This is a genomic window from Vibrio sp. 14N.309.X.WAT.E.F5, from assembly GCF_030397615.1.
Lineage (GTDB): Bacteria > Pseudomonadota > Gammaproteobacteria > Enterobacterales > Vibrionaceae > Vibrio > Vibrio lentus.
The window spans coordinates 1-57,671 of the sequence record NZ_JAPNXR010000017.1; the positions used below are offsets into that span (position 1 = coordinate 1).

The window sequence follows — 57,671 nt, forward strand, 5'->3', positions numbered from 1 at the left end:
GTATCTCGTATCTCGTATCTCGTATCTCGTATCTCGTATCTCGTATCTCGTATCTTGGAATAGCAGATACAAAAAAGCCCCGCAATCGCGAGGCTTTGAAAATCTTTTTGCTCTTAACCAAAGAGCATTAACGCAAGGTCTGAATTACTTCAGCATACCTTCGTTAGAGTTCTCACGAACGTGCTTAAGAATAGACTTAACACCACGTGCGCTTGAAGCAACAACATTACCAGAAGTCATGTAATCAGTACCGCCAGCAAAGTCAGTCATGATAGCACCAGCTTCACGAGCGATTAGATCGCCAGCTGCTAGATCCCATGGCTTAAGGCCTAGTTCTAGGTAACCGTCAACACGGCCAGCCGCTAGGTAACATAGGTCAAGAGCTGGAGAGCCAGTACGACGGAAGTCAGCACAGTCAACGAATAGACCAGTGATGATTTTCATGAAAGATTCAGAGTGTTGTTTTTGCTTGAACGGAAAACCAGTAGCAAGAACAGTACCTTGAAGGTCTTTAAGTTGAGTAACACGCATACGAGCGTTGTTAAGTTGTGCGCCAGCGCCACGTTGAGCTGTGAATAGCTCGTTTAGCATTGGATCATAAACACAAGCAACTTCTGTACGACCGTTCATGCGAACAGCGATAGATACTGAGAAGTGAGGGAAACCTTTTACAAAGTTGTTGGTGCCATCTAGTGGGTCAACGATCCATTGTACGTCAGAGTCTTTACCTTCAGTTAGGCCTGACTCTTCAGAAATAATGCTGTGCTCTGGGTAAGATGATTTGATTGTCTCAATAATCATGTACTCAGCTTCTTGAGCAATGTTAGTAACGTAATCGTTGTTACCTTTTAGAGACGTTTCGATCTTATCAGTTGTTTCTAGAGATTTAGCAATATGGTTGCCAGCTTTACGCGCAGCGCGTATCGCAATGTTTAGCATTGGATGCATAGGTTTTTCCCACAAGATGTTAAAGAACAGTTTAAAGCGGCGGCGAGTATACCAAATTTTTTGCAAAAGGGAAGTGGTTGTTTTTTGAACTCTTGAATTCACATTACGAGAAGGGTCTGACCATTTTACTTAGCTATGTGTTAATATCTCGCGATTATTTTTAAAGTGGTGTCATATAGCATGTTAGACAATGTAAAAGTCGTTCTGGTTGGTACGTCTCATTCGGGAAATATCGGATCAGCAGCTCGCGCAATGAAAGTGATGGGTTTGAGTCAATTGGTTCTTGTCGACCCTCAATGTGAAGTTGACGAGCAGACCTTAGCACTGGCAGCGGGTGCAGGTGACATCGCAGAAAATGCGACGATTGTTTCTACACTGGATGAAGCAGTAAAAGACTGTGGTTTGGTGGTAGGTTCGAGTGCGCGTTCACGTACGCTTGAATGGCCAATGCTTGAGCCGCGTGAATGTGGTGAAAAGTTTGCAGTTGAAGGTCAAAAACACCCTGTAGCATTAGTCTTCGGCCGTGAACGTACTGGTCTAACAAATGATGAACTGCAAAAGTGTCATTACCATGTGTGTATCCCTGCGAACCCTGAATACAGTTCACTGAACCTAGCAATGGCGGTACAAACGCTAAGCTATGAAGTTCGTGTGGCGCACCTTGATATGGTTGCTAGCCAATATCAGCCGCAGCAACAAGATGACTATCCTCGTCACGAAGAACTAGAAATGTTCTACGAACACCTTGAAAAAGTGATCATCGATACCCAATTTATCTCTAAGGACAAGCCAGGTCAGGTGATGAACAAGCTACGTCGCCTATTCAGCCGAGCTCGTCCAGAACTGCAAGAGATCAATACTCTACGCGGTATTTTGACCTCTATTGAGAAGAGTAATAAAGACAAATAAAGCCCATGCAATAGGTAGGGGTGAATACCTGACTAAAATAGTCAACTAAATACTTGACCAATTTAGTCGGGTATGGGAAAATTCCAACCACATAAACAATGTGGATACGGTGTGATATGAAACTTACATCTAAAGGAAGATATGCGGTAACAGCTATGCTAGATGTAGCACTGCATTCGCAAAAAAGCCCAGTTCCTCTGGCTGACATTTCAGAGCGACAGGGTATTTCGTTATCTTACTTAGAACAGCTATTTTCTAAGTTACGTAAAGCTGGCTTGGTTGCTAGTGTTCGTGGTCCTGGTGGTGGTTACCGCCTAGGTGCTGAAGCGGGCGACATCGCTGTCGGAACTGTGATTGCTGCAGTTGACGAATCAGTCGATGCAACTAAGTGTCACGGTAGAGCAGACTGCCAAGGTGGTAGTCGTTGTTTAACTCACACTTTATGGCGTGATTTAAGCTCCCGTATTAGCAGCTTCTTAAATGACATTACGCTCGGTGAGCTAATGAAAGATAACGAAGTTTTACAGATTTCTGATCGTCAAGATATTGATCTTGCGGTTAATAATGGTTTTGCACAAAAAAATACGAGCACTACAACGATTAGTGCAGCACCTCACGGTGTTAATGCCCGCTCTTAGCGGTCAGTTTTTACATTGGAGTAGAAAATGAAACTGCCTATTTACTTTGACTATTCAGCTACATGCCCAGTCGATCCACGTGTTGCTGAAAAGATGGTTCAGTGTATGACGATGGATGGTAACTTCGGTAACCCTGCGTCTCGTTCACACCGTTATGGCTGGCAGGCAGAAGAATCAGTAGATAATGCTCGTGAGCAAATTGCCGATCTACTAAATGCAGACCCACGTGAGATTGTTTTCACGTCAGGAGCTACAGAGTCAGATAACCTTGCTATCAAAGGTGCAGCGCACTTTTACGAGAAGAAAGGTAAGCACGTAATCACGTGCAAAACAGAACACAAAGCGGTTCTTGATCCATGTCGCCAACTAGAGCGCGAAGGTTTTGAGGTTACATACCTTGAGCCAGAAGCAAACGGCATCATTGATCTAGACAAGCTACAAGCTGCAATGCGTGAAGATACTGTTCTAGTTTCTATCATGCACGTAAACAACGAGATTGGTGTAATCCAAGATATCGGTGCAATCGGCGAATTATGTCGTGCACGCAAGATCATCTTCCACGTTGATGCGGCGCAGTCTGCGGGTAAAATCCCACTAGACGTAAAAGAGATGAAAGTTGATCTTATCTCTATGTCTGCACACAAAGCATACGGCCCTAAAGGCATCGGTGCTTTGTACGTTCGTCGTAAGCCACGTATTCGCCTTGAAGCGCAAATGCACGGTGGCGGTCATGAACGTGGTTTCCGTTCTGGTACTCTTGCTACTCACCAAATCGTGGGTATGGGCGAAGCGTTTGCTATCGCTAAGCAAGACATGCAGAAAGATTACGATCACGCACTAGCACTTCGTGAGCGCCTATTGAAAGGTGTTCAAGATCTAGAAGCAGTAACCGTAAACGGCGACTTAGACCAACGTGTACCACACAACCTAAACGTGAGTTTCGCTTTCGTTGAAGGTGAGTCTCTGCTTATGTCTCTAAAAGACCTAGCAGTATCATCGGGTTCTGCATGTACATCAGCAAGCCTAGAGCCTTCATACGTTCTACGTGCTCTTGGTCTAAACGATGAACTGGCACACAGCTCAGTACGTTTCTCATTCGGCCGTTTCACAACGGAAGAAGAAATCGACTACGCGATTGCACAAATCCGTGTAGCGGTAAACAAATTACGCGACATGTCTCCTCTATGGGATATGTATAAAGAAGGGATTGATTTGAACACTGTTGAGTGGGCTCATCACTAATCTCACGGAAATAGAGGACTCGAGGTAACTATCATGGCATATAGCGAAAAAGTAATTGATCACTACGAAAACCCACGTAACGTAGGTTCGTTTGATAAAGAAGACCCAAGTGTAGGTAGCGGCATGGTTGGCGCACCGGCTTGTGGTGACGTAATGAAACTGCAAATCAAAGTATCTGCAGAAGGTATTATTGAAGACGCAAAATTCAAGACTTACGGTTGCGGCAGCGCAATCGCTTCTAGCTCACTGGTTACAGAGTGGGTTAAAGGTAAAAGTATTGATGAAGCTGCTGCTATTAAAAACTCTGAAATCGCAGAAGAGCTTGAGTTGCCACCAGTGAAAGTTCACTGTTCAATTCTTGCTGAAGATGCAATCAAAGCAGCTGTTGCGGATTACAAAAAGAAGCACTAATCGCTTCAATACCGTAATTACGTCGACAAAATAAGTAATATTTGGGAGCACCCTTTGTGCTCCCACCTGAGTTCTCAATTTATATAAAACACAAGGTTGTAGTATGGCCATCACCATGACAGATACGGCAGCAAGCCGAGTTCAAGCTTTCCTAGATAACCGTGGTAAAGGTCTCGGGTTACGCTTAGCAGTAAAAACTACTGGCTGTTCGGGTATGGCGTATGTACTGGAATTCGTTGACGAGCTTAACGAAGAAGACGAAGTGTTTGAGCACTCAGGTGTTAAGGTCATCATTGATCCAAAGAGCCTAGTATACCTAGACGGTACTGAGCTTGATTATGTAAAAGAAGGCCTAAACGAAGGTTTTGAATTCAACAACCCGAACGCGAAAGGCGAATGTGGTTGTGGTGAGAGCTTCAATGTTTAAACGCTTGAATCGTTAAGCGTTGTAAGCGAAGAATAAAATTAGGCTCTGAACAAAGAGCCTAAACTTAGGACCACCTTTACATGAATCATTTCGAATTATTTGGGCTACCACTTCAGTTTCAACTGGATGGTAGCCTTCTTTCTTCTCAGTTTAGAGATCTGCAACGCCAATTCCATCCTGATAAATTTGCGATAGCTTCTGAGCGTGACCGCTTATTAGCCGTGCAAAAAGCGGCACAAATCAACGATGCGTACCAGGTATTGAAGAATCCAATCAGCCGAGCGGAATACCTGTTGGTTCAACACGGAGAAGACATTCGTGGCGAACAACAAACCATGCAAGATCCTATGTTCCTGATGGAGCAAATGGAACTGCGTGAAGAGCTGGAAGATATCGCAGACAGTTCTGATCCTGAAGATGCGCTATTTGCATTTGAAGGCAAGGTTAGCAAAATGTATAAACAACAATTAAGTGCTATCCAACAAGAACTCGAAAGCGAAGCTTGGCTAGAAGCTGCAGATCGAGTAAGAAAGCTTAAGTTTATTGCAAAATTAAAGAATGAAATCGAATTAGTTGAAGATCGTTTGATCGGCTAGTTTGTATAACAAGGACACATCCATGGCACTACTTCAGATTGCAGAACCAGGGCAAAGCGCCGCTCCTCACCAGCACAAGCTTGCTGTGGGTATTGATTTAGGTACAACAAACTCGTTGGTTGCTGCAGTACGCAGTGGCGAGGCGAGCACACTCGTTGATCAACAAGGTCGAAGCATTTTACCTTCCGTTGTTCACTACCAGTCGGAATCTTATACGACTGGCGATGAAGCTCGTGCTAATGCGCAGACTGACCCTAAAAATACCATTATCTCAGTTAAGCGATTAATCGGTCGCTCACTGTCGGATATTCAACAGCGATACCCGTCTCTGCCATATCAGTTTGAAGAAAGTGATAATGGTCTACCTGTGATCCGTACAGAACAAGGCAACAAGAACCCAATTCAGGTTTCTGCTGATATTCTACGAGCGCTTGGCCAACGCGCTGAGTCTACGCTAGGCGGTGAACTATCTGGCGCCGTGATTACGGTTCCTGCGTATTTTGATGATGCACAGCGTGCTGGTACAAAAGACGCGGCTCAACTTGCTGGTCTTCACGTGTTACGTCTTCTTAATGAACCTACTGCGGCAGCGATTGCTTACGGTTTGGATTCAGGTAAAGAAGGGGTGATTGCAGTTTATGACCTTGGCGGTGGCACTTTTGATATCTCTATCTTACGCCTGTCTAAAGGTGTCTTTGAAGTATTAGCAACTGGTGGCGACTCTGCATTAGGCGGAGACGACTTTGACCACTTGATCGCAGAACATTTCCAAGAGCAAATGGGCTTATCAGAGCTCACCGCAGAACAGAATCGTATTCTTCTAGATGCAGCAACAGAAGCGAAGATTGGCTTGTCTGAAGCTGAAAGCGTTAATGTTGAAGTGTTGGGGTGGGCTGGTTCATTAACTCGTGAAGAGTTTGAAGAGATCATCAAGCCGCTTGTGAAGAAAACATTGCTCTCATGCCGTCGTGCATTGAAAGATGCTGAAGTTGACGCGGATGATGTTCTAGAAGTTGTGATGGTCGGCGGTTCAACTCGTACATTGCTTGTACGCGAAATGGTAGGTGACTTTTTTGGTCGTACGCCATTAACCAGCATTAACCCCGATGAAGTGGTTGCGATTGGCGCTTCTATACAAGCGGATATTTTAGTCGGTAACAAGCCTGACTCTGAAATGCTGCTGCTTGATGTCATTCCTCTTTCCCTAGGTATCGAAACGATGGGTGGCTTGGTCGAAAAGATCATTCCACGCAATACGACGATCCCTGTTGCTCGCGCACAAGAATTTACCACGTTCAAAGACGGTCAAACTGCAATGACAGTACACACCGTGCAAGGTGAACGTGAGATGGTTGATGATTGTCGTTCATTGGCTCGTTTTGCCCTAAAAGGCATTCCACCAATGGCAGCTGGCGCAGCGCATATTCGTGTGACTTACCAAGTAGACGCGGATGGCCTGCTATCGGTGACTGCTATGGAGAAGAGCACAGGTATTCAAGCTGAAATTCAGGTTAAACCGTCTTACGGCTTAAGCGATAATGAAGTGGCGAATATGCTGAAAGATTCGATGACGTTTGCTAAAGAAGACATGCAAGCGCGTGCTCTAGCTGAGCAACGTGTAGAAGCAGATCGTGTTATCGAAGGTCTTATTGCAGCAATGCAAGCTGATGGCGATGAGCTGCTTGATGAGCAAGAAAAACAGCACCTTCTGCAAGCTATTGAAGCACTGATTGAAGTGCGTAATGGCGAAAGTGCTGATGCCATCGAACTAGAAATTAAGAATACCGACAAAGCGAGCCAAGACTTTGCTTCTCGTCGTATGGATAAATCAATTCGAGCTGCACTGTCAGGTCAGTCAGTCGATAATATTTAATAGTTAGAGAATAGATAAACATGCCAAAGATTATTGTTTTACCTCACGAAGATCTATGTCCAGAAGGCGCTGTTTTAGAAGCAAAAACTGGTGAGACGGTTCTTGATGTTGCATTGAAGGCCGGTATTGGTATTGAACACGCATGTGAGAAATCGTGTGCATGTACTACATGTCACGTCGTGATTCGTGAAGGTTTCGATTCATTAGAAGAAAGTGATGACCTAGAAGACGATATGCTTGATAAAGCATGGGGTCTGGAAATGGAATCTCGTCTTGGTTGCCAAGCTAAAGTAGCTGATACTGACCTTGTAGTTGAAATTCCAAAGTACACACTGAACTTAGCTTCTGAAGAGCACTAAGAACTCAGCTCGACTAAACGTGTTAGTAAAACTGGCATAAAATATAAATCATTAAGATGACAAATCGTCGCTGATAAAGATAAGGAAGTGTTATGAGCTTGAAATGGATTGATTCGCGAGATATTGCGATTGAGCTATGTGATTTATACCCTGAGACTGATCCTAAAACCGTACGTTTTACGGACTTACATCAATGGGTGTTAGATCTTGAAGATTTTGATGATGAGCCGAATCACTCGAATGAGAAAATTCTAGAGGCCATTATTTTATGCTGGATGGATGAGATGGACTAACCCTCTTGTTCTATAATTTGGTCGTTGGTTGGAATTTATCCAATATAAACACAGCCAAGTTAACAATTCTTACTAAAAAAAGCGGACCTTATGGTCCGTTTTTTTATCAAAATGACATTTTACTTCTACATAATGCTAACATCAGAGCGCTAATAAAAAATAATCAGAATCACTCACTCAACGTGGTTCAAAGACAAGGAGAAATCATGTCTACACAGATGTCAGTATTTTTAAGTCAAGAAGCTGCCCAGCCTCAGTGGGGAGCAAGAGCTATCTTATCGTTTTCGGAAGCGGGAGCGACTATTCACATTGGTGAAGGCCACGATTTAGGTGCGGTTCAACGTGCTGGTCGTACGCTTGACGGACAAGGTATCGCATTGGTTGCACTTAGCGGTGAAGGTTGGGATCTAGAAAGTGTTTGGGCTTTTTACCAAGGCTACCGTGGACCAAAGAAAAAGAATGCATTGGAGTGGGATGCTCTAGCTGAAGCAGATCAAGTTGAATTAGAAGCACGTATCCGCGCGACAGATTGGACGCGTGACATCATCAACAAAACGGCTGAAGAAGTTGCCCCTCGTCAATTAGCGACAATGGCAGCTGAATACATCAAGTCAGTGGCACCAGCAGGCACTGTTAAAGCAAAAATCGTTAAAGACAAAGACCTCCTAACTGAAGGTTGGGAAGGCATCTACGCGGTAGGTCGCGGCTCTGAACGTACTTCAGCAATGCTTCAACTGGACTTCAACCCAACTGGCGATGAAAACGCACCCGTGTTTGCTTGTCTTGTGGGTAAAGGTATCACTTTCGACTCCGGCGGTTACAGCATCAAGCCAGGTCAATTCATGACAGCAATGAAAGCTGACATGGGTGGCGCAGCGACTATTACCGGTGGTTTAGGTCTAGCGATTGAACGCGGCCTGAACAAGCGTATCAAGCTTATCCTATGTTGTGCAGAGAACATGATCTCTGGTCGTGCATTGAAGCTTGGTGACATCATTACTTACAAAAATGGTAAGACTGTCGAGATCATGAATACCGATGCGGAAGGTCGTTTAGTTTTAGCTGATGGCCTGATGTTCGCAAGCGCTCAGAACCCAGAGCTGATCATCGACTGTGCAACGCTAACAGGAGCGGCTAAAAATGCATTAGGTAACGACTATCACGCATTATTGAGCTTTGATGATGAGTTGTCTCATCAAGCACTAACGGCTGCGAACCAAGAGAAAGAAGGTCTATGGCCATTGCCTCTTGCTGATTTCCACCGTGGTATGTTGCCTTCAAACTTTGCTGATCTTTCAAACATCAGCTCTGGTGATTACACACCGGGTGCAAGTACCGCTGCTGCGTTCCTGTCTTACTTTGTAGATGACTACAAAAAAGGATGGATTCACATGGATTGCGCGGGTACTTACCGCAAGTCATCAAGTGATAAGTGGGCTGCAGGCGCGACTGGTATGGGTGTTCGTACACTGGCTCGTCTTCTTATCGACCAAGCAAAATAATAATAAGAGTGAGCGGTATTTCGATACCGCTTATTCATAAACTCAGATCGAATGATCTTAGTAATTTCAGTATTTAATAACAAAAAAATGAAGTGAAGGAATCCCTATGGCTCTAGAAAGAACGTTCTCAATTGTTAAGCCGGATGCAGTTAAGCGTAACCTTGTCGGTGAAATCTACCACCGCATTGAAAAAGCTGGCCTACAGATTATTGCCGCTAAAATGGTTTCTCTTACAGAAGCGCAAGCAAGTGGCTTCTATGCAGAACATGAAGGTAAAGAGTTCTTTGGACCACTAAAAGAGTTCATGACTTCTGGTCCTATCATGGTTCAAGTACTTGAAGGCGAAAATGCGATCGCTCGTTACCGTGAACTAATGGGTAAAACTAATCCAGAAGAAGCGGCATGCGGCACTATCCGTGCTGATTACGCAATCAGCATGCGTTACAACTCAGTACACGGCAGCGATAGCCCTGAGTCTGCGGCTCGCGAAATCGAATTCTTCTTCCCAGAATCTGAAATTTGCCCGCGTCCAGCTGAATAAGCAGACAACAGCAAGTCTCAATAAAGGCTTCACTTCGGTGAAGCCTTTTTTATTTCTGATGGATTCAAGCGTCATTTCGGTAGTGACGAGGAAAGTGGTGGGAGTCTCAGTGTGCTGTCGGAGATTCCAGATACCTCGTTCCTCGGTTCTGGAATGACGGGGAACTTTGGAGCCACAATCTCGTGGTAAATATTGGCGAGCTGTTGGGGATTGTTTACGTCATTCCCGAAAGCGACGGAGGAGTGTAATCGGGAATTTCGCTTTGAATTGGCCAAACTTAAGCAGGTAAGTTTGATTGTGTAAACTTTAATCACTTAAGTTTGAATGTCTTAGTAAACACAAGGTTTTACAGTGCTTGTTGAAGTTGCGTAAAGGCTGTACAATTCGCGCCCTTAATTATTGTTCCGTCATTGAGAGGCATCATGACCACAGCTAAAGTCAATCTACTCGATTTTGATCGTAAAGGTCTTCGTAAATTTTTCACAGAAGAACTGAATGAGAAAGCGTTTCGAGCAGAGCAAGTGATGAAGTGGATTTATCACTTCGGTGTCGATGACTTCGAACAAATGAACAACATCAACAAAAAATTACGCGAGAAACTGCTGCATCGCTGTGAGATTGTTGCACCTATCGTTTCTGAAGCTCAACACTCTGCGGATGGCACCATTAAATGGGCGATGAGCGTTGGTGACCAAGACGTTGAAACGGTATACATCCCAGATGGTGACCGTGCGACGCTATGTGTATCTTCGCAAGTCGGCTGTGCGCTTGAATGTAAATTCTGCTCTACGGCTCAACAAGGCTTCAACCGTAACCTGAAAGTTTCAGAGATTGTTGGTCAAATCTGGCGTGCCGCACGTGAAATCGGTTTAGAGAAAGAAACGGGTCGTCGTCCAATTACTAACGTCGTAATGATGGGTATGGGTGAGCCTCTATTGAACATGAAGAACCTAATTCCATCATTAGAGCTGATGCTTGATGATCTGGGTTTCTCTCTGTCTAAGCGTCGTGTGACAGTATCAACATCTGGTGTTGTTTCTGGTCTTGATCAGATGACAGACAACATCGATGTAGCTCTGGCGATTTCTCTACACGCACCAAACGATGCACTACGTAGTCAAATCATGCCAATCAACGACCGTTGGGATATCCAAGATTTCCTAGCATCGGTTCGTCGCTACATTGCTTCTTCAAATGCTAACCGCGGTAAAGTAACGGTTGAGTACGTTCTATTGGATCATGTGAATGACGATATGGACCACGCTCGTGAACTTGCTGAGCTAATGAAAGATACGCCTTGTAAGATCAACTTGATTCCATTCAACCCTTATCCGGGTTCGCCTTACAAGAAGCCAAGCAACTCTCGTATTGATCGCTTCCAAAAAACGCTGATGGAATACAACTACACAGTAACGGTTCGTAAAACACGTGGTGATGATATTGATGCCGCATGTGGTCAGCTGGTTGGTGATGTTATTGATAGAACCAAGCGTACTAAAATGCTGAAAGCCGCCTCTGAAGCTAACTTAATCGCAGGTGATGTGATTCAAGTAAAAGCGGTTTAAATACCATTTAGAACGAAACAAGCCAGAAGGATTCCTTCTGGCTTGTTGCTTTTCTGGGTGGTGAATTTCCAAGAATTGGATTTTTTCCCCACGCTTTCTTACATTTTTCGTTAAATTTTGGACAAAACCATGAGCTGACGGTAAATTTTGTCGAAAGTGTTTTTGCCTTGTAATGGCATTAGCTTATGATTAAATAATCTTAAATTAATTTAAGTGCTCGCTTGTTACCCGATAATCGTCAATGTGTCTATTTAGGTTGGCTACTTGATAAACTAGCTTCCTGAGAAAATCGCTCACCAACAGCGTGTGGTTTTCTACTTTAAGGGTTGATGAACTGGGTTGCAGGAAAAATTCCACATAGTAGGTTGTAAGATTGAGCTTAAACGAAAATAAAAAATGCTCTCATCAACCTGCGATAATACTTTAGAAGTTCACTCTCTATGAACACAGAACACGAAACACAAACACAAACGAATAAAACCGTCGCTCCAGCAATTGAGGCGGGAACGCTGCTTAAAAATAAACGAGAATCTCTGGGTTTAACACAAAAGCAGATCTCTGATCGCCTGAAGTTGCGCGTTACGCTTATTCAGCAAATTGAAGAAAACCAGTTTGAATCAGATCAAGTGGCTACGTTTATGCGTGGCTACATTCGCTCATACGCGAAATACGTCAATCTTGACGAAAAGGTCGTATTGAGTGCGCTTCATCATGCCGGTGATGCTCAACATCAAGAACAAGAAATGCTGAGCTTTTCTCGTAAGACAAAAACCGAGAAGCACAACAGCCGTATTATGATCCTTACTTGGAGCATTTTTGCGGTAATTGCGGGTATCTCATCACTTTGGTGGTGGCAGAACCAACAACAAGACACCCTATCTCAATCTCTAGTGAATACTGAAAGCTCGGAAGAGCTAGTGATAGAAGAGTCGCTAGATCCTGAGTTGACTTCGTTAGAAGTGATTGAAGCTGAGCAAAACACAGAGACATCTCCTGTTACTGAAAATTCTGATGACCTTCTTACTGTAGTGAGTGCTGCTGAAGCCTCAGAGAATGTCGAGCAAGTAGAAGAGACAAAAGACGTTGCAGAGGTTACCCCTGTAGCGGCTGGATCAGAGACAGTGACGCCTGAACCTGTAGCCAACGAACTAGTGATGCAGTTTTCTGCAGACTGTTGGATCCAAGTTAAAGATGCGGCAGGCAAGACTTTGTCTACTGGTATCAAAAAAGCAGGTCAGACACTCAATCTTTCAGGAACTGCGCCATACAAAGTGATTCTAGGTGCGCCAGAGGGCGTATCAATGACATTTGCAAGTGAACCCGTTGACCTTTCTGGGTATACTTCAGGCAAAGTAGCTAGAATAACCTTACCTTAGAGTTTATATGCAACACGAATCTCCTATTATTCGTCGCAAATCAACCCGTATTTATGTGGGTGATGTGCCGATCGGTGATGGTGCACCAATTGCTGTGCAATCCATGACCAACACAAGAACAACTGATGTAGCTGCGACCGTTGCTCAAATTAGAGCTTTGGAAAAAGTTGGCGCTGATATCGTTCGCGTATCTGTACCGACTATGGATGCCGCTGAAGCATTTAAGCTAATCAAGCAGCAGGTTTCTGTTCCTTTGGTGGCTGACATTCACTTCGACTACCGTATTGCCCTTAAAGTGGCAGAGTACGGTGTTGACTGTCTGCGAATCAACCCAGGTAACATCGGTAACGAAAGCCGCATTCGCTCTGTTGTGGATTGTGCTCGTGATATGAATATCCCGATTCGTATTGGTGTTAACGGCGGTTCTCTTGAAAAAGAGATCCAAGAGAAATATACAGAGCCTACAGCAGAAGCGCTTGTTGAATCGGCAATGCGTCACGTTGATATCCTAGACCGCCTGAACTTTGATCAATTCAAAGTCAGCGTTAAGGCTTCTGATGTATTCCTTGCAGTCGGCTCATACCGTTTGCTTGCTAAGCAGATTGATCAACCTTTGCACCTTGGTATTACCGAAGCGGGTGGTGCGCGTGCGGGTTCTGTGAAATCAGCTGTCGGTTTGGGTATGCTTCTTTCTGAAGGTATCGGCGATACTTTGCGTATTTCGCTCGCGGCTGATCCTGTTGAAGAGATCAAAGTCGGCTTTGATATTCTTAAATCTTTGCGCATTCGCTCGCGTGGCATCAACTTCATTGCGTGCCCGAGCTGTTCTCGTCAAGAGTTCGATGTTATTAACACCGTTAATGCTCTTGAAGAGCGCTTAGAAGACGTTATTACTCCAATGGATGTATCAATCATCGGTTGTGTGGTTAACGGCCCTGGTGAAGCTGAAGTGTCTCACTTAGGTTTAGCCGGTAGTGCACGTAAGAGTGCCTTCTACGAAGACGGTAAGCGTCAGAAAGAGCGCTTCGACAATGATGATCTTGTCGACAAACTTGAAGCTAAGATTCGTGCAAAAGCGTCAGTGCTTGATAAAGCAAATCGCATTGATGTAGAAAACTTAGAAGATTAATACAACGCGATGGGGTGTGACTGTCTATTCGCACTAACACCTGGTCGTGAGAAATTACGGAATAAATACTGTGGCTAAAAATATCCAAGCAATTCGAGGCATGAACGACTGCCTTCCAACTCAATCACCACTGTGGCAGAAAGTAGAAAGCGCAGTTAAAAACGTGGTGAGTGCATACGGTTACAACGAAGTACGTATGCCAATCGTTGAAGAAACGAACCTATTTAGCCGTGCCGTTGGCGAAGAAACTGACGTTGTTTCTAAAGAGATGTACACCTTTGATGACCGCAATGGCGATAGCCTAACGCTGCGTCCAGAAGGCACAGCAGGTTGTGTACGTTCATGTATTCAAAATAGCCTTATCAACCGTGATGAACAGCGCCTATGGTACATGGGTCCAATGTTCCGTCACGAGCGTCCTCAAAAAGGTCGTTACCGTCAATTCCACCAATGTGGTGTGGAAGTGTTTGGCCTAGACGGTCCAGACGTAGACGCTGAACTGATTATGATGACTGCACGTCTATGGCGTGAGCTAGGCATCGACAAACACGTTCGCCTAGAGCTGAACTCAATCGGTTCTCAAGAAGATCGCGTAAGCTACCGTACTGCGTTAGTGGCTTTCCTTGAGCAACACATCGATGTACTGGATGAAGATTGTAAACGTCGCATGCACACTAACCCTTTACGTGTGCTTGATACTAAGAACCCAGACGTTCAAGCTATCTTAGGTGACGCACCTCGACTATCTGAATATCTAGGTGAAGAGTCAAAGCAACATTTTGCTGGTTTGTGTGAACTTCTTGACGCTGTTGGTATCGAATACCAAGTTAACGAGCGTCTAGTACGTGGCCTAGATTACTACAACCGCACAGTATTTGAGTGGATCACTGACAGCCTAGGCGCGCAAGGTACAGTATGTGGCGGCGGCCGTTACGATGGCCTTGTTGAGCAACTAGGCGGCAAAGCAACTAATGCGGTTGGTTTTGCCATGGGTCTAGAGCGTCTGGTTCTAATGATGGAAACGCTAGAACTTACAGAAGTTCGTCGTAGCGTTGACGTATATATGGTTGCTGCTGGCGAAGGTACTATGATCGCGGGCATGCAGTTAGCGAATCAATTGCGCGACACCGTTAAAGGCGTACGCGTGATGAACCACTTCGGTGGTGGTAGCTTCAAGAAGCAATTTAAACGTGCTGACAAAGTAGGTGCAGTTGTAGCACTTGTACTTGGTGAGAACGAAGTTGCTGACAATACAGTTGTGCTAAAAGATTTGGTTGGCGGTGTGCAAGAAACCGTGTCTCAAACGGAAGTTGCAGAGAAAGTTGCTGCGCTAATCTAGTTAGCCATTGAGCAAACGCTCATCATGAATATTAACGTCAGCACTATGCTGGCGTTTAAAGAATTAAAGAGGACAGGAAGTGGAACTTTACGATAGCGAAGAGCAACAAGTTGAAGCCATTAAAGATTGGTGGAAAGAGAACGGTAAAGCCGTAATCTTTGGTGCGGTTATTGGTTTAGGTGGTCTATTCGGTTGGCGCTATTACCAAGACTCAGTCGTTGAAGCGCGTGAAGCAGCTTCAGAAAGCTACACCTCTGCAATCTCAGCTCTTGATACTAAGGGCGTTGATGCTCAATCTGATATTCAAGCTTTCATCGACGCAAACAAAGACGCTGAATACTCTGTTCTTGCTGCTATGCAATTAGCTAAAGCGCAAGTTCAAGCGGGTGACCTTGGAGCAGCACTTGAACAGCTTGAGTGGGCAAAATCGGCAACTAAGGACGCGGCATTAGCACCACTACTTACTTACCGTGTTGCTCGTATCAAAGCTGAGCAAGGTGAATTTGACGCAGCATTGACTGATCTTGAAGCGATGACTGACGAATCTTGGAAAGGCCGTGTTGCTGAGCTACGTGGTGATATTTCACTTCGTAAAGGCGACACAGATGCGGCTTACAGTGCTTACTCTGAAGCACAACAAGCTGCTGATGCGAGCCAAACGCTTCAAATCAAACTTGACGACCTAGCTAAATAAGGCGCTTTGAATGAAGAAGATGTTTCCAAAAGCGGCGTTGTGTGCGATTGCTCTTGGCCTGTTAGCGGGTTGTGCGGGTGAAGAAGACACCGTCATCATGGCTCCAGTACCAACAGTAAACAGCGAGTTCACTCCTAAGCAGGAATGGTCTACGTCGGTTGGTGATGGTGTTGGTCATTACTTTTCAAAATTAACGCCAGAGCTTGCTTACGACAAAGTGTTTGTTGCAAGTCGCGAAGGTATTGTTAAAGCGCTTGATCCTGAAACGGGTAAAAAGTTGTGGGAAACCGATCTTGAAAAAGATGTGCTCGCACGCTTATCAGGTGGTCTAACAGCGGCTTACGGCAAAGTGTTCTTAGGCTCTGAAAATGGCGAAGTGATCGCGTTAGACGAATCTACCGGTGAAGAACTGTGGCGCGTACCAGTGAACGGTGAGGTGCTTGCATCTCCTGCGACTGAAAGCAACATGGTATTGGTTCATACGAGCCGTGGCATGATGATCGCTTTAGATCAAGAAAGCGGCGAACAGAAGTGGACGATTAGCACTGAAGTTCCAAGTTTAACACTGCGCGGCGATAGCTCTCCTGTTGCTGTTTCTGGTGGTGTTTTCTGGGGAACGGCAAATGGACGTTTGGCTGCTGCTATCGTTGACCGTGGTCAGCTTATTTGGCAACAACCGGTCGGCACGCCAAAAGGCGCAACGGAAATTGACCGCTTGGTTGATGTTGATGCGTCTCCGATTGTTCTTGGCGGCACCTTGTATACCGTTGGTATCAATGGTCAGTTAATTGCTATCGATCTTCGTTCTGGTAAGCCAGTTTGGAAGCGTAACTACTCGTCAGCGATTGATTTAGCAAGCGATGGTAGTCGTTTGTTCGTTGTTACCGACAAAGACCATGTGGTTGCGGTAGATGCGCGTAGCGGTACTGAGCTATGGAGCACGCCATTGCTAGAAAACCGCTTACTGACAGCACCTGCTATTATTAACGGTTATGTAGTCGTGGGTGATACAGAAGGTTATCTACACTGGTTAGATCGTTCATCGGGTGAGTTCGTTGCCCAACAGTTAGTTGATGATAGCGGCTTTGCGGTTGCGCCAATTGAGCTACCTGAAGGCTACTTAGTGACGACTCGCAATGGCGATGTAAAGAAACTAACGATTAGCCAATAAAAGCGTGATACAATTCACAGTCGGCTCCTGGTTGGTAACAGCTAGGAGCCGTTTTGTTGTTATAAATTAATAAACCATGTGGTTATAGGTAAGAGTTTAAACTTGCGAACAAGTGCTTACCTATAACTACATTTAGAGAAGAAATTGTAGAGGTTGTTATGGTACCTGTTGTTGCTCTAGTAGGGCGTCCGAACGTAGGTAAATCTACGTTATTTAACCGATTGACTCGAACTCGTGATGCATTGGTTGCGGATTTCCCTGGCTTAACGCGTGACCGTAAATACGGCCATGCTCATTTTAGTGAGCATGACTTTATTGTTATCGACACTGGTGGTATCGACGGTACCGAAGAAGGTGTTGAAACTAAAATGGCTGAACAGTCGCTAGCGGCGATTGATGAAGCTGATGTCGTTCTGTTTATGGTAGATGGCCGTGCTGGTCTAACACCTTCAGACGTGGCTATTGCTAAGCACCTTCGCCAACTAGAAAAGCCTTCAATGCTCGTAGTAAACAAGGTTGATGGTATCGACCCTGATGCTGCAAGTGCTGACTTCTGGCAGCTAGGCGTTGAAGATATGTATCAAATCGCAGCGGCACACGGTCGTGGTGTAACCGCACTGATTGATCTTGCACTTAACCCATTCGCTGAAGCTTTAAAAGCTGAGAATGGTGAAGTAAGCGATTTGACTGAGTTTGAAGACGAAGAAGAAGAGCAAGTTGATTTCACTGAAGAAGAAGCGGAAGAAGAATTCCAGCGTCTTCAAGATCAACCAATCAAGCTAGCGATCATTGGTCGTCCGAACGTAGGTAAATCAACACTAACTAACCGTATTCTTGGTGAAGAACGTGTTGTTGTTTACGATATGCCAGGTACGACTCGTGACTCTATCTACATTCCAATGCAGCGTGATGAGCGTGAATACGTTCTGATTGATACTGCGGGTGTTCGTCGTCGTAAGAACATCAATGAAACGGTAGAGAAGTTCTCTGTAGTTAAAACACTGAAAGCGATTGAAGACGCTAACGTTGTGTTATTGCTGATTGATGCTCGCGAGAATATCTCGGATCAAGATTTAAGCTTGTTAGGCTTTGCGTTGAATGCTGGTCGTTCAATCGTGATTGCAGTAAACAAGTGGGATGGTCTAGACAGCGATGTAAAAGAACACGTTAAGAAAGAACTAGACCGCCGTTTAGGTTTCGTTGATTTCGCACGTATTCACTTTATTTCTGCACTTCATGGCACAGGTGTTGGTCACTTGTTTGAATCTGTTCAAGAAGCTTACAAGTCAGCGACAACACGTGTTGGTACTTCTGTTCTGACTCGTATCATGAAAATGGCAACGGATGATCACCAACCGCCTATGGTTCGTGGCCGTCGTGTGAAACTTAAATACGCGCACGCTGGTGGCTATAACCCACCTATTATCGTTATCCACGGTAACCAAGTTCGTAACTTGCCAGATTCGTACAAACGATTCCTAATGAACTACTACCGTCGTTCACTAGAGATTATGGGTACACCGATTCGTATTCAATTCCAGAACAGCGAAAACCCGTTTGAAGCGAAAACAAACAAGCTAACGATTTCTCAGGAACGCAAACGTAAGCGTATGATGAGCATGATGAAAGGCCGTAAATAACCCTTTCTAATCGATTTGATACCCGAGCCTGTCTCGGGTATTTTTTTAAGCAAAATTTACGTTAAGCCATAGCCTCACATTCTCACATCATTATGGGTTAGCGAATTAGACTCGATTTCAAAAGAAGAACAATATGAGCACTAGCGATTTGATTACATCTGCACAAGCAATCACACCAACCATCACTCAATTCTGTCATCAGGCTTGGCAGCTCAATGCCAAAGCGTTATATGTCGAAAGCGATAACAGTAAAACCTACTTGATCACCGATGTGACGCCTTTTCACCCTGTTAGTCATATTTGGCCTGATCACCCTGCAGACCAAGGCTTTGTGAATGTTGGTGACGTGCAATATCCCGTTGAAGACTGTCTTGTTGGTGCAATAGAACAATCTACTGGCAAGCTTCATATCGCAGCAGATATCCCTGTTAAGCGTGATACGGAAGGGTGGACGTTTGTGGTTGTTCACCAACTACCGGCATCAGCTTCTATGATTCATATTGGCGATGAAGTTGAGTTGTCGGTTGATAAAGAATACCAAGCAAGCTTGAGCCGTGGGCACAGTGCTGGTCATATCGCTTTCTTAGCGTTGAATAAAGTACTGGCTGAGAGTTACTGGCGTAAAGATGCGGACAGAAAAGATCCGCTTGGCAGTTACGACTTCAATAGCTACGCGCAAGTTACCAGCTTTGTGACCCCAGAGCTGTGTACCGACAAGTATCGTTTGGGCAAAACCTTGAAGAAACGCGGCTTGAACGTCGCAGACATGCTAGCAAACCTTGATGGTATTGAAGCCGACATCAATCAAATGATTGCAGGCTGGCTAGCAGAGTCTACTTCAGTATCAATGAGACTGGAAGGCGAGGCATTAACAGACTCTCGTTACTGGGAATGGCAGCTCAATGCAGACACTCTCGTGTCTATTCCGTGTGGTGGTACTCACATTGAGAATACGTCAGAGCTTAAAGCATTATCGGTTAAGTTAACCCAGTTAGATGACCAGAATATTGAAATGCTGACGCATGTAATTCGATGATTTAGACTACAGATCGAAATGGCTTATGCTGTTTATTTTGTTTTTGTATGTCACTTTTAATATAAATGACTATTTAAAATTGAAATGCAGCACATGTAACTTATGCTTTCGGTGTGTGGTGATATAAATATTCTTTTTGGGGTAGATCGCTGATCAAAATAGATAAAGCGAAAGATCAACCTATGATCTTCGATTGTGTGTTGTGGTTATTTAGTGTGTTATTATTAACCAATAGCAAGCTTGCATAAGAACAAGCCGTACCTAATTACACAATTGAAAGCTTTAGTGAATGGAACCAAAATTTTTATTAGAAGGCCACCGAGCAGTCAACAGTTTGCTTCGGAAGCTTGCTCTAGGGATGGATCGTAAAGATTTAAATCATAAGATCATTCAGCTTACCGAGCAGCTTTTCGGGCAGCGTATGGCTTCAATTTTACTGCTCAACTCAGAGTCAAAGACTTTGCACCTTGAATATGCTCCGAACCTACCTGATTTTTATAATCAGCAAATAGAAGGGGTGGGGATTGGTGTGGGAATTGGTTCTTGTGGAGAGGCGGCGGCACTCAAGAAAGCCGTTATGGTTTCAGACATCAATAGACACCCCAATTGGGTTCCTTTCCTGCCTCTGACCAATCAAGCTAATCTTCATGCGTGTTGGTCAGTACCAATCATCTCCTCACATGGACATGTGCTAGGTACCTTCGCGATTTACAGCCAGTACATCTCTGAACCCCATGAATTCGAACTCGAAATCCTAGAGTTATTGGCTTCACTGTATTCGGTCGCATTGGAGAAATATGAGTTAGAGAATCAACTTAACTTTTTTGCTCATCATGATTCCCTTACTCATTGTTTGAATCGCCGCGCACTGTTGAGTGAAGCTGAAAACGTACTGGCAAAGCGATGTTTTGGTGACAAGGTTATGGCGTGTCTGTTTGTCGATGTCGATAAATTCAAATCAATTAATGACACCTATGGTCACAGCTTTGGTGATGGCGTATTACTCGCTGTTGCAAAGGTTTTAGATGAAGCCACCTCGACATGTGCCAAAATTGGTCGCTATGGCGGTGATGAATTTGTGGTGTTCTCTTGTTTTGACTCTGAAGAAAGCGTTGTTAGCTTTTATCACAGCTTAGAAAGAACCTTGGAACAAGCGCTCTATATCAACGATATTCAGTTCGCAGTCAGTGTTGGGCTCTCTTATGAGAAAGATCCTGAGTCATTAGAAACCTTGATCGTACAAGCTGATAAGAACATGTACCAAATCAAGCAAGCGAAGTCTCAGGGGTAGTAGATTGTAAAAATAGTAGTGAATTAGGAAATACTAATGAGTGACAATATCTGCCCTAAGTGCCAGTCTGAGCTAGCTTGGGATGGCAAGTATCACTGTGAAAGTTGTCAGGCTCACTTTACTAAAGTTGGATTTTGCCCTGAGTGCAGCAGCCAACTTGAGAAGCTTCAAGCCTGTGGTGCGGCGAGCTATTTTTGTAATGGCGATTGCAACGAGTTGAAGTCTAAGTCGAGAGTGAAATTCGAATTCCAACCAGCTGAATAGCTTTAATCTATTTGGTTTGAACGACAATCGGTGATGTTATACCAGAGACTCAATACTAAAGTGTTGGGTCTTTTTTGTATCTGAAGAAACTAAAGCTCGCTCTTCGCGACTCTTGTTGTCACTTGCGATTCAATTACACCATCTTCAACTTGGGTGGTAATCACTTCGCCCACCTCAACGTCGTTGATTGATGACACAGTCTTGCTCGATGCTGAATGGGTAATGCTGTAACCACGCTTTAGCGTTGCCAGCGGGCTCACTGTTTCTAACTTCTCGGCAGCCATAGCTAGCTGGTGGCGAGTGGTTAGTAATGTCTTATCCATTGCATCGAGTAGCTTTTGCTCTGAACGTTGTAGATGCAGTTTTTGTTCACCAAGGCGTTTTACTGGTGAGTTCAACTGAAGCTGGTGCTGCTTACGCTCAACACGCTGTGCATGCTGCTTTAAGTATTGAGTCATACCACGACGCAAACGCATGTCTAAGTCATCAAGCTGCTGACTCTGCTTTTGCAGTTGGTAGCTCGGGTGTTGTTTCTCTAAGCGGTATTTCAACGTTTGAGTTGATTGCGCTTGTTTGATTAACACATGACGAATCGCACTCACTAAACGGGCACGTTTAGAGGCATAAGCTTGCTCTTTATGACTGTTGTCACGGCTAACCAATTCAGCGGCTGCTGATGGCGTTGGAGCACGCATGTCTGCGACGAAATCGGCGATAGTGACATCAACTTCGTGGCCAACGGCGCTGATAATCGGGATCTGACTTGCTGCAATTGTGCGAGCAACGATTTCGTTATTGAAACACCATAAGTCTTCTAATGAACCGCCGCCACGACCCACGATCAATACATCACATTCGTTGCGCTCATTGGCACGTCCAATCGCTTGAGCGATCTGAATCGAAGCTCCTTCACCTTGTACCATGGTCGGATACACGATGACTGGCAATGACGGGTCGCGCCTTTTCAATACGTCTAGAATATCAAACAACGCAGCGCCGGTTTTCGAGGTGATGACACCAACGCACTTAGGATGTTCTGGCAGAATTTGTTTACTGGACTGAGCAAATAAGCCTTCCGCCGCCAAGTTCATCTTAAGCTTTTCAAACTCTTGCTGAAGCTTACCGTCACCTTCTGGCTGCATGCTTTCGATGATCAGTTGATAGTCACCACGTGGCTCATAAAGAGAAAGACGAGCTTTGACTAGAACTTGATTACCGTTCTGAGGCTTAAACGTTACACGACGGTTATTGCCACGAAACATAGCGCACTTAACTTGAGCGCGAGAGTCTTTAAGCGTGAGGTACCAGTGACCAGAGACAGGTGCAGAGAAATTTGAGATTTCACCAACGAGCCAGACTATTCCCATTTCGTTTTCTAATAGGAGACGAACCTCTGAGTTGAGGCGAGAAACAGTAAAGATGTTTGGATTAGTCATAGAAGCACTATCTTTCCTTGAAGGAAGGTCTTTCTTGGAATCTCACAGGGCGTGAGTATGGAAGATAGCGGCAATATAATACATAGCAAGGGGGTAAATGCAAATTAAAAATACAAAAATGTGTAGCCAAGCGATTTCGTTGGCCGTATAATCCGTCCGCAATATCTAATCCAAATGCAGTTTGATTTTCCTTAATTGGCTGCCCTCATTAGGCGAAACGATGAGATTGGATTGTTTCTTTTTACTCCTATTATTGTGAGATATTGCAAATGCTAAGAATTGCCAAAGAAGCGCTGACATTCGACGACGTACTGCTAGTGCCAGCACACTCCACCGTTCTCCCTAATACAGCTGATCTTCGCACTCAGCTGACGAAGAATATTTCCCTAAACATCCCAATGATCTCTGCATCGATGGATACTGTGACAGAAGCTCGCCTAGCGATTGCACTGGCACAAGAAGGCGGAATAGGCTTCATTCATAAGAACATGTCTATTGAACAGCAAGCTGAAATGGTTCGCCAGGTTAAAATTTACGAAGCAGGTGTGGTTTCTCACCCTGTTACTGTAAACCCTGACGCGACAATCGCTGATGTTGTAGCTCTTACTCAAAAACACGGCTTCGCCGGTTTCCCTGTTGTTACTGAAACAAACGAACTTGTTGGTATTATTACTGGCCGTGACGTTCGCTTTGTGACTGACCTTTCTAAGAAAGTTGACGTAGTAATGACGCCTAAAGCTCGCCTTGCTTCTGTTAAAGAAGGTGCAACTCGTGAAGAAGTTCAAGAGAAAATGCACGAAGCGCGTGTTGAAAAAGTTCTTGTTGTAAATGATGACTTCCAACTAACTGGAATGATCACTGCAAAAGATTTCCACAAAGCAGAACGTAAACCAAACGCTTGTAAAGATGAGCGCGGCAGCCTACGTGTAGGTGCAGCTGTTGGTGCTGGTGCTGGTAACGAAGAGCGCGTAGCTGCTCTAGTTGAAGCTGGCGTAGACGTTCTACTTATCGACTCTTCACACGGTCACTCTGAAGGCGTACTTAACCGTATCCGTGATACGCGTGCTGCATACCCTGATCTACAAATCATCGGTGGTAACGTAGCAACTGGCGCTGGCGCTCGTGCTCTTATCGAAGCCGGTGTTAGTGCGGTTAAAGTGGGTATCGGCCCGGGTTCAATCTGTACGACTCGTATCGTTACTGGTGTTGGTGTTCCTCAAGTAACAGCAATTGCAGACGCAGCTGAAGTAGCAAACGAATACGGTATTCCAGTAATTGCAGATGGCGGCATCCGCTTCTCTGGCGATATCTGTAAAGCTATCGTTGCTGGCGCATCTTGTGTGATGGTTGGTTCAATGTTCGCGGGTACTGAAGAAGCACCGGGTGAAGTTATCCTTTACAACGGTCGTTCTTACAAGTCTTACCGTGGTATGGGTTCTCTTGGCGCTATGTCTCAAGGTTCTTCTGACCGTTACTTCCAATCTGACAACGCTGCAGACAAGCTTGTTCCAGAAGGTATTGAAGGTCGTATCGCATACAAAGGTCGTCTAAAAGAGATCGTTCACCAACAGATGGGCGGTCTACGTTCAAGCATGGGCCTAACGGGTTCTGCAACTGTTGAAGACATGCGTACTAAAGCTGAGTTTGTTCGTATTTCTGGTGCGGGCATGAAAGAATCTCACGTACACGATGTTCAAATCACGAAAGAAGCACCTAACTACCGTTTAGGTTAATAATACGTCCAAACGTTTGAATAATGTGCTGATTTAGTCGGCACATTATTTTATCTAAAGCCTGTTTTGTTGAACGTATGATTTTTGCAGAACATTGCCTTATAGATAACTTACGAAAACGTTTGCTTTATTTCTTGAAGAGTTAATCAGAGGTGAGTAAACTCGCCTCCGTTTTATCACATAGCCAATAAGACTGCTTACAATGACTAAAAATATTCATGACCAACGTATTCTAATTCTGGACTTCGGTTCTCAATACACACAGCTAGTAGCTCGTCGTATTCGTGAGATCGGTGTTTACTGTGAACTTTGGAGCTGGGACGTAGAAGAAGCGGATATTCGTGAATTCAATCCAGACGGTATCATCCTATCTGGTGGCCCTGAAAGTGTAACGGAAGATAATTCTCCACGTGCACCTCAGTACGTATTTGATTCAGGTGTTCCTGTCTTCGGTATCTGCTACGGCATGCAAACGATGGCTGAGCAACTTGGCGGTAAAGTGGCAACGTCTACTGAGCGAGAGTTCGGCTACGCTGCTGTACAAGTGACGGGTGAATCTGCACTTTTCGCTGACCTTGAGACAACTCAAGATGTTTGGATGAGCCACGGTGACAAAGTGGTTGAAATCCCTGCTGATTTCACGAAAATCGCAGAGACAGACACTTGCCCATACGCAGCAATGGCAAACGAAGATAAGAAATACTACGGTGTTCAATTCCACCCAGAAGTAACGCACACTAAAAACGGCCTAAAAATGCTTGAGAACTTCGTTCTTAACGCGTGTGGTTGTGAAGGTCTGTGGACTTCAGCGTCTATCATTGAAGATGCAGTTGCACGTATTAAAGAACAAGTAGGTGACGATGAAGTTATCCTTGGTCTTTCTGGTGGTGTTGATTCATCAGTAGTAGCGATGCTTGCTCACCGCGCTATCGGTGACAAACTAACATGTGTATTTGTTGATAACGGCCTTCTTCGTTTAAACGAAGGCGAGCAGGTTATGGACATGTTTGGTGATCAATTCGGCCTTAACATCATTAAAGTTGATGCTGAAGAACGTTTCCTTAACGCTCTTGAAGGCGAAGCTGAACCAGAAGCTAAGCGTAAGATCATCGGTCACGTATTCGTAGATATCTTCGATGAAGAGTCTAAGAAACTGAAGAATGCTAAATGGCTTGCTCAGGGTACTATCTACCCAGACGTAATCGAGTCTGCAGCATCTAAGACTGGCAAAGCACACGTAATCAAATCTCACCACAACGTTGGTGGTCTTCCTGATGATATGGAAATGGGCCTTGTTGAGCCTCTACGTGAGCTGTTTAAAGATGAAGTACGTAAGATCGGCCTAGAGCTTGGTCTTCCATACAACATGCTTTACCGCCACCCATTCCCGGGTCCAGGTCTAGGTGTTCGTGTACTTGGTGAAGTGAAGAAAGAGTACTGTGATTTACTGCGTCGTGCTGATGCTATCTTCATTGAAGAGCTTCACGCTGCTGACCTTTACCACAAAGTATCTCAAGCATTCACTGTATTCCTACCAGTACGTTCAGTTGGCGTAATGGGCGATGGCCGTAAGTACGATTGGGTTGTATCTCTACGTGCAGTAGAAACTATCGACTTCATGACTGCTCACTGGGCACACCTTCCATACGACTTCCTAGGTAAGGTTTCTAACCGTATTATCAACGAAGTTAACGGCATTTCACGTGTTGTTTACGATATTTCTGGTAAGCCACCAGCAACTATCGAGTGGGAATAATCTCTTAGAGATTTAACCTGTTTTGATTAAGATCTTAAGCCTCGAACTCAGTTCGAGGCTTTTTTCTTTCTGATTCAGGGTATTAAAGAGCCACATATAACCGCTAGAAACCAAATCAGTTGGAAACTAGATGTCACCTCAATAACCTATGAGACGCACTGTTGTGTTTGACTATACATAAAACTATCACTCGCAATTTTTATAAATTCATATCGCAACAGCTAGGCTATTTCCCATGTGCCACATACTCTTTGATGGACTTATTAAGGACAGATAAGAGAATCCATCATGTTAAAAATCAAATATTTGGCGACAGTAGTTGGCTGCACTTTAGCAGCACACAGTTACGCGTCTTTGAACATTCAACCTGATCCGCAAAACCCGAATGGCTACCTTGTTGAAAAGTCGGCACTACAAGCTGCTGAACAAGCGAAAACATCCGATCCTATGTATGCGATCTGGTCACAAGCATTACAAACTCGTCCCAATAGTATTGTTGAAGCTATTGAACCGGGTTTAGCCTCGAATCCTGAAAACGTGAAACGAGTCGAGCGTGTATTTCCTCAATCTGAATGGGACTTCCTCACTCAAATGGCTGCGCCAGAATACACCTACACTCGTTTCTTACGTGCGATTGGTAAATTCCCAGCCTTCTGTGGAGAGTACACCGATGGCCGTGACTCCGACGCAATCTGTAAAAAATCCATCATCACCGCTTTTGCTCACTTCTCACAAGAGACGGGCGGTCACATCGCGATAGACAACACCTCTGATAATCCATTAGCTCTAGAAGAGTGGCAGCAAGCGCTGGTGCATGTTCGTGAAATGGGTTGGTCTGAAGGTCAAGAAGGTTACACCACCGGTTGTGGTCAGAACGATTGGCAGAATGCACGTTGGCCTTGTGCGGCAGGGCAGGGTTACTTTGGACGTGGTGCTAAACAGCTTTCTTATCACTTTAACTACGGTGCGTTCTCGGAAGTGATGTTCGATGGCGATGCAACGGTTCTATTGAACAATCCAGGTTTGGTTGCTGATTCTTGGTTGAACTTGGCTTCTGCTATCTGGTTCTTCCTTACACCTCAAGCTCCTAAACCAGCAATGCTCCATGTGATTGACCGCACTTGGACACCCTCTCAGCGTGAGTTGGATGCAGGTATTGGTTATGGATTTGGTACCACGATCAATGTGATTAATGGTGGTATCGAGTGTGGTGAGCAGAACAAAGACAAAGGCCAACCAGTTAACCGTATTCGTTACTGGGAAGGGCTAGCGGCGCACTATGAAATTCCGGTAGAAACGGATGAAGCCAATACATGTTGGCAACAAACGCCTTACGGAAGCTTAAACCTCAACGGTGCAACTGATGTGTTGTACACCAACTGGGATGGCAACTGGAAATACTACGCAGACCGCCCTGAAGGTTACTCATTTGAATGTGAGTTGGTTGGATTCCAAACGGCATATTCAGCGCTGGTGGCTGGTGATTACGAGAAGTGTGTGACCAACTTTTATGGTTCTCATGCGAGCTGGCCTGAAGTGAAAGTGGTCGATAAGCTTGATCCAGTAGACCCAGGTACTGATCCCGGTGGTAACGGTTGGAGTGCGACCAAGGTTTACAATGCTGGTGACCAAGTTACTCACAACGGTGCAACCTACGAAGCGAAATGGTGGACACAAGCGGATGATCCGGCCAATGGCGGTCCTTGGAAGTTGGTTGCTGGAGAGTCAACACCACCCGTGACAGACCCATCGCCAGTTGACCCTGCACCTGTCGATCCTGCTCCGGTAGACCCAACACCAGTTGAACCGCCAGTTACCGAGCCGCCTGTCGTTGTTGACCCATCAGTATTCATTACTTGGCAAGCAGGCGTTAGCCAAGTGAGCAATGGCGACAAGGTGACACATAACGGCAAATGCTTCGTAGCGAAAAACGGGCCGGGTGTATGGGAAAGCCCTGTTCAGTCGAATTGGTTCTGGGATGAAATTAGCTGTAATTGATAGTCTGAATACTGAAGAGGTGACCTAAATTACGAGTTCAGTAGTACGACCATAGTGATATAAATAATCAAAAGCCGAAAGTTTCTACTTTCGGCTTTTTTTCGTTTCGAACTTGGCTATCTAAGGAGGGCGATTGGTCTATTTAGCTATGTTGAAGCGCATTTAAAGACTAATTGTCCAGTTAGAGGATAAAGTTCTGTACAAATGGGTGTTGTGAATTTATATTCAAATTTAATTTATATTTATTCTTTTTATTTTAGGGTTAAGGTGTACCTATGGAACAGACAGATATCACGTCACTCATCCCCATTGTGATTACTTTGGTGTTGTCGTTGGCGACAAGGAATGTGGTGATAGGCCTTTTTGCTGGCGTACTAAGTGGCGTTGCGATGCTTACTGGTATGTTTAGCGAACTTAACCCGCTTGATACGTTTGGTACCATGGTTAAAGGTTACTTAGTCCCTCAACTTACCGACAGCTATAACGCAGGTGTGATCATGCTGTTGGTGTTCATCGGTGGCTTTGTTGCTCTAATGGAGAAGTCGGGTGGTGGTGTTGCGTTTGCCAAGCGTGTTACTCAATGGGTAAGCAACAAATGCCAAGCTCAATTGTCAGCATGGTTGGGTGGAATCGTTATATTTTTCTCAGACTTAGGTACCCCTTTAATTGTTGGCCCTGTTTTTCGTCCCCTTTTCGATAAACTGAAACTTTCAAGACAGAAGCTAGCATTCATCATTGATTCAACCTCGTCGCCCGTCGCTATTCTTATCCCTTTCATTGGATGGGGCGTTTACATCATGAGCCTGATCCAGAAAGAATTTACGGCGTTGAGCGTTAACATGTCTGACTGGGATGCCTTCATCGGTGCGATTCCTTTTCAGTTCTACGCATTCCTAGCGATTTTCATCGTCCCGTTAGTGTCCGTAAAGGTTTGGACTTTGGGCCAATGGCGAAAGCTGAACGTGATTGCCAAGCGGGAATCGATACTGGCGTGAATAGCGACTCTCTGAATCCGTTCTCGCATAAAAATGCAAAGGCCTCTTTTGTTTGGGCGCCGTTGTTAGTGATGCTGGTGGTGTTGTGTACCATGTTGGTTCCTCAAGGCTTCCCATTCCAAAAGGTCGCGGGTTCATCGTTCAGGGCTGCTTTATCATCGGCTTATTTCTTTGCCGCGATTACCTTGATCTCGCTAATGGCTTACTACGGTGTAAGAAAGCTGTCTGATGGTGTTTCAGTGTATTTAAAAGGTATGGGAAACATGATGCCCGTAGCGATCATCTTGGTATTGGCTTGGGCGTTAAGTACAGTCGGTAAAGAGTTGGGCGCAGCGGCTTATATTGCCGAGCAAGCACAGAGTGGTTTCCCTTATTGGCTAGTGCCTGCGGTCGCGTTTTTGCTGTCTGCCATTATTTCATTCGCAACGGGCTCATCATGGGGAACCTTCGCGATAATGATGCCATTGGTTATTCCAACCGCAATTGCGATTGATGCACCGTTACTCGTTGCAATTGGCGCTGTGTTGTCTGGTGGTTTGTTTGGTGACCATTGCTCACCGATCTCTGAAACAACGATTCTTTCCTCAACGGGGGCAGGGTGTGATCAGTTTGAACACTTTAAGACACAGCTTCCTTATGCGTTGATGAACGGCTCTATCGCTTTAGTTAGTTTTGTAGTGGCAGGCTTTACTGGAAGTGCATTGGTTGTGCTGGGTGCTCTTGTTGCTCAGCTTATCCTTGTGACTCTGTTAGCTAAGCGCGATGCGAGTAAAAACGCTTCTTCAGAAGTTCAATCTCAAGTGTCTGAATCTAAAACACAACAAGCGTAATTTAAGATTACGAATGGGGAACAGATACGGGATGCGAGTAATCGAGTAACGAAAAGCTCGCTCTCTATCTATTGTTCTTCATTTCATACCTCTCATCTCACTAACTTCAATCTCAACACGCTCTTCGTATCCCGCTTACTCGAATCTAAAGACTCTTTTCGCATCCCGAATCTCGTTACTCGCATCTTTTTTTATAGCGTGATAGGGAATCTGCTTATTTATAGCTCCTATGAATCAATCTGCGCCGTTATGAAACTAATTTTCCATAAGATCATTTCTACAACCTTAGTTTGCGTTAACTTGATTATCCTTTATGGCGGTTTATAGATTAAAATTTTCTTACAAATTTTATCGATTTTTTTTAATCAACCACTTTAATAAGGTAAATTCGCAATGTCGACCAAACTAGCTAACCCAGCGCCACTAGGCTTAATGGGTTTCGGTATGACCACTATTCTTCTTAATATCCACAACGCAGGTTTCTTTCCAATTGATTCAATGATTCTTGCTATGGGTATTTTTTACGGTGGTTTGAGCCAAGTTATCGTGGGCACAATGTGTTTCAAACGTGGTGACACGTTCGGTACAACTGCGTTTACTTCTTACGGCCTATTCTGGTTGTCTTTGGTTGGTTTAATCGTGATGCCTTACATGGGCTTACCTGCAAGCCCTGCAGCATTCATGGGTTGGTACCTACTACTATGGGGCATCTTCACAGGCTTCATGTTCATCGGCTCTCTATGCTACCCAGTGGCGAAGCAAGTAGTATTCGGTTCACTAACTATCTTGTTCTTCCTACTTGCAGCTCGTGATTTCACTGGCAGCGAACTAATCGGCACTATCGCTGGTTTTGAAGGTATCTTCTGTGGCGCTTCAGCTATTTACTTTGCAATGGCACAAGTAATCAACAACGAATACGGTCGCACAGTACTGCCTATCGGTGAGAAGAAAGCACCTCAAATGGCAACACAAGAAATTGCTGCTTAATACTCTAACTCGGGAACAGTTAGTTTGTTATAAGCCGTTTATTTGTTATGAATAAAACAAAAGGGGTTAGCCGAAATGGCTAACCCCTTTTTTATGCGTTATTAATAGCGCGAGTTAAAGCGAGCTATTTGTTAAAGCAATCCATTTGTTAAGGCACAAGCTTAAGCTGAAGGTTGCTCTACAGGTTTTGTGTCTGCAGCTTCTGCTTCAGGAGACTTGCCTGTTTTACGCTTGTACTTTTCTTCCCAGTAAGTAGCACCTTTAATGCCTAGTTTTACAGGGTTGAATGTGTACTCAGTTACGCCTTGTTTCTGCTGTTCTTCGTAGTCAGCTAGAGCTTTAAGCGCAGGCTTAGACATGAAGAAGATGATCAGAATACCAACGATGTTTAACCATGCCATCAAGCCAACACCAACATCACCCATTGCCCATGCAAGGTTCGCTGTTTTAACTGTGCCATAGAAAACTGCAGTGATAAGAACAAGCTTAAGTACGAACATCATGCCAGGGATCTTGATGGTACGACGTAGGTAAGCAATATTCGTTTCTGCGATGTAGTAGTAAGCAAGAATCGTTGTAAATGCGAAGAAGAACAGAGCAAATGCGATGAATGGCTTACCAATGCCTGGTAATGCGCTTTCAATAGCAAGCTGTGTAAATACAGGACCATTCGCACCGATGTTTGCTGCTAGGTTCTGAACAAGGAACACGCCTTCAGCGCCGCCGTGAACGTTGTAAGCACCAGTGATGATGATCATGAACGCTGTAGCAGAACATACTAGAAGTGTATCGATGTAGATAGAGAACGCTTGTACTAAACCTTGTTGAGCTGGGTGATCAACACTTGCAGCCGCTGCCGCGTGAGGACCGGTACCTTGACCCGCTTCGTTTGAGTAAACACCACGCTTAACACCCCAACCAATTGCAGCGCCGAAGCCTGCCATAGGTGTGAATGCATCGCCGATGATCATTGCGAAAACAGTTGGCACTTGGCTGATGTTTAACAGAATGATAACGAACGCGATGATGATGTACGCCAATGCCATGAAAGGAACAACGATTTGTGTGAAGTTCGCAATACGTTTAACACCACCAAAGATGATGAAAGCAAGGATGATAGCAACAACAGTACCGGTGAAAATTTTAGCGAAACTGAATGTACCGACAGCTGTTTCAATCATGTCACCTGAGCCAAACGCAGCTTCTACAGCATTACCAATACTGTTTGACTGAACACCAGGAAGCAAAATACCACATGCAAAAATAGTCGCGATAGCGAAGATCCATGCGTACCACTTCTGACCCATTGCTTTTTCAATGTAGTAAGCCGGACCACCACGGAACTGGCCTTCGTCTTCTTCTTTGTAGATTTGCGCTAGCGTAGATTCTGCGTAAGCAGTCGCGGCGCCAAAGAAGGCTACAACCCACATCCAGAATACTGCACCTGGGCCACCGAAACCGATAGCAGCAGCAACACCAGCAATGTTACCTGTACCTACACGGCCAGATAGCGAAACGGCTAGAGCTTGGAAAGACGAGATGCCTTTTGCTGAGCTTTTGCCCGATAGTAGCAAGCGCCACATTTCAAAGAAGTGACGGATTTGAACAAATCGAGTCATGATGGAGTAGAACAAACCTGCACCTAAACATAGGTAGATAAGTACTGGACTCCAGATTATTCCATTCAAAAAATCAACGAATGACTGCATGAGTATTTTCCCTGTTAGTTTTGCTTATGATTGTTTTTCGAACAACACAATACTTCACTTGTAACCCAAGTGTTAAATTATTTAACTGCGCATTAGGATTACTGTGACATAAAGCATGTTGTAGAGGGTGTTTGTTAACTCTTAGTGCTAATTCGATAGTCGTTCTATTTAGTATGATATGCAACTGGCTTTGATACTTGGTGTTTTGCAAAGTGAATAAATAGTGATTAATACAGAAAGAGGAATTTGAGGTGCGCATAATAAGCGAAATTGCGCAAAACAGCGGTTAAAGCTGCTTAGCATAAAAGGCTGACATATGGATGGTGGGATAACTAGATTGGAATATATCACCTGCATCGTGTGAACTAGCAGGCCTAAGAGACTATAGGTTTGGAAGGGTCGATAACTAAGGCTTTAATGTCTAACCAGTAAAAGTTACTTATTTGATGCTTGTTTCAAACAACTACGAACCCTCGCTCTTGTAATTCTTGAGCGAACTCCGACTGAGTATTTGGCTCGCCGTGAATCAAATGCACCTCTTTCGGTGGAGTCGTGATGCCTTCTATAAATTGGTAAAGATCCTCTTTATCAGCATGGGCAGAATAGCCAGACATGCCATGAATTTGAGCGTTAACCTCTACGTCTTTGTTATCAATAAAAACCTGCATTTCGCCTTGTTGCAGCTCTCGTCCGAGCGTCCCGTGCGCTTGATAGCCCGCTAAAATTACATCGGTTCGTTTATCGGGAAGCAAGGCAGATAAGTAGTTCATTATCCTGCCACCCTGACACATTCCAGAAGCTGCGACCACAATCGCGGGTTCGCCTGTCGACTTGAGGCGATTCACGATTTTCTTGTGCATTCTATGTCCATCAACGGTAATGCACTGCTCAAAAGCGAGTGGGTGGCGTTTCAGTTCAAGACGCTGCTTTGCTTCTTGTCCCCACAACTCTTTAAAGCGTCGGTATGAACGCGTCACTTTTTCTGCCATCGGAGAATCGAGAATAATTGGAATATCACTACTGAGTTGATGCTCAAAGATCAGGTGTTCGATATCAAACAGCAATTCCTGAGTTCTACCGATACTAAAAGCCGGGATTAGAATAACGCCACCATCGAGCAGTGAACGATCAATAATGGCCTTGAGACGCTCAGATCGCGTAGCAATATCATCATGTGTACTGGTGCCATAAGTGGATTCGATAAACAGATAATCGGCTTGCTGTGGTGACTTGGGATCCGGCAGCAGTGGTGTGTTACTCGGGCCCAAGTCGCCAGAAAACACAACTACTTCTTGGCTTGGTAACTTAATCTCGATATAGGCGGAACCTAAGATGTGCCCAGCAGGTTGAAAGCGAGCATGCAGAGTATTTGGCCTATGATGATCCTTTCCGTTATTTTGCTGTTTAGACGTGATTGGAAACCATTCCCCGTAAGGCTTGGGAGCAATTAACGAATGAATTTTTTTGAGTATCAGCTTCGACTGTTTATTGCTGAGTCCTTGCAGTTTTAAGCCATCCTCAATCATTAAAGGGGCGAGTTCAGCGGTGGCTTGCGTGCAATAAATCGGTTGGTTAAAGCCACTGGCGAGTAACCAAGGTAATCGGCCAATATGATCAATGTGAGTATGAGTCAGCAGCAGAGCGTTGAGGTGGGATGTTTCAAATTCAATATCAAGAGGGTGGGTGTCCGCACCTTGAAGCTTTTTACCTTGAAGATCTAAACCTTGAAACAGGCCACAATCGATGAGCACCGCTTGGCCTGAATCTCTTAATTCGTGACAAGATCCTGTGACAGTATGTTTGCCGCCATGGTGAATCACTTCCATCGTTTACTCCCATTGCTCTATAAAGCCGTTAACGCCTGTTTTTATTTTGCGGATAAGCGCCAGCAAGTAAAACCAGAACAATGAGAGTTGCGATCGTTGAGTGTCTTTTTAAGTAACTGAGCGATGACTCAGTGGGTTCGTTGCGAGTTAGTTCGTAGAAGAACGGTCTGAATCCAACTCTGGTTTTTGCTGCGCCTCTAAACGAGCCACTTCGGCATCAAGCTCTGCTATTTTCTCTGCCATGAGTGCGTGACAGCGATTGGCCAGCTCCCTTGCGTCGCTAAGCTTGTATCCAGACACATCGATAGGTTCCAGCATCTCGGTGACCACAATGCCATTATTAGCACGATTAAAGTCGATCTTATTGTGCGTGGTGCTGGTACACATCGGGGTGATAGGCACACCAGCTTCAATTGCCATTCGGAAAGCGCCTGTTTTGAATGGCAGTAGTCCACGCCCTTTACTACGGGTTCCTTCCGGGTAAACCCAAACAGACAGATCTCTCTGATGAATCGCTTCCGCCACTTGCTTGATGGTATCGCGTGCTTTGGATTTATCTTCACGGTTAATCATGATGTTACCGGTGATCCAATACAGCAGGCCAAAGAAAGGCACATACAACAAGTCGCGTTTGCCCAATGAAACAGTGCGTGGTCTTAGCATTCCTGGGTCGGTCACAAAGTCCAATATGCTTTGGTGGTTAGAGATGTAGACGCTGTTTTCTGGTGTTGGGGCATTGTCTAGGCCGCGCTGCACCAGTTTTACACCGATGATCTTTTGGAGTTGGTTGAACCAACGACAGAAAACGTACACATGCTTGGGGTTCTTGGGGCTAAACAAGCAGTAAACAAAAGCACATAGAGTGGTGAAAATAATAAACACCGTAGCCAAAATAATACGAAGAACAGCAAGCACAATTCACTCCTTACTCACCGCAAGATGGCAGTGATTAAATAGTTTTAGATGCTTGAAGTTTTCACTCTATTTAACCGAATTGCAACAATTAACTGTGATAGGGGGCTATTTTTAGATCTTTATATAAAACAAGGACTAACAATGGGTGTTTGACACAGTTATCGAGCTTACACGTGTTCACCAGTAATGGCTCATGATCACCAATACTGTTTATTTGGATCCGATTTTTCTACCCATTCCGGATCTTGACGCGATTCTAAGTAGAGTTGTAGGCCGTTATAAGACATGAAAGCAGCAGGGCCGCCGAGGTGCTCGAAATAGTCAAAATACTCATCTTCGAGCGCACATAGGTGGGCCAAATCTTCAACCTTGTTAGCTAACGCCCATTGAATGGCAAATACAGGCGCAACTGAGCCTGAAATATTCACCTCTTCGACGTTTGGGTTAAACATTGAATTAGCTTGCTCAAGCAGTATCTCTTCTTGTTCAGACTCTTGTTGTAGCACCTCTTCGACGATCTCCGAGCGCTTGGTATTAGAGACACTTTTGTTCAGCTTAGCGATTCGCAGTGCGTAGCTAAATCGGTCTGATGAAACGATGTCGACAAGTTGCGATAGCAGCTCTTTGTCTACGCCCGCAGCCTTGGTGAAATAATCGATACACGAATTGATTGAAGCATAACGAGTACCGTCAAATTCAAAGCCACTGGTTTCGTCGTAGGCCTCGATTACAATGTCATCAACCGACAAAGGCCAACCTTTATAGTCGACTCGCTGCTTGGCGATTTGATACATCTTCCAAGCGCTGCGCCCAAACCCGCCAAGTGTCGAACCTGAAAAGTCAGAATCAATAAGCTCTTGTTCCGTCCAGTTCTCACCAATCCCTAGGTGCTTTGCGTACTTATCGATGAGTGCGTGTTTTATCTGATCACGCACAGCCCAAATCGAAGTTAGATCTTTTGCATACCTAACACTCGCGCACTCCTTACAAGCTGGCAGCGCAATCGGTGAATAGTCTATTTTGGCAATAGCCTGTGCAGTCTTAGGGAATTCAACAACATCATTGGAGGGTTCACCACAAAACCAACAGGTGTGGCGCAGGTTGAATGGGGTATCTATGTGCGAGTATGTGTTCATTAGCTTTCTATCGGTTGGGTGCTCAATATTCTGAGAGGCTGGGGTGTAACATTCTCAGGGGTTCATTTTATAACAAAATAACCCCTTCCTAACTTAATATTAGGTGTTTTCCACTTGGTAACACAAGTTGTCAGCAGTATGAGTAGGTTTATACAGGTTAACTATGCATTGGGGATAACAATCTTGTGACGTGGCGTAAAGAGGTAAGTCATAAGGTGTTCTTGGAGTACACTTTGTTAATTAACCGTATGCCGATCTTGAGTTGGATTTAGGGAAAAAAAGTTTAATGGCTACGAGTGTGAAATTAGAGCGGCGATGCCAGAGCTCTCTTGTAGTCTGGTATAAAAACGGTAAAATATAGCGCAAATATTTTTGATTTATACATGATTACTCCCTGCATTTAACTTGTTGTTTATTATTGGTTTTTTGTTTATTTTTTGTGGGGGAGCTATCTTAGGGTTGATTTTGAATAAATATACAGCACGATTTTCTGGGCACCAAACTTTTCCACTTCGTTATGGGTGGCTTTATAAATTTTATCAGACTAGTCAGCTTGAAGGGTTCGATACACTTACTACCGATGAGTTAATGGTTGAGTGGGGTGTAGGTAAGAATATGGTCGATGGAATAAAATATTGGGCCGGACGTGTAGGTATCTATGATCAGACAGATGACCATAAGGTCAGCGATGAGTATTTTCATATAGATCAAGAAGACGAGCACTTAGAAAACATAAGCTCACTGTGGCTTATTCATTGGCTTCTATGCAGAGATGTCTCCGAACTAACAGCTTATCGTATATTTTTTAATTTTTATAATGGACAAAAGGTTGATAAAGAATCACTCCTAGTGTTCATAAAAGAGTTGTTTGCAACAAAACAGTTTGAATCAGACACCAAGAAAAAAAGTATCTTGCAGTTACCTGCAGACAATAGTTTAACAAAAGATATCAGCACCTTCTTTTTGACCTATGCAAAAAGTAAAACAAGCAAAGTATCGGAAGATAGTTTCTCATCTCCGTTAAGTGAATTAGGGCTGTTGAAGCAATTTGATAGACAGAAGTTTTTATGTGAGTTGGAGCCAAGAAATAGTTTAAGCGATCAAGTTTTTACTTTTGCTTTAATTGATTACTTTTCGATGATATCGGGTAAAGACGCTGCAATTACGATGTCATTTGATTCGTTCTTACTTGATCCCGGTAGCCCTGCCCGTGTATTCCGTATGGCTCAGACAGAAGTAGAAAACCGATTAGAACGAGCTTCAGAGCTTACTTCGGAGGCTATTGGTTGGACGGATACTCAAGGCCTTCGTCAAATCCAAATTAAAGATATAACTGTCTTAAAAAACAAAAATACCTTTCTCGCAAAGATTTATAAGTAGGTTCTCGTGTCAAATTTAAAAGAACATATTAATGTTAATATTCGCTTTCAACGTTCAACACGTATAGATTCAGACCTAGATCTTAATGGTGAATTTTTTAATGGCTTTGTTTTTCATGGTACTGCAGAGAATACTTTAAGGACTATCGCCGAGGGTTATCAGCAATCTAACCGTAAAACCTATACGGTTACTGGCCCGTATGGGACTGGCAAGTCAACGGTAGCTCTATTACTGGCAGGTTTGTTATCTTCAGAAAAAAAACTCAGGAGTGTTGCGTCAGAGGTTGTTAAACCTAAGTTTTCAGCTCTTTTTTACGAGAAAATCCCTGTAGTAAATGGTTGGTTTGTAGTTAAAACTGTTTGTAGCTTTGAATCACCAATAACAGCGTTATGGACATCAATAGTTACTGAGGCAGATGCTCACAATATCGACATTTCTCATATAGCTGCACCTGTAGACGAGAAGTCTTTTTTTGTTGCATTCAATAAAGTAACCAAGTCAGTTGAAAAATCTCTTGATGGGATTGTCATATTATTTGATGAAATGGGGAAATCATTAGAGTTTCTTAATTCAAAGCATTTAGATCTTCAATTTTTTCAAGACCTTGCCGAGAAAACAACGCGTATAGATTTTCCTGTCTTATTTTTAGGCTTTTTGCACCAAGCTTTTGCTGAGTATGCTCGTGGACAATCACAGTCAATAAAAGAAGGGTGGGCCAAAGTTCAAGGTCGTTATACAGATCTTTTATTTAATGTTTCTGAAGATGAAACAGTAACATTAATTGGCAATAGCATTGTTCAAGAGCCATCTTACAAACTTAATAGCTTGATTGTTGAGAATACTCTCAAAGCATTGGAAGATACTCGAATCTCCAAATCTGTGAATATTAAGTCCAAATTAGAATCAGCATTGCCACTTCATCCCTTAACGACACTACTATTAGGTCCGCTTTCTAAGCGCAGGTTTAGTCAGAACGAGCGCAGTACGTTTGGTTTTTTAGGCTCTGTAGAAAATCATGGTTTTCAGTATTTTATCGGTAATAACAAAGCTGAAGTACTGTACCGCCTCTCTGATTTATATGACTATATTGAGGCAAATTTAGATCATCTAATACTATCTTCACCAGACGCAAGAGCATGGTCAGAAGCTAAAGATGCCGTTGAGCGTACGCAAGCCAGAGAAAAGGGCTTTGTTGAAGAGTTGATTAAGACTGTTGCCATTTTGAATATGTTTGGCCGTAAGCTAGGCATTTATTCTACTAAGAGTGTCTTGCATGCAGCATTAGATGAATACAATGCTGATGAAATAGACTTATCTCTTGAAAAATTAAAACAGCAAAACCTAATCGTTTATCGTAATCACTTGCAGTCATATGCTGTATTTGAGGGAAGTGATGTTGATATTGACGAAGAGCTTGCAAATGAAAGAGTTAAACAGAGCAATAGTGATGAATGGAAAAAATTTTTAGAGACTAAGTCAGATCATGTTGTTGCTAAAAGCCATTATCATGAAATTGGTGTTTTACGCTGGATGAAAATGGCTTTTGAAACCGGTAGTTTTGATGCAAAGAAATTTAAGAAAAAAAATAGTCTTAATTCAACTGAGTTCTCTGTTTTTATACTGTTGACATCAGGTGACTCCGATGTCGCGAACATCATATCAAAACAGCATCCTGAATACGTTTTTGGAACTGCTCCGAGGGCAATTGATCAGTTAAAGTCGATCATTAATGACTTAACCTGTTTAGATAACATTTCACGACACAACCCAGTCATTCAACATGACCGTATAGCTCGTAGAGAATTAGAGTCGCGTGTTAATTTGGCGAAAGTGGCATTTGATAATATTTATGCTGATTTGTTTGAAAGTGCTACTTGGCATAACAAAGGCAAAAAAATTGATGGTGTAAATTTATCAACAGTAGCAAGTAATTTGGCAAAAGATCTTTATCCAAAATGCCCGAGACTTTATAACGAACTAATCAATCGAGCAAAACCATCAGGTGCAGCAGTTTCAGCAAGAAAAAAATTGATGGTGAAGATGGTAGATGAGTATTTTGAAAAAGATCTGGCCATTGAAGGTACACCACCTGAAATGGCTATGTATAAATCCTGTTTACAACATCTCAATTTACATACAGGGAATAGCGATGGTGATTTTGATTTTGTAATGCCATCAATTGACCCTGCAGCTACTGAAGTACAGAAAAAGCATCAAGAAAAAATTTGTGAGTTGTGGGATGACGCAATCGCGATTATTCAGAAGCGTAGCCATGATGGCGTCGTTCCTCTAAGTGATGTCGCAGACCTATGGTCGGCCGAACCTTATGGTTTAACAAATGGTTTAATTCCTATCTGGATTTTGTGTCTTGTATTAGCACAAAGAGATAACCTAGCTTTTTATGATAAAGATGTAACTAATAAATTTATCTATATAACAGGTGCTGACGAAGAGTTTGTAAACAAACTAATTAAAGAACCACAGAGCGTAGGTGTAAGGTACTTTGAAGATGATGGCGTAAAGAAGAGCTATATTGAATCTTTGTGCAGAATAATAAATAAATCAGACGTAACGAAAACCACACTTTATGCAGCTCAAGGTTTTGTTTCATTTGTTGCAAGCCTATCTGGGTGGGTTAAGAGCACTCAGCAATTATCGAATAACGCAAGAGCATTTAGGCTAGTGGCCTTGAAAGCGGATGACCCGAATAAGTTTTTACTTGAAGATCTACCTGCGGTCCTGCATACCAAAGATGATGAAGAGTTAGTTAGCGTTATAACTGAGGTTTGTGACGAGCTCAAGTCTGCTCATAGAAGAATGTTGAGTGAGTTTAGAGGACGTATTAATACATTATTCAATGGGCCTGTAAACGCTGCGTTTCTTGAGCGTGCAATTAGTGTTGAAAATTATACTGCTGATTCAGGCTTGAAGACGTTTGCTAGACGTCTTGGTGAGTTTACTAGTAAAGATACAGATGACTGGACATCTAATATGATCTCCTTTTTGTCAGCTAAAGCAGAGCGGAATTGGAATGATTTAGCAATAGAGAAGGCTAACTCAGAGTTGGTTGTATTTGTAGAACGCTTTAAATTAGCTGAGTATTTCGCTAGTAATATCGGCAATGTTGATAAATCGTTAGAAGATAAAGACCATCAAGATGCTCTCAATAAAATAGATAAAATGTTGTCTGGTGTGTCAGTGCAAGAGCAGAAAATCATACTAATGAAGTCTCTTGAAGCATTGCTAGGAGAAAAAACAAAATGATAGACCCTAATAAGAAACAGCTCCATGTACTCGGGTTATCAGGCGGTAAAGATAGCGCCGCGTTAGCTATTTATATGCGTGACAAGCACCCGGAAGTTGATTTGACTTATTACTTTACTGATACCGGTAAGGAATTACCTGAGGTGATTGAGTTTGTAAATCGACTAGAGGGCTATATAGGCAAGAAAATAATAGATCCCTACGAGGAGATTTGTACGTCAAACCGAGAGAAAAAGGACTTTGATTACTGGTTGAAAGAGCACAATGACTATCTACCTTCGCCACAAGCTCGTTGGTGCACTATACAAATGAAGCTCGTTCCATTTGAGAAGTGGATTCAACAGTATTTAGATGACGGTTATCAAGTAATTACATATGTTGGCATCAGAGCCGATGAGCCTTATCGCGAAGGATACCAGGCAACAAGTAATCGTGACATTGTTACTGTAATGCCGTTTCGGGATGATGGTATTGATTTGGCGGGCGTCAAAGATATTTTACAGCAAGCAGATTTATTCGCTGATACGGAAGAAGCTCGAAATAACCCTAAGAGTGCCCAAGCTCAAGGGTTGCCTGGATATTACGATTGGCGATCACGTAGTGGCTGCACATTCTGTTTCTATCAAAGAAAAATCGAATGGGTTCGTCTTCGAGAGCGTCACCCTGAAGCATTCGAAGAAGCGAAGAATTATGAGAAAAGAGCTGAAGATGACGAGGGTAATGGCACATTTTATTGGCTAGGTAAAGATACTCCTTTATCCACACTCGAGGATCCGAAGCGAATTGCTCGTATAAAAGCTGAGCATGATAAGAAACGAGAGCGTTTTTTAAAGCGAAAGCGCATTAATGTGTTACAAGTCGATGTAAGCGATGTCGACCGAGATTTTATGGATGAAATCTATGATGAGCAAGAAGGCGGTGGTGCATGTGTGACGTGTTATAAATAAAGGCTTTGTTGCGTAATTCGCGTGAACTAAATCATGACCTTACGGTGATATCAGTGAAAACCACTCAACGATATGTCATCATAGAGTCAATTTTGTTAACCATTAAGTAATTAATTGGTGAATAAGGCGATAACCAAAAGGTGAGCGTTGATGCGCTCACCTTTCCTCCCACATTGGCGCGTGGCTTTGATATCGGTTGGAACTGACGACTAAACTGGTTCTGAGTCCTGAAACAATGACATAGTCCATAATGGATCCGTCAGCCTTACAATTGTTACTGACAGCCGATACTTTTAAGGAGCATATGTAGCGCAGCGACTCTGCTAGCAATTTTATGAGTTTAGCGGTTCAGCGTTTCACTTCTGGTTCGTCATTCATAATGGCTCCTGATTAGTGGCAGTATCATGTCCAACTATTCTTCTGGTTCATTACATCCCCGCATACTTTTTCCTCCACGTGTAGAACGTCGCGTGAGAAATGTTGTACTTGCGACATATTCTTTAGCAGGTCAGAGGCATGTCAGAGACTCTGTGTATCGACTAATACACAACCATTAGAATTGCCTAGCGACTTGAATATAATTTCGGAAACAATGCCAAAAATTGGTAAAGAGTGAAATTGTGAGGTATATCGTACCTTTACCTGCTTGAAAATTATGATTTTTTTTTGTTTTAGTTAAAATATATACATAGCTTGATAAACACTAGTTGTTTCATTGTAAACCTCAGTCAAAATATCACTAGTGAATAGATACAAGCGTTTGGTGAAAAATTCGACCATATATGGAAGGAATTGTTAATGTCCTGGAAAGTAAATAAATGGATAAAGTATTTAGAAGGTTATTGTCAAGGGAAAAATCAAATTCAAGACGAATATGTTAGAAAAGTTGCTTCAAACTTAGGGCTAGAGCAACCTTTGAATATTAAGTTTGAATGGCAAAAACAAATAACTCAACAATTTGAATCTAAGGATAGTCACGGAGTAATAATTCTCACTGGTACAGCTGGGGACGGAAAGACTAAGTTATGCAGGGACATAGTAAAGCAAATTGAAGGAGAGTTATTTGATGAAGATGACTGGAATAGTAAGAGCTTCTTTAGAAGTAATGAAAAAACCATAGTTAAAGATTTCTCTGAACTTTCTTCAGAAAACACTTCAATCATTATCAATGAACTTATTGATGTGTTACGCAATGGCTTTCCTAATAAACCTATTTTGATAGCAGTAAATGATGGTATTTTGGTGGATGAAATTGACAGCTTCATTTCATCGCAAAATGATTTAGACCTAATTAAAAAAGCAAAACAATTAAAAGAAATTATTGAAGATAAGATAAATTTAGGTTTTAGCTCATGCTCTCAGCAAGAACTCATAAAACTGGTTAATCTTTCTAAATTAAATGCTAAAGATAATTTTTCATTAATTATTGATGAAATTTTGAGTCACTCCGGGTGGGAGTCATGTGACTCTTGTGAAGGAAATAAATCTAATTCTTGTCCTATTTATCAAAAATATAGCCTTCTGAGGTCAAAGCCTCATATTAAAGAGAATCTAAGCAATATTATTTTGCTACTGCAATTGAATAATGAGCATTTCACAATTCGAGAGCTTTTAAATCTCGCTACAAATACTATTTTAGCGTCTACACCTAAAGCGAAATATTTAAAAGCAACTAAAAAAGAAAATAATTACCAAATTTTCACGTGTAATCGAATAAAAAGGTTAGCTGACCGTGACGGACTCAATTATGAATCGTCAATTGAAGTTGGTTTTTGGGGAATGAACCTTGGCCCTCATAAAATGCATAATGCGAGACCATATTCGGAAATTAACAAGCTCAATTTTGGTGAACTATCTACAAATTATTGGGATAACTTACTGAAATGTAAAGAAAGTCGAGATATTGAAATTCCCTTAGATGATTTTAATGAATTATTTGATTCTAAAAAATCAGTAGAAAGTGGAATTGACCCTGAACTTTGGGGAGCTATTGTAAGACGCTCAAGAATGCAACTTTATTGCTATCAAAACAATGACATAAGATCATATGAGCTTCAAAAATTTTCAAGCTTCACTTATTTCAAAAGTAACGTTTATCAAAATCTCGTAGATAGTGATGACTGTGATGATGTTGAAGTGATTTCCCTTATTGTATTGGCATTGAACAGAGTGTTTCACGGTAGATATATCTCTGAAGGTACAGGTAAAGACCGGTTGTATGTTCCTGAAAAAGATCAAGGTTCGATTACACCAATATCAATATTCCATGGTGATGATGTAAGAGATAGAGACATTATTATTAATAAGGTTAAAGGTGATTTTGAGTTAACAGGCTCACGAATAGAGCCTGTTATAGAGTTTTATATTGATCGGGATGTTAAGCTGAAATTAACTTTAACTGTCGAGCTATTCGACTTTTTATATAAAGTTTCTAAAGGCTTTCCACCAAATACGACTAATCCTAGACTTTATAAGAAATTATTAATTTTCAGATCTAAATTAGCTTCCCAAATAAGTAAAAATTCAAGGGCTTCGGGGAAAAGAATAGATACTTATACAATTAACAGTGGAGAGTTTAGATCTTCAGCTTTAAAGGTAAACCATGGATAGCTTACACACTTATTCTTCTGAGTTAAAAAAACAATACTCGATAAAACATATTCCTATTATTGAAAATATTTGGGGTCACAGATTTAGGCAAGATCAAACCCCATCAATTCTATTTTTTGAGCTTTTATGTATCATTGAAAGTCAGCTTCGCGCGAAGGAAACAGGACTAATTGATGCTATTTTTGCTCCTGAAAATAACACTTTGTATTTTAAACATAGGCAATTTTTTAAGCTTAGAATTCTTATATATCAAAATGAAATATTAGAAACGGTCATCAACTCCGAGCTATCGGAAGAGAAAAAATGGCAAAGGCAGTTTGAATACCTTAAAGCAATAGAAGGCGATTTATTTAGGTTTTCCGATGATGATCTTGATCATATTAAGAACAACTTCGAGTCATTTGATAGCTTTTATATTGCGATAAAAATCTTAAGTTCATTGACTTTTGATCCCTTATCTAAAAAAAGGTGGACATCAAAGTTCATTTATCCAATATCATCAGATTATGTCTGGTGTGATTTTGATAACAAAAAGTCTACTGAAGACCGGAGGTTTTTTTGTCGAGGTGGTGAATTGGTATACCTAATGTTGTGCCGCTCTGACCAAGAAACTCGAATTGAATTAGAACAATATTTCGAGTCATGGTTAGAAAAACAAAACACTTCATTTTCTACAATCGCTAAGTTATTGGTACGAGAAGAAGAACGTATTCAATTACCTGAAACTAGTCGCAAGAGTCTAGGCTATCTGCCATATAACTCCTTGAATCTATTTGATGAGCTTGCCAAAGATTTAAAGCAGGTGTTGTCGTTAGATTTGGAAAGATTAGATAAAGTAAAGGTAATGATTGACCTCATTGGCTACCATACTGGCAATTATGTACTAGCAATTGGTGAAACTTATCATAACAGCTCTGATGCTAAAGAATTAAAGCGCCCTACCTATATTGCAGAGGTTTTGTCCAAGGCAACTAACAGTATTAGAAAAACATCAATTCAAAGTATTTCGACTCAAAGAAATAAGTTGAAAAGGTGTTTAGATACGAGAGTTAATGCAGTTATGGATCTATACGCTTCTGAGCTTGAAAATGTTGAAGAGAGTGAGCGAGAAAGCTTCAAAGAATCAGAAATAAAAAGTGCTCAAAAATACTTAGCAGACCATATTTCAAATTATCCGAATGTTTGTTTTAGAGAAATAGGTTTTTTGTCTAAAAAAAACACAAGAAGCTACAGGTATGTTCTTACTGAAGACTTTCTTCACTCACTAGTCGTTACAACTCTTGGCAATAATAAGCGGCTTGAATTTAATAAATTTATAAAAGTGTTAAAGGATAAATATTCCATCTTTATAGATACCTCACCTAGTGCGCATAATGAATTAATTCAAAGGGATTTAAATCGAAACTCTAAAAATCTTGCTTCTTTGTTGTATCAAATGGGAATGTTAAGGCACCTATCAGACGCCTGTAGTTATGTAATTAATCCGTACAGGGAGGATTCGGTATGAGATCTCTTGCAAAGTATTTTTATGAGATTGTTAAAAAAGAATACCAAGATTGGTGTGAATCAAACAAAGGAAGTGGAATACCTGGTCGCTTTGTTTTAAAAGAATTTGATGCAAATTTGGTCGAAGAAATTATCGATAATATTAATTCGAATCATGATTTTCCAATCAAGCCTTTAGGTTCTGATGATGGTTTTATCGTTGTCGTTGAAAAGCATGAGCAGTATAAAAATGTTGCAATTGATAAGCATAATTTTTCGGAAATGGCTCATGAAAGAAATAGAGAAGGGAATTTCTTTTGCTTAATGTTGATGGCAGAAATTAAGCCTACAATGGAGCAAGTTCGAGGCATTGACCAAAGTACGGTATTTGAGCAAACCGAAATAACAAAGTGGGTTGAATTAGCGAAGCGCCAACATACTGAGCAAGCTTTCTTTATTGATGAATATGTAGCTGAACTTTCTAAGTTTGTTTCTGAGTTAACCAACTCCAAATGGAATGCCAGACCTTTTATTGAAATAGACAAGATTAATGCCTTTATTGATGGGGTAATTGAAGAAACCATTAGAGACGGACAGTTTTATTATGCTCTAGGTAAGAGTTGTGTCCACTTAGGCGGTATAAATAGGCTTGAAGAGTTCTTACCTCTGAAAAACTCGGGCGCTTCATATCGTCGAATGTTTAGGTCAATCGTAACTAAAACGTTGTTCAAAGATATAAATTTTTGGCGAGCCATTAATAAAGACAAAGAGGTTGAGCTGTCTGAAATAAAAATTAATATCGATACAATTAAGCAATCAGGAAACGACTATGATGAGTTTTGCATAGATATTTTTAAGTATTTTACAGCGTTTTATCAAGAAGATAGAAAATCAACTGTCGCTCAAAAACAAGAGTTACAAAAACTTTACGATTGCTCTTTCCCATATCCTTCAGTATTACAGGCAAAAAGCGCAAAGCCGAAATTTTTATTAGGTGTAGAAACTCAAGTATTCTTAGCTGACAATGATATTGATTTGGAAGAAGAATACATTGAATTGCTTGCCTTAGTAGATAACTCACCATCTCAAAAGCCAGAAATTAACGACCTTAGAAAGTTTTACTTTAGCTACTCCAAGGACATTTCTGAAAACTCAAAGTTAGATAAAGCGTGGCTGAAAGAAATCACGGGCTCTAAAAGTACTGAATGCAATGATTTGATAACTGGACTATTAGAGGTTTTATCAAAGTCTGTTTTACTAAACGACTTAGGTGATGATGAAATAGTTCTCAGCCTAGCAAAAGATAGGACAAGAAGAAGTCTAGAGCGGAAGAACTGGTATGCACTTAATTACTTTAATAATGAATATAGAGATCTAGCGTCCTTTTGGTCTCAGTTCGGAGATAATTTTAAAGTTGAATTTGGCAAAGTCTTCAATGAAGAATTTTCTTCATCAGTCGACTCAAAAAATAGAAAAAACGGTGAGTCTAAAGCTGTAAATGAGCTTTCATTTAGAGTTATTAGGCGTAAGAAAGGCGGTGATGACCCTATTGATAGTTGGGAGCTAAAATGGCTTTTTAACCCTTATGGATTTGAATCATCTAAATATTTAGATTTTGCAAAAATCTCAGATAGAAAAGGATTTTTTCATAAATATGACCTATCACTGGATCCACTCTTTATAAAGAGAGCTGAAAGCACTCCAACAATTACAAACATTCATATGTTTTTAGCTGTAAGCACAAGCATGAAGAAAGGTGCAGTTGTTAAGAAGTCTGATAAAGAAACAGATGTTTTTGAAAAATTATTGGAAGACTTGAAAAGCCATAATCACCTTAGCCATGATAGTCATACTCAAGTGATGGAGTCATTTTCTGACTTTTTCAAATGTTGGAAAAATACAGCAGATTTGTTTTACCTAAATCCATTGTGTTCGGTTGATGATGAGCTTGAAGTCAAATTAAGAGGTCTAATTGAGCTTATATACTCCTTAAGTTCAAGCAAAGAAATAAATAATGCTTTAGTATATGAGTTGTTAAGCGCTCATACGATTAACGTTACAGAAAACTCAAATTATTGTATTTACCTTCCGTGGTCTCCATATAGTCTGTTAATGCAGTCTCAAAGAAACCTTATGTTAAAGAATATTAGCTCACAGTTTGCTAATAAAGCTTTAAGTATTGCGAATAAAAGTGATGGCGTTTTAGCAAAGCTTTTCCGAGAACTTTTTGACAATCATGGTAAAGGCTTGTTTCTGAAAAAGCTAGATGATAATAGCTATTCTGACTTGGTCTCAACGAGTTCACAGTCTGGGTACTACGAGTTTGGAAAATTAAGTACTTCAAAAAATGCAATAAACGACTCTGAAATAAAGTCAGTTATTAATGCAACGGCTATAAAGTTTTTAGAAACATACCCTAATGAACGCCACCACCTGCAGATATTGTGTATAGGGCTCACTTCTTACGAATATTTGCTTTCAGTATATGATGAGTTGTTAAAAATATCGGACAATCATGAAGAGCAATTATCAATATCGTTAGCGTTTAATTGTAGTAACAGGAAAGCTTTAGATAGTGTTTATCAAACGATTTGTGAGAGCTTCGATACTAACCGAGTTGACTCTAATATTACTATTCGGATCGTTAGCGATATTGATGAGGTAGAAGATGGCGAGATAGATCTTATCTATAATTTTGATCCATTATTTGCTCATAATAAAGTTGCAGAGGTTGCTCCTAAATATATTCAAAGAGAGTTTGATGCATTGAGCTGGGAGTATTGTGCATCAAGAAAAGTACCTTCTGATCCTGTTGCTAGAAAAACACAGTTCTCGATGAATAACCATGTTAATGATAGTAAAGGGCAATTTTTTCTGTCTACATTTTTAAAAGTAAATAACCGACATGAGTCAACTTCTTTTTGTAGAGAAGTTAGTCAAGTAGGCTTGAAAGATGAAATATCGAAAGGATTAAGTAAGTGTAATTGGCTTATTATTTATGACTATTTATTAAGTAAGGAAACGCTAAACGCATGTAGTGAAAATGATCCGGAAGATAGCTCAGATAATAACCGAAGAGTTTTGAGATATATTCAAGGTGAAGGTAGCAAACGTTCTTTAGCTATTATTACAGATAAAGAAACGCAATATATTACTAAGAACTTAAACTCTGACATACGCGACTGGCAACTGGTTCACCCTGAAAAAGTCGAGTATTTAGTTGATAAGATATTCTCTATGTCAAACTCATTCAGCAGTGATACGTTGCTAAGATCTGTAGGTAACGGTAAGTTTTCTCATGACCTTGTAGGGACTGCGGGAGCCGCTTGGCTTCTTGAGAGCATTTATGACAAAGACTCAAAAATTTCAGATATCTTTTGGGTTCACTTAGATGATTATTTAAGCTGGTTTAAATCTACTATCGAAGATGATGCATTTAAGTCGATTGGCCGAACCGTAAATTATATTTCTGATTTGTTGGGGGTTTATATATATCAAGATGAATCTGGTGTTACGACAATCAACTTGATTGTCAGTGAGTCAAAATTAACAAACGGCTCAATAGAACAGTCCGTTAAGTCTTGCAAACAAGTTAAGTCAACTGTTGACTTAATATCATCAATGTTGCGCTCATACGAGGACATTGACTTTGAATATTGGCTGAATAAATTCTACGAGTTTATCGTTGGGAATTTTAAATTCGATCCTAGTAAGTTTGAGTTCTATGACCTTATCGCATTAGATAAAAAATCAGTAAATATCAACGTTTCAGGGTTATCAGTGGTGTTTCATTACGATAACGCTCAAGTTGGGACGTCTTCAGATGTTGTTTTTGACACTGATTATTTATGCCAACTGAAATTAAGTGCAGCAGACACAAAGCAAGTATTTCAGTCGCTAGTAGATGAAAGTCCATTAAGGTTATTTGAGAAATTTAACTTCTCAAAATTATCTTTAAATAAATCGAGTAATACAGATTTACTTATTGAGAATAATGATACAAGCTCCACTGAAAGTGAAAACTTACCCGAGAATGCGTCAGCTACTTTAAGTGAAGTAGAAGAAAATATCTCAAATTTTGATAATCCTGAACCTACTACGGTAGAATATACAACAGCTCTAAAAAAGAGTGATAAAAGGCTGAGCGGAGAAAAGTCTTCACTGGAACTAATTAAAAACTGTATTGGTTACTTAGAGACGGATATAGATGAAGTCAAAGAAAATGAGATTGATATAAATTCAATAAAAGCCAATATTCGTAAGATTTTTGGGCACGCAAATCTCCCTTCAAACTTCTCCGAAAGCTTAGTAACTCCAAATTCGATAGTAATTAAGTTGCACGGTGATGTGAATTTAAGCCCTAGTAAAGTTCTGAAACTTAAAGATAACTTTCTCTCGGTAGTGGGATTGTCACTACGTCGTGTATATCCTGATAAAGGTATAATGGTTCTGGTTTTTGATCGTGATAAGCGATCTACAGTCTATTTTGGTACGTTACTAAATAATAGTTTAGATTCACGTAAGGCTACCATAGAGCAAGATTTTAATAATAAGATCATGCTCGGTCAGGATGAATTTAGTGAAAATAGCATTTTCTTTAAATTAGATGGTGCAAGTCCTCATGCCTTAATCGGTGGTCAAACGAAGTCTGGTAAATCTATTTTGATGAATAATATGATAATCGACTTATTGATGACTAATTCTCCAGATAATTTGAAGTTAAGGTTGTTTGACCCTAAGCAAGTTGAGTTTGCTGCATACTCTAAAGCACCTCATTTAGCTCATCCAGTTGTGTTAAATAAAGAGGAAGCTGTTGAAAGATTAAAAGAGCTAGAGAGTTTGATGAATGAGCGTTATACGCATCTCATGACATTAAATGTTAAAGATTTTGAAGCATACAATCGTAAGTACCCTAGTGAGCGAATGTCTAGAGAAGTGGTCTTTTTTGATGAGCTTGCAGATTGGATATTAGATAACGCGTTTAAGGCGGAAGCTAAAGATATTATTGTTCGACTTTCTTCAAAAGGCCGTGCTGCTGGAATACATTTGGTTTTGGCAACACAACGGCCTAGTGCTGATGTAGTCTTCCCACTCTTAAGGGCAAATTTAGACACCAAAATTGCCTTAAAGGTAGATAGAGATCAGAACTCTGAAATCATTCTAGGGGAATCTGGGGCAGAAAGTCTATTGGGATACGGACATGGAATTGTTAAGACGGAGGGGGAAACATACTCGATTCAGGTTGGTTTCACTGATACGCAGGTATTTGACGGGCTGGTTGAAAAAGTAGTGGAATATTGGTCATAAACAATTCAACTTTCAGCAATGCTGGGGTAATTCGCATAGGTTTGACTGTAATAACGGTATATGTAACTTCTTTGCTCAACGAAAGGTAAAGAGGAAACAACCTATGCGAGATTATATTTAAGAACGGGATTGGTGCCGTTCTGACGTGAAAGAGTACTTAATAAACCTTTATGTTTCTATTGAAATGTACTACAAAGAGTACTTAATCATTAATAGACAAAACTATAGTCAACGTATTAAATTAGTAAACAATGAATAACTACTTCGATTATGCAGCTTCAACCCCAGTATCAAACGCCGTGAAAGTAGCAATGCAGCCATGGCAAGATGAAAACTTTGCAAATCCTTCATCAGCACATATCGATGGTGAGAGTGCGAGTAAAGCGATACAAGAGGCAAGAGAAATCATTGCTGACAAAATTGGAGCCATGCCTAGTGAAATCATCTTCACCAGCGGTGCTAGTGAGTCAAATAATTTGGCAATCAAAGGAATAGCGTTTCAACATTTGGAGTCGAAAGGCCACATCATTACCTCGTCTATCGAACATAAATGTGTCCTGAGTACTTGTGCCTTTCTTGAAGCGATAGGTTTTGAAGTAAGCTATATTGAGCCAAATGAGCACGGATTGGTTGACGTTAGTGCCGTCGAACAATCACTAAAACCCAACACATTGCTGATCTCTATCCACCATGTAAACAATGAACTTGGGATAGTCCAGCCGATTGAAGAAATTGGTGAGCTCGCCTTTGAACATGGAATCCCATTTCATACCGATGCGGCTCAAAGCTTCTGTAAATTCGATATCGACGTTGATGATATGAATATTGAGATGCTGTCATTATCAGGTCATAAAATATATGGTCCTAAAGGGGTTGGTGTTTTATATGTCCGTGATGCCCGCTACTCAGATCTTGTACCATTGATCCATGGTGGTGGACAAGAGCTCGGTATTCGTGGAGGCACTTCACCGACACCATTAATTGTTGGTTTAGGGGAAGCAGTAGGTTCGTTTCCTATTAAGCCTAGTGTGCAACAGTTTGAATTCGAAAATTTAATTCAATCTTATCAGTTCACCCGTAATGGTGGGGATAGAGCCGTGCCTACTACATGGAATGTAACTTTTTCTGATGATAATGAAGTAAAACGTTTTACAAAAAAGTATAATTGGTTGATTTCACAAGGTTCAGCCTGTAATGCGATATCTAATGTTCCTTCACATGTCTTATCCGCTATCGGGTTATCTGAAGAAGAGGCAAGGCGAACTTATCGTATCAGCTTGCCTCCTTACTATATTAATAGTTAACGAAACGAAAGCCTTTTATTTGCTTATTATGCTTAATAAGGCTTTCTTCCAGTTCTGCTCTATGCAGAATCACTTCTTGATCCCATGCAACGTCTAATAATTTAGCGAGTCGTTTATCGAAGCTATGCTGTTTAGTAAAATCCATATGCTCACTAGTAAGAAGAAGATGCTTATTAAGTAGTGGTGGCCTGCGATCTTCATTAACGTAATCGAAGAAGTCGATGTCTTGTTCTGCCATCTTTATCTTTATGCGCTCTACTAAGAACGGCACGGATTTTTCAAAATCGTCATAGGCGGTCAGCGTTAGCTTACCGGATGTGATATGAATTTTAATTAGGTCTATTTCTTCATCCAGTTCGCCATACATTTGCAACCCTGCACCAACATATACTCGCAGCAGTAGTGGTAAGTCGTCGATAAAGTCTCGATGTAGGATCAGTGAATGTCCTTCGTTGAGTAGGCTTGCTGGTAACTGGTTATGTGCTTTCTGGCACTGCTGCTGGATTAAGTTGGTGTCTGCAATCGCGAACAGTAATTCTGCAGCCAGGTTGATCGCGGTTTTGTAATCATCAAACAAGGCTTTGATGTCGCGCTTTAGCGGCTCTGGTTGCTGCGTATAGGGTTTTCTTTTCTCAAACAGTCCCATAGTAAAGTAGAGGAGAAGATCTTCTTTTCGGCTCTTTTCTGCTTGTTCAAACTCTTGGGTATCAAACATCTCTTGCAGTAAGTTAAAGGTTTTTCGGTGTGAGCCTATTAACTCTCGAATTTTGTCAGATTGTTCAAATTCATCGTTGGCAGGAATGCGGCCGAGTTCTAAGCAGGTGTTCCAAAAGTTATTAAACAAGTCTTGATGTTGGGTAATAAGCAGTTTGGCTTTGTCTTTGGCTTCAATAGGCTCTGGTGAAGTCAGTTGCTGCCATTTATGGTGGCGTTTGTATTTACTCTGCAGGTACTGTTGCTCTTCCAATTTGTCTTTGAAGATATAGAAAATACCAGGCGCGACGGTAATGGCGTCTTCCTGTAGGTTTCTCTCTATGTACGCTTTGATCTCTGATTGCGCGTAGTATTTTTGGAAGGTGTTACGAGAGGTGATGACCCCATCCTTATAAGGCTTGAACTGAGCAATGTAGTTTTCGTTGGCCAGCATGACAGAAACCACCAGGAATTTATCTGCTAGCTCCCATGCGCCTAGTAGGGCATCGAGCCTTTCATCTTGATCTTCTATTACGTTAAGAACAAATCCTATGTTTACGATATCAGAATTGGATTTGTCGTTGTCGGGTTGAAAGTTCGGATCCCAACCCAGAGCGTCGAGGCCATGTGCTTCGAGCTCTCTTAAATCGTCTCCGCGGCCGCAGCCGTAATCGAAAATTGAGTGCTCGCCTTTTAAGTAACCATGTTTAACGAGAGTCTTCATTGGTGCGGAGAGTTCATGACGCACGATGGCTGTTCTGTGCCTATCAATCCCAGCCTCTTCTTGCGTTGTCACAGAGGAACATCGGAATAGTCGACCATCGACAAGCTCGTAACCATGGCGTGCTATTAGGTTTTCCCAAGAACGTTTAAAACCAATCAAACGGCTGTTTTCGTACAGGCCTGCATTCTCGCCTTCTTGTGTGAGTGAAATGAAGTGTTCGTAATATTCACTTGTTGGCAAAACCATGGTTTCTTTTCTATGTAAGATCGGCGGGTTTTCAGATTCGCGATAACCTGTAATTTTGTGGCTTAGCTTAGAGAGGTCGACATTGAGGCTTTGTTTTAATGCTGGATAGGAATCAGTATAAAAATCAGGGTAATGAAGAAGAGATAAACGGAACTCTTTTTTAAACAGCTTAACGAGGTTCCAGTCTTCTTCATCTAAGTTAACGGCTTTTGCTACGGCAGGAATGAACTGTGTTAACACTTTAGGCAATGCGCTGAATACGTCTTTATGAAGATAAATGGCATCGGGAAGTTGTTTTCCAACTTTTATTTGAGAGGTAAGTTCAGCAAATAGCTCTTCGTTCATTCCTATTCCTTAGGTGTTTTTGAAGATTATAAATCATCAAACAATGCCTGTGTGGCGCTGCCTCTTGCCCTTTTTATGTTTACGCGAAGCCCATCACTTCGGCGTTGCCGGATAAGTGCGTATTTTGAATTATCAGCCCCAACGCTAATATGCAGAGGTTTATCTTTGCCATAAAAATAGAGGCGGTCGAACTCTAAATGCGTGCAGATAAATCGCGCGACCTCATCCATACGTTGCTCATACCCTTCAACATAAATATCACACGCAGCCCCATTTCGCTTGCAGATACGGCTATCCCGGGAGTTGAGTTCCATAGCGGCATGTTGGTCAATATCGGGCGCCATATCTCCAGGGCTATTTTTCAATATCCACCTTAAAAGAGGATGGCTTGTATAACCATAGGTCACCGTTACCTCTCCTAGTGAGCGTTCGATAGGTTGTAAAATTTGAACCGTTAAACACTGAAGCTCAGTGGCAGAAAGTTTATTAACCTTGTTGTCTCCTAAGTAATTAGGATGCCGAGACTTATGCCAATAAATAAGCTTGTGGTGCATATTCTGTCCTTAGGGTTCTAGGTTGCTACTATATTTAACGAACGACAGCAGTAAAATCAATGCAATTCGGAGGCTATGTATGTTGTTTATTCTCGCTTTACTCTGCATCTTCTTGTTGGGGTATCTTGCCCAAACTACGGGCCTTTGTATGGTGAGAGGAGTGAAAGAGGCGACAAACGGGTCACCGATGTTCATCGTCGCGATTGTGTTTAGTGGTTCACTGGCTTGGGTCTCTATGGCTCTTGGCTCTGTCGTAGAAGGGCGGCTTTTATCCACCGCTTTTTGGCCGAGTCTGTTTTCCCTGTTTGGTGGTTTTCTGTTTGGTATTGGAGCGGCAATTAATAGTGGTTGCGGGGTATCTACCGTAAGCCGTTTAGCTCGTGGTGAAGTTGTGATGCTGGCGACGATATTAGGGTGGTTCGTTGCTTGGTTGTTATTTGCTCCCGTTTTACCTAACGAGTTAAAGGGAGATAAGCTGGTATTATCTGATTTTTCTCGCTATGCATTCCTTGGGATCATTTCGTTCATTATTGTGGTGAGTTGCTACTTCATGAATGCGATAAATCGCAAGTTATGGTTCTCAATGTTGGGGATTGGGTTAATGGCAGGCTTTGTTTTCTTGTATGAACCGCACTGGACGCCAAGTGGTTTATTGAAATCTATGGGTACTTCACTCTGGCATGGAAGAGCGGAAGATTGGCCAAGCAGTGAGCGCTTTATATTGATGATCTCACTGTTAGTTGGAATGGTTAGCGCCGCGTTATTTACTGGATCCTTTTCTTTGAGGTTGAGCACTATACGTCGATTGGGTAAACACTTAGTTGCGGGGGTGCTTATGGGATTTGGAGCCGTAATGGCCGGTGGCGGGAACGATACTCAGCTGTTAGTGGCGATGCCAGTGCTGTCGTTGGCGGGTGTTTTTTCTGTGTTGAGTATCATTGTGGGTATATATACCGGAGTTAAGTTGATTCAAAGCCGATAGTTAGCGACAGTACGTAAATAACATGGGCACGTAATTTGAGAACACAATGAAGTACATCGGAATTGATGGTTGCAAGGCGGGTTGGATCGCTTGGATTGTCTCAGACAATGAGATACCTGCGTTCAAAGTAGTAAACACGCTCGATGAGTTGCTTGACGATCTTACGGGAGCAACAACGTTAATCGATATGCCGATTGGTTTTAGCGATTCACAGACTCCGGATAGATTATGCGATAAAGCAGCAAGGCGCTTTCTCACCAGTAAGCGTGGCTCTTCCGTTTTTCCCGTTCCGTGCCGAGAGGCGGTTTACCAAACCAATTACATTGCGGGATGTAATGCCAATGTGGAGCAGCTTGATAAGAAGTTTTCTAAACAGACTTGGGGAATTGTGCCCAAGATTCGCGAGCTTGATGAGCTCATTGAAACTCATCCCAATCTTTCTATCAGGGAATCACACCCTGAGGTGGTGTTTGCAGCATTGAAAGACGAACCGCTGACGTTTTCCAAACGAACACTAGAAGGCAAAGAGGAACGGCTTTCTATTATTCAGCAACTTGCCCCTCAATGGTGTGACGGCTTGTCGTTGGCCATTTCAAATACCAAGCGTAAAGACGTCGCAATAGATGATATTTACGATGCTTTTGTACTGATGTTGATCGCCTATTACGCTCCGCAATTATCGACCTTACCTGAACTTTCTGATGTTGGTGGAGAAGCTGACAAGGATCAGAACGGACGAGTTAGAGAGATTGTCTATTGGAATAAAACGCGCTAACAAAGCGTGCGCTCAACTTGGCCTAATATGCTATTTTCCAACTTCTGCTACTTTTCACTCTTACTATTTTTGAGTCTTTGATATGAAACGTTTTATTGTCGGCTGGTTGGCCACTTTACTCAGTGCTGCGAGTTATGCCCAGGTTGCTCCTATATCTCAATGGCAATGCGACATGATGAAAAAGAACAATGTCTTGAGTAATGGTGCGCCCGTTGGTTGTGAGCGGTTATCCAAGGTGGATTTCGATTTCATTAATTTCAAAGGGGAAACGCAACAGGGCAATATGATCGTGCTTGATGTGGTTGCGCCTGCTGTTGAACAAATTTTTTCAGAGCTTAAACAGCGCAATTTCCCGCTTCATTCCGCTCGCCTAATGCGTGAATTCAGAGGTGACGATAACGCCTCAATGGACGCGAACAACAGCAGCGCGTTTAACGCTCGTCCTATTACAGGTGGAGGTGGTTGGTCGAAGCATGCTTATGGTGTGGCG

44 protein-coding genes and 1 pseudogene (1 of these 45 running past the window's edge) are annotated in these 57,671 nt (G+C 42.2%); 36 read left to right on the forward strand and 9 right to left on the reverse strand.

The genetic code is table 11. The features are described from left to right. Nucleotides 1-144 precede the first annotated feature (144 nt). Nucleotides 145-948 carry an inositol-1-monophosphatase gene (gene suhB / locus OW495_RS16885; protein WP_065105027.1) on the reverse strand — a complete coding sequence of 268 codons (804 nt, stop codon included), beginning with the start codon at nt 946-948 and terminating at the stop codon, nt 145-147. Nucleotides 949-1,128: 180 nt separating this feature from the next. On the opposite strand from suhB, the gene trmJ reads away from it, so the two are divergent. The 21 genes from trmJ (at nt 1,129) to OW495_RS16990 (ending at nt 21,244) form a co-directional block, all read left to right on the forward strand. After that, nucleotides 1,129-1,857: a tRNA (cytosine(32)/uridine(32)-2'-O)-methyltransferase TrmJ gene (gene trmJ, locus OW495_RS16890; RefSeq protein ID WP_017110475.1), complete on the forward strand. Its 729-nt coding sequence runs from the start codon at nt 1,129-1,131 to the stop codon at nt 1,855-1,857. A gap of 116 nt (nt 1,858-1,973) precedes the next feature. Continuing rightward, nucleotides 1,974-2,495: a Fe-S cluster assembly transcriptional regulator IscR gene (iscR, locus tag OW495_RS16895; RefSeq protein ID WP_017110474.1), complete on the forward strand. Its 522-nt coding sequence runs from the start codon at nt 1,974-1,976 to the stop codon at nt 2,493-2,495. Between the two features lie 27 nt (nt 2,496-2,522). Next, complete coding sequence (locus OW495_RS16900; protein ID WP_009848287.1) at nt 2,523-3,737, forward strand: IscS subfamily cysteine desulfurase; 1,215 nt, start codon at nt 2,523-2,525, stop codon at nt 3,735-3,737. 33 nt (nt 3,738-3,770) lie between these two features. Beyond that, entirely contained in the window at nt 3,771-4,148 is a 378-nt protein-coding gene (iscU, locus tag OW495_RS16905) for a Fe-S cluster assembly scaffold IscU (protein ID WP_004735094.1), read from the forward strand. A gap of 103 nt (nt 4,149-4,251) precedes the next feature. After that, nucleotides 4,252-4,575 (forward strand): iron-sulfur cluster assembly protein IscA, encoded by a 324-nt coding sequence (iscA, locus tag OW495_RS16910; protein ID WP_004735095.1) that lies wholly within the window; start codon nt 4,252-4,254, stop codon nt 4,573-4,575. Between the two features lie 80 nt (nt 4,576-4,655). After that, nucleotides 4,656-5,171 (forward strand): co-chaperone HscB, encoded by a 516-nt coding sequence (hscB, locus tag OW495_RS16915; RefSeq protein ID WP_009848288.1) that lies wholly within the window; start codon nt 4,656-4,658, stop codon nt 5,169-5,171. A 22-nt stretch (nt 5,172-5,193) separates the two neighbouring features. Then, nucleotides 5,194-7,044, forward strand: coding sequence for a Fe-S protein assembly chaperone HscA (gene hscA, locus OW495_RS16920; protein WP_289887525.1), 1,851 nt, complete (start codon nt 5,194-5,196; stop codon nt 7,042-7,044). A gap of 20 nt (nt 7,045-7,064) precedes the next feature. Further along, nucleotides 7,065-7,403 carry an ISC system 2Fe-2S type ferredoxin gene (fdx, locus tag OW495_RS16925; protein WP_004735098.1) on the forward strand — a complete coding sequence of 113 codons (339 nt, stop codon included), beginning with the start codon at nt 7,065-7,067 and terminating at the stop codon, nt 7,401-7,403. 92 nt (nt 7,404-7,495) lie between these two features. Further along, nucleotides 7,496-7,696, forward strand: a complete 201-nt coding sequence (gene iscX / locus OW495_RS16930) for a Fe-S cluster assembly protein IscX (protein WP_017098072.1) — start codon at nt 7,496-7,498, stop codon at nt 7,694-7,696. Between the two features lie 206 nt (nt 7,697-7,902). Continuing rightward, nucleotides 7,903-9,198 (forward strand): aminopeptidase PepB, encoded by a 1,296-nt coding sequence (gene pepB / locus OW495_RS16935; protein ID WP_017098071.1) that lies wholly within the window; start codon nt 7,903-7,905, stop codon nt 9,196-9,198. Between the two features lie 106 nt (nt 9,199-9,304). Continuing rightward, nucleotides 9,305-9,739, forward strand: a complete 435-nt coding sequence (gene ndk / locus OW495_RS16940) for a nucleoside-diphosphate kinase (protein ID WP_004735101.1) — start codon at nt 9,305-9,307, stop codon at nt 9,737-9,739. 422 nt (nt 9,740-10,161) lie between these two features. Beyond that, the gene (locus tag OW495_RS16945) at nt 10,162-11,304 is read left to right on the forward strand and encodes a bifunctional tRNA (adenosine(37)-C2)-methyltransferase TrmG/ribosomal RNA large subunit methyltransferase RlmN (RefSeq protein WP_009848292.1); all 1,143 of its coding nucleotides are present in this window, start codon (nt 10,162-10,164) and stop codon (nt 11,302-11,304) included. A 440-nt stretch (nt 11,305-11,744) separates the two neighbouring features. Further along, nucleotides 11,745-12,680 carry a cytoskeleton protein RodZ gene (gene rodZ / locus OW495_RS16950; RefSeq protein WP_102514050.1) on the forward strand — a complete coding sequence of 312 codons (936 nt, stop codon included), beginning with the start codon at nt 11,745-11,747 and terminating at the stop codon, nt 12,678-12,680. A 7-nt stretch (nt 12,681-12,687) separates the two neighbouring features. Then, nucleotides 12,688-13,809: a flavodoxin-dependent (E)-4-hydroxy-3-methylbut-2-enyl-diphosphate synthase gene (ispG, locus tag OW495_RS16955; protein WP_009848294.1), complete on the forward strand. Its 1,122-nt coding sequence runs from the start codon at nt 12,688-12,690 to the stop codon at nt 13,807-13,809. Between the two features lie 70 nt (nt 13,810-13,879). Then, entirely contained in the window at nt 13,880-15,148 is a 1,269-nt protein-coding gene (gene hisS, locus OW495_RS16960) for a histidine--tRNA ligase (RefSeq protein WP_017106480.1), read from the forward strand. A gap of 79 nt (nt 15,149-15,227) precedes the next feature. Next, nucleotides 15,228-15,842 carry a YfgM family protein gene (locus OW495_RS16965; protein ID WP_102514049.1) on the forward strand — a complete coding sequence of 205 codons (615 nt, stop codon included), beginning with the start codon at nt 15,228-15,230 and terminating at the stop codon, nt 15,840-15,842. Nucleotides 15,843-15,852: 10 nt separating this feature from the next. Continuing rightward, on the forward strand, nt 15,853-17,013 hold the full coding sequence (bamB, locus tag OW495_RS16970; RefSeq protein WP_065105021.1) for an outer membrane protein assembly factor BamB: 1,161 nt from the start codon (nt 15,853-15,855) through the stop codon (nt 17,011-17,013). Nucleotides 17,014-17,171: 158 nt separating this feature from the next. After that, entirely contained in the window at nt 17,172-18,653 is a 1,482-nt protein-coding gene (der, locus tag OW495_RS16975; RefSeq protein ID WP_017106477.1) for a ribosome biogenesis GTPase Der, read from the forward strand. Nucleotides 18,654-18,786: 133 nt separating this feature from the next. Further along, nucleotides 18,787-19,689, forward strand: coding sequence for a metal-dependent hydrolase (locus OW495_RS16980; RefSeq protein ID WP_102514048.1), 903 nt, complete (start codon nt 18,787-18,789; stop codon nt 19,687-19,689). 289 nt (nt 19,690-19,978) lie between these two features. Continuing rightward, the gene (locus OW495_RS16985; RefSeq protein ID WP_102514047.1) at nt 19,979-20,980 is read left to right on the forward strand and encodes a sensor domain-containing diguanylate cyclase; all 1,002 of its coding nucleotides are present in this window, start codon (nt 19,979-19,981) and stop codon (nt 20,978-20,980) included. 36 nt (nt 20,981-21,016) lie between these two features. Continuing rightward, a complete protein-coding gene (locus OW495_RS16990; protein WP_102514046.1) occupies nt 21,017-21,244 on the forward strand; it encodes a zinc ribbon domain-containing protein in 228 nt (75 codons plus the stop codon). A gap of 89 nt (nt 21,245-21,333) precedes the next feature. Here the strand turns inward: OW495_RS16990 and xseA are convergent, their stop codons facing one another. Further along, the gene (xseA, locus tag OW495_RS16995) at nt 21,334-22,680 is read right to left on the reverse strand and encodes an exodeoxyribonuclease VII large subunit (RefSeq protein ID WP_029405079.1); all 1,347 of its coding nucleotides are present in this window, start codon (nt 22,678-22,680) and stop codon (nt 21,334-21,336) included. Between the two features lie 269 nt (nt 22,681-22,949). Between xseA and guaB the strand changes: the two genes are divergently transcribed. The 5 genes and pseudogenes from guaB to OW495_RS17020 all read left to right on the forward strand — a co-directional run bounded on the left by guaB (nt 22,950) and on the right by OW495_RS17020 (nt 30,979). Further along, nucleotides 22,950-24,413: an IMP dehydrogenase gene (guaB, locus tag OW495_RS17000; RefSeq protein ID WP_004735127.1), complete on the forward strand. Its 1,464-nt coding sequence runs from the start codon at nt 22,950-22,952 to the stop codon at nt 24,411-24,413. Between the two features lie 202 nt (nt 24,414-24,615). Further along, complete coding sequence (gene guaA, locus OW495_RS17005) at nt 24,616-26,169, forward strand: glutamine-hydrolyzing GMP synthase (protein ID WP_102312322.1); 1,554 nt, start codon at nt 24,616-24,618, stop codon at nt 26,167-26,169. A gap of 288 nt (nt 26,170-26,457) precedes the next feature. After that, a complete protein-coding gene (locus tag OW495_RS17010) occupies nt 26,458-28,167 on the forward strand; it encodes a chitinase (protein WP_102514045.1) in 1,710 nt (569 codons plus the stop codon). A 275-nt stretch (nt 28,168-28,442) separates the two neighbouring features. Then, a pseudogene (locus OW495_RS17015) lies at nt 28,443-29,992 on the forward strand (Na+/H+ antiporter NhaC family protein). Between the two features lie 393 nt (nt 29,993-30,385). After that, nucleotides 30,386-30,979, forward strand: coding sequence for a GPR1/FUN34/YaaH family transporter (locus tag OW495_RS17020; RefSeq protein WP_010440610.1), 594 nt, complete (start codon nt 30,386-30,388; stop codon nt 30,977-30,979). A gap of 161 nt (nt 30,980-31,140) precedes the next feature. Here OW495_RS17020 and OW495_RS17025 read toward each other — a convergent pair whose 3' ends face one another. From OW495_RS17025 to OW495_RS17040, 4 genes are all read right to left on the reverse strand, one after another. Next, nucleotides 31,141-32,688 carry an alanine/glycine:cation symporter family protein gene (locus tag OW495_RS17025; protein ID WP_289887533.1) on the reverse strand — a complete coding sequence of 516 codons (1,548 nt, stop codon included), beginning with the start codon at nt 32,686-32,688 and terminating at the stop codon, nt 31,141-31,143. A 455-nt stretch (nt 32,689-33,143) separates the two neighbouring features. Then, complete coding sequence (locus tag OW495_RS17030) at nt 33,144-34,514, reverse strand: MBL fold metallo-hydrolase (RefSeq protein ID WP_289887534.1); 1,371 nt, start codon at nt 34,512-34,514, stop codon at nt 33,144-33,146. Nucleotides 34,515-34,661: 147 nt separating this feature from the next. Next, nucleotides 34,662-35,429 (reverse strand): 1-acylglycerol-3-phosphate O-acyltransferase, encoded by a 768-nt coding sequence (locus tag OW495_RS17035; protein WP_289887535.1) that lies wholly within the window; start codon nt 35,427-35,429, stop codon nt 34,662-34,664. Nucleotides 35,430-35,626: 197 nt separating this feature from the next. Further along, nucleotides 35,627-36,565 (reverse strand): hypothetical protein, encoded by a 939-nt coding sequence (locus OW495_RS17040; protein ID WP_289887537.1) that lies wholly within the window; start codon nt 36,563-36,565, stop codon nt 35,627-35,629. Nucleotides 36,566-37,030: 465 nt separating this feature from the next. Between OW495_RS17040 and OW495_RS17045 the strand changes: the two genes are divergently transcribed. Genes OW495_RS17045 through OW495_RS17055 form a run of 3 tightly spaced genes read left to right on the forward strand, consistent with a single transcriptional unit; the run spans nt 37,031 to nt 42,156 of the window. Further along, the gene (locus OW495_RS17045) at nt 37,031-37,945 is read left to right on the forward strand and encodes a DUF4007 family protein (RefSeq protein ID WP_289887539.1); all 915 of its coding nucleotides are present in this window, start codon (nt 37,031-37,033) and stop codon (nt 37,943-37,945) included. 6 nt (nt 37,946-37,951) lie between these two features. Further along, nucleotides 37,952-41,209: a hypothetical protein gene (locus OW495_RS17050; protein ID WP_289887543.1), complete on the forward strand. Its 3,258-nt coding sequence runs from the start codon at nt 37,952-37,954 to the stop codon at nt 41,207-41,209. Continuing rightward, nucleotides 41,206-42,156, forward strand: a complete 951-nt coding sequence (locus OW495_RS17055) for a phosphoadenosine phosphosulfate reductase family protein (protein ID WP_048615222.1) — start codon at nt 41,206-41,208, stop codon at nt 42,154-42,156. The genes OW495_RS17050 and OW495_RS17055 overlap by 4 nt, the downstream gene beginning before the upstream one ends. Nucleotides 42,157-42,584: 428 nt before the next feature. On the opposite strand, the gene OW495_RS23885 is transcribed toward OW495_RS17055, so the two are convergent. After that, the gene (locus tag OW495_RS23885) at nt 42,585-42,653 is read right to left on the reverse strand and encodes a transposase (RefSeq protein WP_133149026.1); all 69 of its coding nucleotides are present in this window, start codon (nt 42,651-42,653) and stop codon (nt 42,585-42,587) included. A gap of 301 nt (nt 42,654-42,954) precedes the next feature. On the opposite strand from OW495_RS23885, the gene OW495_RS17060 reads away from it, so the two are divergent. The 4 genes from OW495_RS17060 to OW495_RS17075 all read left to right on the forward strand — a co-directional run bounded on the left by OW495_RS17060 (nt 42,955) and on the right by OW495_RS17075 (nt 52,862). Continuing rightward, nucleotides 42,955-44,766 carry a hypothetical protein gene (locus tag OW495_RS17060; RefSeq protein WP_289887544.1) on the forward strand — a complete coding sequence of 604 codons (1,812 nt, stop codon included), beginning with the start codon at nt 42,955-42,957 and terminating at the stop codon, nt 44,764-44,766. After that, nucleotides 44,759-46,273 (forward strand): hypothetical protein, encoded by a 1,515-nt coding sequence (locus OW495_RS17065; protein ID WP_289887546.1) that lies wholly within the window; start codon nt 44,759-44,761, stop codon nt 46,271-46,273. The genes OW495_RS17060 and OW495_RS17065 overlap by 8 nt, the downstream gene beginning before the upstream one ends. Continuing rightward, nucleotides 46,270-51,558: an FtsK/SpoIIIE domain-containing protein gene (locus tag OW495_RS17070; RefSeq protein WP_289887548.1), complete on the forward strand. Its 5,289-nt coding sequence runs from the start codon at nt 46,270-46,272 to the stop codon at nt 51,556-51,558. Before OW495_RS17065 ends, OW495_RS17070 begins: the two co-directional genes overlap by 4 nt. Nucleotides 51,559-51,809: 251 nt before the next feature. Continuing rightward, nucleotides 51,810-52,862, forward strand: coding sequence for a cysteine desulfurase family protein (locus OW495_RS17075; RefSeq protein ID WP_289887549.1), 1,053 nt, complete (start codon nt 51,810-51,812; stop codon nt 52,860-52,862). Here the strand turns inward: OW495_RS17075 and OW495_RS17080 are convergent. Further along, nucleotides 52,852-54,870 carry a DNA phosphorothioation-associated putative methyltransferase gene (locus OW495_RS17080; RefSeq protein ID WP_289887552.1) on the reverse strand — a complete coding sequence of 673 codons (2,019 nt, stop codon included), beginning with the start codon at nt 54,868-54,870 and terminating at the stop codon, nt 52,852-52,854. The genes OW495_RS17075 and OW495_RS17080 overlap by 11 nt on opposite strands. A gap of 26 nt (nt 54,871-54,896) precedes the next feature. Further along, a complete protein-coding gene (locus OW495_RS17085; RefSeq protein WP_289887553.1) occupies nt 54,897-55,424 on the reverse strand; it encodes a hypothetical protein in 528 nt (175 codons plus the stop codon). Between the two features lie 187 nt (nt 55,425-55,611). Here OW495_RS17085 and OW495_RS17090 point away from each other — a divergent pair, with 187 nt between their 5' ends. The 3 genes from OW495_RS17090 to OW495_RS17100 form a co-directional block, all read left to right on the forward strand. Further along, on the forward strand, nt 55,612-56,406 hold the full coding sequence (locus tag OW495_RS17090) for a YeeE/YedE thiosulfate transporter family protein (RefSeq protein ID WP_289887581.1): 795 nt from the start codon (nt 55,612-55,614) through the stop codon (nt 56,404-56,406). A 46-nt stretch (nt 56,407-56,452) separates the two neighbouring features. Beyond that, nucleotides 56,453-57,181: a DUF429 domain-containing protein gene (locus OW495_RS17095; protein ID WP_102514124.1), complete on the forward strand. Its 729-nt coding sequence runs from the start codon at nt 56,453-56,455 to the stop codon at nt 57,179-57,181. 82 nt (nt 57,182-57,263) lie between these two features. Continuing rightward, nucleotides 57,264-57,671, forward strand: partial view of a M15 family metallopeptidase gene (locus OW495_RS17100; RefSeq protein ID WP_102514123.1) — the 5' portion only. The gene runs 402 nt beyond the window's last position; the window shows 408 of its 810 coding nt (coding positions 1-408); it begins with the start codon at nt 57,264-57,266; its stop codon lies off the right edge, out of view.

Excerpts from the sequence above, each read along its gene's own strand:
- suhB (WP_065105027.1), bottom strand. The coding sequence starts at position 948 with ATGCATCCAATGCTAAACATTGCGATACGCGCTGCGCGTAAAGCTGGC.
- trmJ (WP_017110475.1), top strand. The coding sequence starts at position 1,129 with ATGTTAGACAATGTAAAAGTCGTTCTGGTTGGTACGTCTCATTCGGGA.
- iscR (WP_017110474.1), top strand. The coding sequence starts at position 1,974 with ATGAAACTTACATCTAAAGGAAGATATGCGGTAACAGCTATGCTAGAT.
- OW495_RS16900 (WP_009848287.1), top strand. The coding sequence starts at position 2,523 with ATGAAACTGCCTATTTACTTTGACTATTCAGCTACATGCCCAGTCGAT.
- iscU (WP_004735094.1), top strand. The coding sequence starts at position 3,771 with ATGGCATATAGCGAAAAAGTAATTGATCACTACGAAAACCCACGTAAC.
- iscA (WP_004735095.1), top strand. The coding sequence starts at position 4,252 with ATGGCCATCACCATGACAGATACGGCAGCAAGCCGAGTTCAAGCTTTC.
- hscB (WP_009848288.1), top strand. The coding sequence starts at position 4,656 with ATGAATCATTTCGAATTATTTGGGCTACCACTTCAGTTTCAACTGGAT.
- hscA (WP_289887525.1), top strand. The coding sequence starts at position 5,194 with ATGGCACTACTTCAGATTGCAGAACCAGGGCAAAGCGCCGCTCCTCAC.
- fdx (WP_004735098.1), top strand. The coding sequence starts at position 7,065 with ATGCCAAAGATTATTGTTTTACCTCACGAAGATCTATGTCCAGAAGGC.
- iscX (WP_017098072.1), top strand. The coding sequence starts at position 7,496 with ATGAGCTTGAAATGGATTGATTCGCGAGATATTGCGATTGAGCTATGT.
- pepB (WP_017098071.1), top strand. The coding sequence starts at position 7,903 with ATGTCTACACAGATGTCAGTATTTTTAAGTCAAGAAGCTGCCCAGCCT.
- ndk (WP_004735101.1), top strand. The coding sequence starts at position 9,305 with ATGGCTCTAGAAAGAACGTTCTCAATTGTTAAGCCGGATGCAGTTAAG.
- OW495_RS16945 (WP_009848292.1), top strand. The coding sequence starts at position 10,162 with ATGACCACAGCTAAAGTCAATCTACTCGATTTTGATCGTAAAGGTCTT.
- rodZ (WP_102514050.1), top strand. The coding sequence starts at position 11,745 with ATGAACACAGAACACGAAACACAAACACAAACGAATAAAACCGTCGCT.
- ispG (WP_009848294.1), top strand. The coding sequence starts at position 12,688 with ATGCAACACGAATCTCCTATTATTCGTCGCAAATCAACCCGTATTTAT.
- bamB (WP_065105021.1), top strand. The coding sequence starts at position 15,853 with ATGAAGAAGATGTTTCCAAAAGCGGCGTTGTGTGCGATTGCTCTTGGC.
- der (WP_017106477.1), top strand. The coding sequence starts at position 17,172 with ATGGTACCTGTTGTTGCTCTAGTAGGGCGTCCGAACGTAGGTAAATCT.
- OW495_RS16980 (WP_102514048.1), top strand. The coding sequence starts at position 18,787 with ATGAGCACTAGCGATTTGATTACATCTGCACAAGCAATCACACCAACC.
- OW495_RS16985 (WP_102514047.1), top strand. The coding sequence starts at position 19,979 with ATGGAACCAAAATTTTTATTAGAAGGCCACCGAGCAGTCAACAGTTTG.
- OW495_RS16990 (WP_102514046.1), top strand. The coding sequence starts at position 21,017 with ATGAGTGACAATATCTGCCCTAAGTGCCAGTCTGAGCTAGCTTGGGAT.
- xseA (WP_029405079.1), bottom strand. The coding sequence starts at position 22,680 with ATGACTAATCCAAACATCTTTACTGTTTCTCGCCTCAACTCAGAGGTT.
- guaB (WP_004735127.1), top strand. The coding sequence starts at position 22,950 with ATGCTAAGAATTGCCAAAGAAGCGCTGACATTCGACGACGTACTGCTA.
- guaA (WP_102312322.1), top strand. The coding sequence starts at position 24,616 with ATGACTAAAAATATTCATGACCAACGTATTCTAATTCTGGACTTCGGT.
- OW495_RS17010 (WP_102514045.1), top strand. The coding sequence starts at position 26,458 with ATGTTAAAAATCAAATATTTGGCGACAGTAGTTGGCTGCACTTTAGCA.
- OW495_RS17020 (WP_010440610.1), top strand. The coding sequence starts at position 30,386 with ATGTCGACCAAACTAGCTAACCCAGCGCCACTAGGCTTAATGGGTTTC.
- OW495_RS17025 (WP_289887533.1), bottom strand. The coding sequence starts at position 32,688 with ATGCAGTCATTCGTTGATTTTTTGAATGGAATAATCTGGAGTCCAGTA.
- OW495_RS17030 (WP_289887534.1), bottom strand. The coding sequence starts at position 34,514 with ATGGAAGTGATTCACCATGGCGGCAAACATACTGTCACAGGATCTTGT.
- OW495_RS17040 (WP_289887537.1), bottom strand. The coding sequence starts at position 36,565 with ATGAACACATACTCGCACATAGATACCCCATTCAACCTGCGCCACACC.
- OW495_RS17055 (WP_048615222.1), top strand. The coding sequence starts at position 41,206 with ATGATAGACCCTAATAAGAAACAGCTCCATGTACTCGGGTTATCAGGC.
- OW495_RS17060 (WP_289887544.1), top strand. The coding sequence starts at position 42,955 with ATGTCCTGGAAAGTAAATAAATGGATAAAGTATTTAGAAGGTTATTGT.
- OW495_RS17065 (WP_289887546.1), top strand. The coding sequence starts at position 44,759 with ATGGATAGCTTACACACTTATTCTTCTGAGTTAAAAAAACAATACTCG.
- OW495_RS17070 (WP_289887548.1), top strand. The coding sequence starts at position 46,270 with ATGAGATCTCTTGCAAAGTATTTTTATGAGATTGTTAAAAAAGAATAC.
- OW495_RS17075 (WP_289887549.1), top strand. The coding sequence starts at position 51,810 with ATGAATAACTACTTCGATTATGCAGCTTCAACCCCAGTATCAAACGCC.
- OW495_RS17080 (WP_289887552.1), bottom strand. The coding sequence starts at position 54,870 with ATGAACGAAGAGCTATTTGCTGAACTTACCTCTCAAATAAAAGTTGGA.
- OW495_RS17085 (WP_289887553.1), bottom strand. The coding sequence starts at position 55,424 with ATGCACCACAAGCTTATTTATTGGCATAAGTCTCGGCATCCTAATTAC.
- OW495_RS17090 (WP_289887581.1), top strand. The coding sequence starts at position 55,612 with ATGTTCATCGTCGCGATTGTGTTTAGTGGTTCACTGGCTTGGGTCTCT.
- OW495_RS17095 (WP_102514124.1), top strand. The coding sequence starts at position 56,453 with ATGAAGTACATCGGAATTGATGGTTGCAAGGCGGGTTGGATCGCTTGG.